The sequence below is a fragment of the Deltaproteobacteria bacterium genome (assembly GCA_016223005.1).
Lineage (GTDB): Bacteria > Desulfobacterota > GWC2-55-46 > UBA9637 > GWC2-42-11 > JACRPW01.
In genome coordinates, this window is the sequence record JACRPW010000011.1 from 1 (window position 1) to 41,369 (window position 41,369).

General features: G+C 39.3%; 42 protein-coding genes and 1 tRNA gene. 20 read left to right on the plus strand and 23 right to left on the minus strand.

Going from position 1 to position 41,369, the window contains the following annotated elements:
* The 12 genes from HZC45_01230 to HZC45_01285 form a co-directional block, all read left to right on the plus strand.
* A partial coding sequence (locus tag HZC45_01230) for a 3-hydroxyacyl-[acyl-carrier-protein] dehydratase FabZ (GenBank protein ID MBI5681788.1) occupies window positions 1–203 on the plus strand: 203 nt, incomplete at its 5' end.
* A gap of 53 nt (window positions 204–256) precedes the next feature.
* Window positions 257–1,096 (plus strand): acyl-ACP--UDP-N-acetylglucosamine O-acyltransferase, encoded by an 840-nt coding sequence (gene lpxA, locus HZC45_01235; GenBank protein MBI5681789.1) that lies wholly within the window; start codon window positions 257–259, stop codon window positions 1,094–1,096.
* Entirely contained in the window at window positions 1,083–2,042 is a 960-nt protein-coding gene (locus HZC45_01240; protein MBI5681790.1) for a Gfo/Idh/MocA family oxidoreductase, read from the plus strand. Before lpxA ends, HZC45_01240 begins: the two co-directional genes overlap by 14 nt.
* Before the next feature lie 96 nt (window positions 2,043–2,138).
* Window positions 2,139–3,269: a lipid-A-disaccharide synthase gene (gene lpxB / locus HZC45_01245; GenBank protein MBI5681791.1), complete on the plus strand. Its 1,131-nt coding sequence runs from the start codon at window positions 2,139–2,141 to the stop codon at window positions 3,267–3,269.
* Window positions 3,253–5,058 (plus strand): ATP-binding cassette domain-containing protein, encoded by a 1,806-nt coding sequence (locus tag HZC45_01250; GenBank protein ID MBI5681792.1) that lies wholly within the window; start codon window positions 3,253–3,255, stop codon window positions 5,056–5,058. Before lpxB ends, HZC45_01250 begins: the two co-directional genes overlap by 17 nt.
* 1 nt (window position 5,059) lies before the next feature.
* Window positions 5,060–5,548 carry a DUF374 domain-containing protein gene (locus HZC45_01255; protein MBI5681793.1) on the plus strand — a complete coding sequence of 163 codons (489 nt, stop codon included), beginning with the start codon at window positions 5,060–5,062 and terminating at the stop codon, window positions 5,546–5,548.
* A 287-nt stretch (window positions 5,549–5,835) separates the two neighbouring features.
* A complete protein-coding gene (locus tag HZC45_01260; protein ID MBI5681794.1) occupies window positions 5,836–7,131 on the plus strand; it encodes a 3-deoxy-D-manno-octulosonic acid transferase in 1,296 nt (431 codons plus the stop codon).
* Between the two features lie 4 nt (window positions 7,132–7,135).
* Window positions 7,136–7,696: a tetraacyldisaccharide 4'-kinase gene (gene lpxK / locus HZC45_01265; GenBank protein MBI5681795.1), complete on the plus strand. Its 561-nt coding sequence runs from the start codon at window positions 7,136–7,138 to the stop codon at window positions 7,694–7,696.
* Entirely contained in the window at window positions 7,608–8,219 is a 612-nt protein-coding gene (lpxK, locus tag HZC45_01270; GenBank protein MBI5681796.1) for a tetraacyldisaccharide 4'-kinase, read from the plus strand. The genes lpxK (HZC45_01265) and lpxK (HZC45_01270) overlap by 89 nt, the downstream gene beginning before the upstream one ends.
* Window positions 8,220–8,228: 9 nt before the next feature.
* The gene (locus HZC45_01275) at window positions 8,229–9,149 is read left to right on the plus strand and encodes a lysophospholipid acyltransferase family protein (GenBank protein ID MBI5681797.1); all 921 of its coding nucleotides are present in this window, start codon (window positions 8,229–8,231) and stop codon (window positions 9,147–9,149) included.
* 110 nt (window positions 9,150–9,259) lie between these two features.
* Window positions 9,260–9,877, plus strand: a complete 618-nt coding sequence (locus tag HZC45_01280; GenBank protein MBI5681798.1) for a MotA/TolQ/ExbB proton channel family protein — start codon at window positions 9,260–9,262, stop codon at window positions 9,875–9,877.
* A 3-nt stretch (window positions 9,878–9,880) separates the two neighbouring features.
* Window positions 9,881–10,285 carry a biopolymer transporter ExbD gene (locus tag HZC45_01285; GenBank protein MBI5681799.1) on the plus strand — a complete coding sequence of 135 codons (405 nt, stop codon included), beginning with the start codon at window positions 9,881–9,883 and terminating at the stop codon, window positions 10,283–10,285.
* Between the two features lie 10 nt (window positions 10,286–10,295).
* Here the strand turns inward: HZC45_01285 and HZC45_01290 are convergent, their stop codons facing one another.
* The 5 genes from HZC45_01290 to mfd form a co-directional block, all read right to left on the minus strand.
* Window positions 10,296–11,051, minus strand: coding sequence for a 16S rRNA (uracil(1498)-N(3))-methyltransferase (locus tag HZC45_01290; protein ID MBI5681800.1), 756 nt, complete (start codon window positions 11,049–11,051; stop codon window positions 10,296–10,298).
* Window positions 11,038–12,003, minus strand: a complete 966-nt coding sequence (gene pdxA, locus HZC45_01295) for a 4-hydroxythreonine-4-phosphate dehydrogenase PdxA (protein ID MBI5681801.1) — start codon at window positions 12,001–12,003, stop codon at window positions 11,038–11,040. Before pdxA ends, HZC45_01290 begins: the two co-directional genes overlap by 14 nt.
* Before the next feature lie 71 nt (window positions 12,004–12,074).
* The gene (locus tag HZC45_01300; GenBank protein ID MBI5681802.1) at window positions 12,075–12,953 is read right to left on the minus strand and encodes a peptidylprolyl isomerase; all 879 of its coding nucleotides are present in this window, start codon (window positions 12,951–12,953) and stop codon (window positions 12,075–12,077) included.
* 86 nt (window positions 12,954–13,039) lie between these two features.
* A complete protein-coding gene (locus HZC45_01305) occupies window positions 13,040–14,017 on the minus strand; it encodes a peptidyl-prolyl cis-trans isomerase (GenBank protein MBI5681803.1) in 978 nt (325 codons plus the stop codon).
* A 1-nt stretch (window position 14,018) separates the two neighbouring features.
* The gene (mfd, locus tag HZC45_01310) at window positions 14,019–17,501 is read right to left on the minus strand and encodes a transcription-repair coupling factor (protein ID MBI5681804.1); all 3,483 of its coding nucleotides are present in this window, start codon (window positions 17,499–17,501) and stop codon (window positions 14,019–14,021) included.
* Window positions 17,502–17,642: 141 nt separating this feature from the next.
* Here mfd and HZC45_01315 point away from each other — a divergent pair, with 141 nt between their 5' ends.
* The 4 genes from HZC45_01315 to HZC45_01330 all read left to right on the plus strand — a co-directional run bounded on the left by HZC45_01315 (window position 17,643) and on the right by HZC45_01330 (window position 21,376).
* The gene (locus HZC45_01315) at window positions 17,643–19,079 is read left to right on the plus strand and encodes a class II fructose-bisphosphate aldolase (GenBank protein MBI5681805.1); all 1,437 of its coding nucleotides are present in this window, start codon (window positions 17,643–17,645) and stop codon (window positions 19,077–19,079) included.
* Window positions 19,051–19,269, plus strand: coding sequence for a type II toxin-antitoxin system HicB family antitoxin (locus HZC45_01320; GenBank protein MBI5681806.1), 219 nt, complete (start codon window positions 19,051–19,053; stop codon window positions 19,267–19,269). Before HZC45_01315 ends, HZC45_01320 begins: the two co-directional genes overlap by 29 nt.
* A 63-nt stretch (window positions 19,270–19,332) precedes the next feature.
* A complete protein-coding gene (gene glpX / locus HZC45_01325) occupies window positions 19,333–20,295 on the plus strand; it encodes a class II fructose-bisphosphatase (GenBank protein ID MBI5681807.1) in 963 nt (320 codons plus the stop codon).
* 49 nt (window positions 20,296–20,344) lie between these two features.
* Window positions 20,345–21,376 (plus strand): 6-phosphofructokinase, encoded by a 1,032-nt coding sequence (locus HZC45_01330; protein ID MBI5681808.1) that lies wholly within the window; start codon window positions 20,345–20,347, stop codon window positions 21,374–21,376.
* Here HZC45_01330 and HZC45_01335 read toward each other — a convergent pair.
* The 12 genes from HZC45_01335 to bioA all read right to left on the minus strand — a co-directional run bounded on the left by HZC45_01335 (window position 21,368) and on the right by bioA (window position 29,925).
* Window positions 21,368–22,645, minus strand: a complete 1,278-nt coding sequence (locus HZC45_01335) for a (Fe-S)-binding protein (GenBank protein ID MBI5681809.1) — start codon at window positions 22,643–22,645, stop codon at window positions 21,368–21,370. The genes HZC45_01330 and HZC45_01335 overlap by 9 nt on opposite strands.
* A 1-nt stretch (window position 22,646) precedes the next feature.
* A complete protein-coding gene (locus HZC45_01340; protein MBI5681810.1) occupies window positions 22,647–24,032 on the minus strand; it encodes an FAD-binding protein in 1,386 nt (461 codons plus the stop codon).
* Between the two features lie 77 nt (window positions 24,033–24,109).
* Window positions 24,110–25,135 carry an alcohol dehydrogenase catalytic domain-containing protein gene (locus tag HZC45_01345; protein ID MBI5681811.1) on the minus strand — a complete coding sequence of 342 codons (1,026 nt, stop codon included), beginning with the start codon at window positions 25,133–25,135 and terminating at the stop codon, window positions 24,110–24,112.
* Window positions 25,136–25,182: 47 nt separating this feature from the next.
* The gene (locus tag HZC45_01350) at window positions 25,183–25,443 is read right to left on the minus strand and encodes a type II toxin-antitoxin system RelE/ParE family toxin (GenBank protein MBI5681812.1); all 261 of its coding nucleotides are present in this window, start codon (window positions 25,441–25,443) and stop codon (window positions 25,183–25,185) included.
* Entirely contained in the window at window positions 25,436–25,627 is a 192-nt protein-coding gene (locus HZC45_01355; protein MBI5681813.1) for a hypothetical protein, read from the minus strand. Before HZC45_01355 ends, HZC45_01350 begins: the two co-directional genes overlap by 8 nt.
* Window positions 25,628–25,694: 67 nt before the next feature.
* Window positions 25,695–25,889, minus strand: a complete 195-nt coding sequence (locus HZC45_01360; GenBank protein MBI5681814.1) for a hypothetical protein — start codon at window positions 25,887–25,889, stop codon at window positions 25,695–25,697.
* Window positions 25,886–26,236: a type II toxin-antitoxin system RelE/ParE family toxin gene (locus HZC45_01365; protein MBI5681815.1), complete on the minus strand. Its 351-nt coding sequence runs from the start codon at window positions 26,234–26,236 to the stop codon at window positions 25,886–25,888. The genes HZC45_01360 and HZC45_01365 overlap by 4 nt, the downstream gene beginning before the upstream one ends.
* 62 nt (window positions 26,237–26,298) lie before the next feature.
* Entirely contained in the window at window positions 26,299–26,709 is a 411-nt protein-coding gene (locus tag HZC45_01370; protein ID MBI5681816.1) for a putative toxin-antitoxin system toxin component, PIN family, read from the minus strand.
* Complete coding sequence (locus HZC45_01375) at window positions 26,706–26,924, minus strand: ribbon-helix-helix protein, CopG family (protein MBI5681817.1); 219 nt, start codon at window positions 26,922–26,924, stop codon at window positions 26,706–26,708. Before HZC45_01375 ends, HZC45_01370 begins: the two co-directional genes overlap by 4 nt.
* An 82-nt stretch (window positions 26,925–27,006) precedes the next feature.
* The gene (gene lsrF, locus HZC45_01380) at window positions 27,007–27,795 is read right to left on the minus strand and encodes a 3-hydroxy-5-phosphonooxypentane-2,4-dione thiolase (GenBank protein MBI5681818.1); all 789 of its coding nucleotides are present in this window, start codon (window positions 27,793–27,795) and stop codon (window positions 27,007–27,009) included.
* Between the two features lie 58 nt (window positions 27,796–27,853).
* Window positions 27,854–28,492: a dethiobiotin synthase gene (bioD, locus tag HZC45_01385; GenBank protein ID MBI5681819.1), complete on the minus strand. Its 639-nt coding sequence runs from the start codon at window positions 28,490–28,492 to the stop codon at window positions 27,854–27,856.
* The gene (bioA, locus tag HZC45_01390; protein ID MBI5681820.1) at window positions 28,489–29,925 is read right to left on the minus strand and encodes an adenosylmethionine--8-amino-7-oxononanoate transaminase; all 1,437 of its coding nucleotides are present in this window, start codon (window positions 29,923–29,925) and stop codon (window positions 28,489–28,491) included. The genes bioD and bioA overlap by 4 nt, the downstream gene beginning before the upstream one ends.
* A 99-nt stretch (window positions 29,926–30,024) precedes the next feature.
* On the opposite strand from bioA, the gene HZC45_01395 reads away from it, so the two are divergent.
* On the plus strand, window positions 30,025–31,485 hold the full coding sequence (locus HZC45_01395; GenBank protein ID MBI5681821.1) for an aldehyde dehydrogenase family protein: 1,461 nt from the start codon (window positions 30,025–30,027) through the stop codon (window positions 31,483–31,485).
* On the opposite strand, the gene HZC45_01400 is transcribed toward HZC45_01395, so the two are convergent.
* The 6 genes from HZC45_01400 to HZC45_01425 all read right to left on the minus strand — a co-directional run bounded on the left by HZC45_01400 (window position 31,442) and on the right by HZC45_01425 (window position 37,027).
* Window positions 31,442–31,518: transfer RNA gene (locus tag HZC45_01400), tRNA-Met, on the minus strand. The genes HZC45_01395 and HZC45_01400 overlap by 44 nt on opposite strands.
* A gap of 37 nt (window positions 31,519–31,555) precedes the next feature.
* Window positions 31,556–33,199 (minus strand): VCBS repeat-containing protein, encoded by a 1,644-nt coding sequence (locus tag HZC45_01405; GenBank protein ID MBI5681822.1) that lies wholly within the window; start codon window positions 33,197–33,199, stop codon window positions 31,556–31,558.
* 127 nt (window positions 33,200–33,326) lie between these two features.
* Complete coding sequence (locus HZC45_01410; protein MBI5681823.1) at window positions 33,327–33,710, minus strand: hypothetical protein; 384 nt, start codon at window positions 33,708–33,710, stop codon at window positions 33,327–33,329.
* Complete coding sequence (metG, locus tag HZC45_01415; GenBank protein MBI5681824.1) at window positions 33,707–35,239, minus strand: methionine--tRNA ligase; 1,533 nt, start codon at window positions 35,237–35,239, stop codon at window positions 33,707–33,709. Before metG ends, HZC45_01410 begins: the two co-directional genes overlap by 4 nt.
* 24 nt (window positions 35,240–35,263) lie before the next feature.
* Window positions 35,264–35,941: a stage 0 sporulation family protein gene (locus HZC45_01420; protein ID MBI5681825.1), complete on the minus strand. Its 678-nt coding sequence runs from the start codon at window positions 35,939–35,941 to the stop codon at window positions 35,264–35,266.
* A 48-nt stretch (window positions 35,942–35,989) separates the two neighbouring features.
* Window positions 35,990–37,027, minus strand: a complete 1,038-nt coding sequence (locus HZC45_01425; GenBank protein ID MBI5681826.1) for a DNA polymerase III subunit delta' — start codon at window positions 37,025–37,027, stop codon at window positions 35,990–35,992.
* Between the two features lie 146 nt (window positions 37,028–37,173).
* Here HZC45_01425 and HZC45_01430 point away from each other — a divergent pair, with 146 nt between their 5' ends.
* The 3 genes from HZC45_01430 to HZC45_01440 all read left to right on the plus strand — a co-directional run.
* Entirely contained in the window at window positions 37,174–37,749 is a 576-nt protein-coding gene (locus tag HZC45_01430) for a DUF4390 domain-containing protein (GenBank protein ID MBI5681827.1), read from the plus strand.
* Between the two features lie 11 nt (window positions 37,750–37,760).
* Entirely contained in the window at window positions 37,761–40,022 is a 2,262-nt protein-coding gene (locus tag HZC45_01435; protein ID MBI5681828.1) for a HAMP domain-containing protein, read from the plus strand.
* A 77-nt stretch (window positions 40,023–40,099) separates the two neighbouring features.
* On the plus strand, window positions 40,100–41,369 hold a 1,270-nt coding region (locus HZC45_01440), incomplete at its 3' end, for a sigma-54-dependent Fis family transcriptional regulator (protein MBI5681829.1).

The window sequence follows — 41,369 nt, forward strand, 5'->3', positions numbered from 1 at the left end:
GTGTTGAAAACAAGGTTGTTTATTTTATGGGCATAGACAAGGCAAGGTTTAGAAAACCTGTAATGCCGGGGGACAGGGTTGAACTTGTGTTGAATGTTATAAAAAACAGGGGTGATATATGGGTTTTCAGGGGTGAGGCTTATGTTGATGGAAAACTTGCAGCAGAGGCAGAGATTATGGCAACAATAATGGAGAGGGGATAAATTATACAAATTCAAAAATCAAATATCAAAAGTCAAAATTAAGGAAGTAAAGAATGAAGGACAAAAAAAGTATAAAGATACATCCAACTGCCATTATACACCCAGATGCAGAGATAGGAGATAATGTTGAAATAGGCGCATACTCAATTGTCGGCGGAAATGTAAAGATTGGCAGCAATGTCAGGATATGTCCCCATGTTGTTATTGAAGGGTGGACAGATATTGGGACTAACTGTAAAATCTTTCAATTTACCTCCATAGGTGCACCGCCACAGGACCTGAAATTCGGCGGCGAAAGGTCAGAGGTCATAATAGGTGAGAATAATACTATCAGGGAATTTGTTACAATAAACAGGGCAACTTTGCACGGCGGCGGAAAGACAGTTATAGGCAATAATAATCTTCTCATGGCATATGTCCATGTAGCACATGATTGCAAAATCGGAAACAGTAACATCCTTGCTAACGCAGCAACCCTTGCCGGACATATTGAGGTCTTTGACCATGCTATTATAGGCGGGCTTGTTGCAATACATCAATTTGTGAGGATAGGCTGTTATTCAATTATTGGCGGTGCATCAGCAGTAACACATGACATACCTCCGTATGTCATGGCAGTTGGCAATCGCGCAAAACTTTATGGGCTAAATAAGATAGGACTTAGACGGCATGGTTTTCCCCGTGAAGAGATAACAAATCTTAAAAAGGCATATGACATAATCTTTAGAAACGGATTGGGACTTAAAGATGCCCTGGAAAAGGTTGGTAAAGATATCAAGAATTCTGTGCATATAAAAAACCTGATAGAATTTATTAAAAATTCAAAGAGGGGTATAACAAGGGCAAAACCTACTAGCAGAGAAGAAGGGGCAGATGAAATTGAAGAAGATTAAGGTTGGTGTTGTTGGCGTTGGTTATCTGGGCAGGTTCCATGCAGAGAAGTATTCAAACATTCCAGAGGCTGAACTGGTTGGTGTTGTTGATATTGATAAGGGGGCAGCGGACGAAACAGCATCAAGGTTTAATACAAAGGCATACTATGATTACAGAGACCTCATTGGCAGGGTAGACGCGGTAAGTATTGTTGTTCCTACACATCTGCACCATGCTATCGCAAAGGCATTTATCAATAACAAGATAGACTGCCTTATAGAAAAACCTATTACAGCCACAATTGAAGAGGCAGATGACCTTATAGAGTTATCAGATAAAAATGGGGTTCTGCTGCAGGTGGGACACCTTGAGAGATTTAATCCTGCGATACTTGCACTGGGCAGCAATGTTGACGACCCCATGTTTATTGAGTCTGACCGTCTTGCACCATTTAATATAAGAGGGACTGAGGTGTGCGTTGTGCTGGACTTAATGATACACGATATTGATATTATATTAAATTTCGTAAATGCCGATGTTAAAAAGATAGATGCAGTTGGAGTGCCTGTTATATCAAGAGAGGTTGATATTGCAAATGCAAGGATTGAGTTTGTAAACGGCTGTGTTGCAAATGTTACTGCCAGCAGGATTTCAAGGGAAAAACTTCGCAAGATGCGTATATTTCAGCACGATTCATACATATCTATTGATTATATTCAGCCAAAGATAACTGTCTTGAAAAAGAATATGAAAGAAGGTTCAATCATTCCTGAAATATTTGAAGACAATATAACAATGGAAAAGGGGGATGCCCTTATGTCTGAGATAAAGGCATTTGTGAATTCAGTTGCATCAAGAAAATCGCCGATTGTTACAGGCAGAGACGGCAAAAGGGCATTAGAAGTAGCAATTAAGATAAAGGAATGTTTGAATAAAACAGGCAAAAAGACAGGCTATGGGCTATAGGCAATAAAAGCAGGCAATAGGCAATAGGCTATGGGCTATGGGTTTTTATCCTATTGCCTCTAGCCCATAACCCATAGCCTGTATCTATAACCTATTATGAAAAAACTTCTAATAGTTGCAGGTGAGGCATCAGGCGACCTGCACGGTGCAAATCTTATAAAATCCATCCTTGAGATAGACCCAAAAGTCAGACTTTACGGCATAGGCGGGAGCCGAATGCAGTCCCTTGGTTTCAATGCTGTTTTTGACACAAGAGAACTTGCTGTTGTTGGTATAGTTGAAGTATTAAGCAAACTTCATACAATCAAAAAGGCTTTTAACAAATTAAAGGCGCTCCTTGAAGATGACAGTCCTGACATTGTGATATTGATAGATTATCCTGAATTTAATCTGCGTTTTGCAAAGGAGGTCAAGAAGAAAGGCATTCCTGTAATATACTATATAAGCCCTCAGGTCTGGGCATGGAGAAAAGGAAGGGTAAAAAAGATTGCAAGACTTGTTGACAAGATGCTGGTCATCTTTCCATTTGAAGTAGATATTTATAAGGATGCAGGCATGGATGTTGAGTATGTGGGGCATCCGCTTGTGGATGAGGTAAGGTGTAAGTTTTCAAGAAATGAAGCGAGGAAACATCTTGATATTCAAGAAAACAAAACTATTATAGCCGTTGCCCCGGGAAGCAGGATGAGTGAAATCAGAAATCTATCTCAGGCAATAATGGGTGCAGTAAGGATGATAAAAAGAGAGATTCCTGATGCAGAGTTTATACTTCCACTTGCCAATACCCTTGACCGTAGGGTTGTTGAATCCTTCTTTCATGCAGCGGATATCCATATTAAAATATTTGAAAACAGTATGCATGAGGTAGTGCTTGCAGCAGATGCAGCAATTGTTGCATCAGGCACTGCAACCCTTGAAACAGCCATTCTGGAGACACCCATGGTTGTTATTTATAAGGTCTCTCCGCTTACCTATTGGTTCGGAAGGATACTTATAAATCTTGATTGCGTCAGTCTGGTAAATATAGTTGCAAACAAGAAGGTTGTGCCTGAACTGATACAATGGAATGCAAACCCTGATAATATTGCACATGAAATATTAAAGATATTGAAGGATAAAGAGATTTATAATAATATACTTGCAGGTCTTCAGACAGTGAAGGAAAGACTTGGCAGAGGCGGGGCATCAAAAAGGGCGGCAGAAATCATTTATGAAACTCTATTTTAAAATTCTAAAATTTGTTGTGCCGCACTGGTTTTATCTTGTATGTGCAGTATTATGTATGGCAGTCCTTGCATTTTCAACAGGCGCAATGGCATATCTCATTGGTCCTGCGATGAAATTCCTCTTCACAAATGAGAGTAATGATATTCTAAAATTTGTGCCATCGGGATTTATAAATTTTGACAAGGCAAGGAAGATATATGTAATCCCTTTACTTATTATAGCACTTGCGATTGTAAAGGGTTTTTCATTTTTCGGTCAGGCATATCTGATGGGTTATATCGGACAACGTGTTGTTCTGGATATAAGGGAAAAACTCTACAGGCAAATATTATTACTTCCTGTTCCATTTTTTACAAAAACCCATACAGGCACACTCATATCAAGGGTTACAAATGATGTAAATCAAATACAAAGTACAGCCGCAGAATCCTTTGCTGCACTGATACGTTCAACCTTGTCTATAATAGCCCTTACATCAGTTATCATAATACAGGATTTAAAACTTGCTATGGTGGCGCTGATTGCATTCCCATTTGCTATCTATCCCTTAATAAGATTCAGTAAAAAGATACGTAAGGTGAGCGCGCAAGGGAATGTTACTATGGGGACAATTACATCTCTGCTTCAGGAGGCAATATCAGGAATAAGGATAGTAAAGGCATTCTGTATGGAATTATATGAGGAACTCAAGTTTAAGAAAGAAAGTGAAAGATTAAATAAACTGCAGATGAAGGGGATTCTGGTAAGATCAATATCTCCTCCTGTAATGGAGATGTTTGGTGTAATCAGTTTTGCCTTAACAATCCTATATGCCTCTTCCCGCATAGAAAATGGAGATTTAAGACCCGAAGGGTTCATATCATTTTTTGCTGCTGTACTTATGCTCTTTCAACCTATAAAGGCACTTAGCGGCGTAAACTTAAACATACAAAAGGGGCTTGCTGCTGCCTCAAGGGTGTTTGAAATATTTGATATTAAGGAAGAGGTAATAGACAAATCTGATGCCATGGTATTGAAAGATACAATAAAGGAAGTTGAGTTCAGGGATGTATCCTTCAGATATGGTGAAAACTGGGTTCTTAGGGGAATCAGCACGAGGGTCAAAAGCGGTGAGGTTATAGCGATTGTAGGCACAAGCGGAGGCGGCAAGACAACCCTTGTAAATCTGATACCAAGGTTTTATGATGTGCTGGATGGTTCAATTATGATAGATGGGGTTGATATAAGGGATATTAAACTCAAGTCACTGCGGGAACATATAGCCATCGTTTCCCAGCAGGTAATCCTGTTTAATGATACAGTAAAGAGAAATATTGCATACGGAGATTTTGCTAAAGCAGATGAAGAGATAATCGCATCTGCAAAGGCTGCCAATGCCCATAATTTTATAGAAAAACTCCAGCATGGTTATGACACCTTCATTGGAGAGGGCGGTATAAGGCTTTCTGGTGGAGAAAGGCAGAGGCTTTCCATTGCAAGGGCAATACTAAAGAATGCACCTATCCTGATACTTGATGAGGCAACATCATCCCTTGATACCGAGTCAGAGATAGAGGTTCAAAAAGGGCTTAATAACCTTATGTATGGCAGAACAACACTTGTGATAGCACACAGACTCTCTACAATAAGGAATGCTGACAGGATAATAGTTCTGGCAGGTGGCACAATAAAGGAGCATGGCAGACACGACGAACTGCTGAAATTAAACGGTGAATACTCCCGTATCTATAATATGCAGTTTCATGACACAAGGGAGAATCTCTTAAAAGATGAAAGGGCATGGGTATAATATGAGAGGGTTATCAGATAAAATTGTAGTGTCTGTTCTGCCATATCTTGTATATCTCATTATAAGATTTCTGGAAAAGACCCTGAGGATATCTTATGTAAATTTTGAAGGGATATGGAAACACTGGGAAGAGGGTAGAAAGTGCATAATTACATTCTGGCACGGCAGGCTGCTGCTGATGCTGATATTTCTATGCAGATACTCTTCAGGAACAACAGCACTTGTAAGTCAACATAGAGACGGTGAACTCATAAGCAGGGTTATAAAGAGATTTAATATAAGTTCAGTAAGAGGTTCATCTACAAGGGGCTGGCTCTCAGGTGTAAAGGGGCTTTTGAGAGAGGCAAAGAAAGGTAGAGACCTTGCGATTACACCTGACGGACCAAAAGGCCCCAGATATATTGCCCAGCATGGCATCATAAATATTGCAAAAAACACAGGACTGCCCATATTCCCCATGACATTTTCTGCTTCAAAAAAAAAACCTTAAAGAGTTGGGATGCCTTTATAATCCCGTATCCATTTTCAAAAGGTGTCTTTATCTGCGGTGAGCCGATTACTGTAGATGCTGGTTCAACCCCTGAAGAGATAGAAGAAAAAAGATTGCATCTAGAAAAGATACTTAAAGAATTAACTGAAAGGGCAGACAGTTACTTTCAGTAAGCGGTGAGTAGGCGAGAAAGGCAGGAAAGGCGAGAAAGGGTTTTAGCATTTCTTGCATTACCTCATTTCTCGCATATTACCGCTTACTGCTTACTGTTCACTGTTTACTGACATATGTATCTCCTCTACAACATCCTCCTTCATATATCCTTTATCCTTCTCCTCCCGTATTTTCTATTCAAGATAATCTTTATTGGTAAATACAGAGAAGGCATCTCTGAAAGATTTGGTTTTATACCAATAGGAAAAGTGTCTTCTGATAAAAAAAGGCTCTGGTTCCATGCAGTATCTGTAGGTGAAACCAAGGCAGTCATGCCGCTTATAAAAAGGCTCAAGGCAGTAATGCCTGATATAGACATAATATTTTCAACAACCACCTCTACAGGTAATGAAATAGCAAGGTCATATCAATTTATTGATTCTGTTATCTATTTCCCGCTGGACTTTTCGTGGGCAGTCAAACGGGTGATAGATAAAATAAAACCCATTGCATTTATAGTAGTAGAAAAAGAGGTATGGCCCAATATATTGAATATACTGGGCAGAAGGAATATCCCTGTAATAGTCGTGAACGGCAAGGTTTCCAACCGCTCGTTCAAAAGATATAATCTTTTTAGATTCTTCTTTAAAAGGGTCTTTAAAAATATATCCTTTTTCTGTGCCCAGAGAATCAAAGATTATGAAAGGATAACTGCCCTTGGGATTGAACCTGAAAGGGTATCCATCACAGGCAATGTAAAGTTTGATATGGAAACCTCTGAACTTACTGATGATGGGAAAAAGTCTATTATGCAGGCACTTGGCATAAAAACCTCTGATACGGTCTTTATTGCAGGAAGCACACATAGAGGGGAAGAAGAGATAATTTTGGATGCCTTTGATAAATTAAAAAGAGAGATGCAAAATTTAAAACTCATAATAGCACCAAGGCATCCTGAAAGGTTTAAAGAGGTTGAAGATTTAATAAGGGCAAAAGGCTTTTCTATATTAAAAAGGTCTGAAACTCTCCGCTCTCCGCTCTCCGCTCTCCGCTCTTTTGATGTCATCCTCCTTGATACAATGGGAGAACTTGGCATGATATATGCCCTTGCATCAGCAGCCTTTGTAGGAGGCAGTTTCTTAAGCGATGTAGGTGGACACAACCTCCTTGAACCTGCACTCTATAAAAAACCCGTATTGTTTGGACCTTACATATATACATTTTCAGAAGGTGCAGATATACTCACAAAAGGCGGCGGAGGTATAATGGCAAAAGACAGAAAAGGACTGGAAGAAAGATTGAAGCAGCTGTTTCTGCACCCTGACATAGCACAGGAGATTGGGAAAGCAGGTTATGTGATACTTCAGGCAAACAGAGGTGCCACAGAAAAAAGCCTTGCAGTGATAACAAAGATGTTGGACAGCAGATGATATTATGCACTTAATCAAATACATAGACGGCACATATAATTCCTTTCTCGCAAAGATATTTCTCTTCCCCTTATATATTATTTCTCTTATTTATGGTCTTATTATAAGGATTAGATTTTTTTTCTACACTACAGGCACTTTTAAAACAAGGCAACTCCCTTACCCTGTCATATCTGTTGGAAATATTACTGTAGGCGGAAGCGGCAAGACACCGATGACAATATATCTTGCAAGAAGATTGACCGAAAAAGGCAAAAAGGTAACAGTAATAAGCCGTGGTTATAAAGGTAAAAATAAAGGTGTGGGCATTGTCTCTGATGGTCAAAATATCTTCATGAATCCAGAAGAGGCAGGTGACGAGCCTTTTCTGATTGCAAGTAAGGTAAAAGACTGTCCTGTAATAATCGGCAAAGACAGGTATAAGGCAGGGCTTCTGGCAGTTAAAAGATTCAAACCTGATTTAATAATCCTTGACGATGGTTTTCAGCAGTTCTCCCCTGTTTATCCTCGACGATGGGTTTCAGCACTGGAAACTGTACAGGGACCGGGACATTGTGCTTATTGATTCAATCAGGGGATTCGGCAACGGACACCTCCTCCCGAGAGGTATATTGAGAGAACCTGCAAGCAGTTTGAAGAGGGCAACACATATCCTTATCAGCGGTGATGATGGAAAAGAGATAGTTGATAAGATTGCCTTATCCAATATAAACAGCATTAGGTCATTCAGGTATGTTCCAACAGGCATTGTCAACCTTACGAATAATACAAAGTTTCCTATTGACTGTCTGAAAAATAAAAAAGTGCTTGCATTTTCAGGGATAGCAAACCCTGTCTCTTTTTTTATAACCCTTAAAAATACAGGTGCTATAATAAAAAATACCTTTGTTTTTAAAGACCATCATAGATATACGATAAAAAATTTAGACAATATTAAAAGAGATTCCTGCGGCACTGCTTATATAATCACTACAGAAAAGGACAGCGTAAAGATAAAAGATATTCTTCCATCTGATATGGATGTTTATGCCATGACAATAGATATTGTTATTGATAATGAACAGGAATTTTTAACGCAGATATGTTAAAAACAGTTTATGTATTTCTTTATCTTGAAAACTCTGGGTTTTATTGTTGGTCTTCTGCCTCTTTCATTTGGAAGATTACTTGGGAGGCTGGTATTTTATATTGATAAAAGCCGTAGAGAGATTGCCGTAAAAAATCTTGAAACAGCATTCGGTAAAGAAAAGGATTCTATAGAAGTATATAATATTGCACAAAGGGTCTTTGAAAATCTTGGAATGAACCTGATAGAGTTTTGCAGGATACCCCGACTAAGACCAGAAGATATTCATAAAAATATAAAAGTTACAGGTTTTGATAATTTCCTAAACGTTTATAAAAAAAAGAAAGGGGTATTATTTCTAACCGCCCATTTTGGCAGTTGGGAACTATTAGCAGTTGCCCATGCCTTGAGAGGCTATCCATTGAATGTGGTTGTAGGGGAACCTGACAGCCCAATATTTTCCAGATTTGTAAAATATGTTAGGACAATATGCGGCAACAAAATGATAGATAAAAATTCACAAATGCGAGGACTCTTAAATGCCCTTAAACATGGTGAATGTGTCGGTGTCCTCCTTGACCAGAATGTTACATGGAGCGAAGCCGTATTTGTTGGATTCTTCGGAAAACTCGCTGCAACAAATAAGGGGCTTGCACTTCTTGCCATGAGAAGTGATGCACCTGTCCTACCTGCATTTATAATCAGAAAGGATAATGGAAAACATGAGATGTTTTTTGGTGAAGAAATCCCTCTCCATATTACTGGAGATAAAAAAACTGATGTTCTGACAAATACCGCAAGGTTTACAAAGGTAATAGAGAATATGATAAGGAAATATCCTGACCAGTGGTTCTGGGTGCATCAGAGATGGAAATCAAGACCTGAAAATGACCCGAATAAGGGTAAAAGAAGCGAGGCAATATTTATGGGAGAAGAGAATGGGCAAACTTGACATATTAGACTCTTTAAAACTAACTGCCAAAGATATATTTTTATGATACAGTCCTTATGCAGATGCTGCGGCTAAAAGGATTGCAAAGAAGAACTCATAAAGGAGATGATATGTATTCTTTTAACATCACAGAATTTTTTATAAAGGGCGGGATATTTATGTATCCCATAGCGGTATGTTCTGTCATATCGCTGGCAATTTTTATGGAAAGGCTTTGGAATATAAGAAGGAAAAAGATTATACCTGATGGTCTTTTAGATAGGATAGATAATTTTCTAAATGATGGCAAGACAGGTGAGGCAATGGGTTTTTGTGAAAACCAAAATTCACCGCTGGCACGGATATTTCATGCAGGGGTAAAAAACAGAAGTAAAAACAGGGAGACATTAAAGGCGATGATGGAAGAGACCGGAAGAAAAGAGACTGTCAGATTGTTTAAGAATGTTGAGGCATTATCCACCATTGCAAGCATATCCACGCTTCTGGGTCTCCTTGGGACCATATCAGGCATGATAAAGATATTCAGTGTAATATCCCAGCAAACAGTTGTAAACCCCACAACCCTTGCAGGCGGTATATCCGAGGCACTTAATACAACAGCATACGGTCTGACTGTGGCAATCCCTACTATAATCTTTTACAAATATCTCTACAGCAAGGTAAACAGCCTTGTCCTTTCTATGGAAGAATACTCTCTCCATATACTTGAGATTCTGAAAAAGGATTAAACCATGCATTTTAAAAGACCTGAAAGAAAAGAAATAAGCCTTGACATGACCCCGATTATTGATGTGGTCTTTAACCTTCTCATATTCTTTGCCCTTTCATTTAACTTTGGCATAACACTGGGGATACAGGTAAAACTCCCGCCTGCAAAGGCAGATGTCCTGAAGCATGAGAAAAAGGAGGTTATTGTTGTTGTGACAAGGGACGGCAGTATATTCATGGAACAGAAAAGGATGGAATTGGAGACACTCTTGTCTAAATTTAAAAACCTAATGCGTGATAATCAGGATATTTCATTAGTGATTCAGGGAGATGAATCTGCTTTATACGGCAGGGTTGTGAGGATTATAGACATGGCAAAGAGGGCAGGGATAACAAAGATTGCAGTTGCAACAAGACCTGAAGAATAAAGGTTTAAGGTCATCTTAAGCCCAGTTCGTATTTGATTATGCTCAATATGGCAATAGCGGCTGTCTCAGTTCTTAAGATATTACTAAATAATCTGACAGGCAGGAATCCATGCCTTTCTGCTAAGAGAATCTCCTCTTCTGAAAGACCGCCCTCTGGTCCAACGACAACTATTATACCCGGATAGTTCGAACCTTTAATGGTGTTAAGAATCTCCTTTAGCAGCAAGTCATTGGCATATTCCCATAGGATAATCTTTAAATATTTGTCCCAGCCAGAAAGCATTTCATCGTAAGATTTTACAGGTTCAATCTTCGGAACTATACTCCTTTCGCACTGTTTTGCTGCCTCAATGGATATCTTCTGCCACCTTTCAATCTTTTTGCCCTCCTTATCATCCTTGAGTCTTGGAACTGTCCTTGCTGTAGTAAAAGGTATTATTGATGCCGCACCAAGTTCTGTTGCCTTCTGGATTATCATATCCATCTTTTCGCCTTTTGCAATCCCCTGTGCAAGAACTGTTTTGAATCCTTTTTCACCTGCTGGAACTAACCTTTGTTTTATGGATGCAAGTGCCTCTCTTTTACCGATTGTTTTTAATTCTGCAAGAAAGTCATTGCCTTTGCCGTCAAAGACACTTATCTCTTCACCCACATTCAGGCGAAGGACATTCTTGAGGTGGTGAAACTGCTCACCTGTAATAATGATATTCTGTTTGTCAGGATTTATATCTTCTATGAAAAACCGGGGAGATCTATGGGGATGCATAATTTTTTGCCTTTACCATTTTAACTGCTGTTTCTATTGCACATATCATGCTGTCGGGTTTTGCAATCCCTTTCCATGCAATATCATATCCTGTTCCATGGTCAACAGATGTCCTTATAATAGGCAGTCCCAGAGTTATATTCACACCATCTTCAAAATGCAGAAGTTTTAATGGTATGAGTCCCTGGTCATGATACATGCATACAACTGCGTCAAATTCATCTTTTTGAACTGCACGAAAAAAGATTGTGTCAGGGGGAAGGGGAGGGGAGACATCTATACCTAATGCGGATGCCTTTTTTACAGCAGGCATGATTATACTCTTTTCTTCTATGCCAAAGAGCCCTCCTTCACCTGCATGCGGGTTTAATGCACAAACACCTATCCGCGGTCTTTTAATCCCGAAATATTGTTTTAAGGATTCATTTGTGATGCAGATTGTCTTTAAAATGTCTTTTGTTTTTAATAAATTTGGAACATCTCTGATTGCCTCATGTATCGTAACAAGGGATACCTTTAGTCTTTTACCTGCAAGCATCATTACATAATCTTTTGTATTGGTAAGATGGGCAAGATACTCTGTATGTCCATGAAAAGTGTAGCCTGCCCTGTTTATTGCCTCTTTACTTATTGGTGCTGTTACTACAGCATCTATACCGCCGTCCAAAACCATCTTGACAGATTGTTCAATATAGTTCATTACTGCCTTCCCGCAGGCATTGTCAGGACTGCCGGGTTTTAGTTTTCTGGGATTTAGCGAGGAGAGGTTTATTATATTGGGTTTTGAGTTTTGGATTTTGAGTTTTAAGTTAATGTATTTCAGGACTGCCTCATCACCAAATATCACAGGCTTGCAGATTTTTTTAATCTTCTGATTTGAGACTGCCTTTAAGACTATCTCTGGTCCGACCCCTGCAGGGTCACCCATTGTAATACCGATGATTGGTTTCATAGAAAGACAGGTTTTAGGTTCTAGGTTTCAGGTTTCAGGTTTTTTTGACACCTGACACCTGACACCTGTTTTTACAGCCTTACCTCTATATGGGCAGTGCTTTTTTGTTCCTCAAGCCATAGTTTATATCTCTCATCAACTATATTACGGTAAAGTATATTTTTTATATCTTCTTTGACTGCCTCCAGAGGTCTTACCTCCTTTTCCTTCTTTTCCAGAAGTTTGATTATGTGCAAACCTATCTTTGAACGAATTACACTGCTTGTCTCACCTGCATTTAAACCAAGTACTGCCTTTTCTATAGAAGGGTCTATCTCGCCTGCCTTGAGAAAACCGATATCTCCCCCATTTTCAGGACTTGGTCCCTGTGAATACTTAAGGGTAAGTGTTACAAAATCCTCTCCATTCCATATCTTCAGGAGTATCTCCTTTGCTATCTGCTCTATATACTGCCTTTGTGCGATGGTTGCATTTGGCGGCATTGCCAGAAAGATATGATAGAACCTAAATCTAATAGGTTCGTAAAACCTTTCTCTGTTTTGTATGTAGTATGCCTCAATATCCTCATCTGATATGGTTATCTTTGAACGGAATTCCTTGCCCATAAACTTCATCTGTCTTATCTGGTCTTTTAATTGATTTCTGTATTCCTTATATGTCAGTCCGTTTGCTGCAAGTGCGGTTAAAAGTGTATCGTGGGTCAGATTATTTTCTTTTTTTACATCATCTATGGCATTATCAATCTCCCTTTCGCTTACTGAAATGCCTGTCTTATTTGATGCCTGTTCAACAAGTTTTCTCTCTATTAACTGGTCAAGTGCCTTGCTTCTTACTTCCGTTACCATCTTCTTCTTTTTAGGACTAGAGATATTTTTAAGTTCGTCCATGCTTATAGACGAAGCAGCATTTAACTCTGACAAGGTTATTATGCTGTCATTGACTATAGCCACAACCTTATCCACTACATCGGCGTTGGCTTGGCTGCATAGGAAAAAAACAGAATATAGGATATAGATGCTTAATTTGAAATTTATTCTCACAGTAGTTCCTCCCTTATATCTATCGTTGCATTATTTTTTAACTCTTTTATCCATTTCTGAAAAGATTCATTAGCCTTTGTCTTTCTTAGTTTTTCAGCAATATCGTTTTTAACTTCATGCAGTAACAAATTTTTAGCCTTTGTCCTTTCATCCACACGGAATATATTGTATCCATAAGGTGTTTTGGTGATGCTGCTTACCTTTTTTATTGGCATTGAAAACAGGACATCCTCAAATTCTTTAGGGAGTTTACCACGGCTGTAATATATGGACTGTCCTGCATTTGGCATGTTTCTGTCTATTGACACCTCTTTTGCCACCCTTGTAAAGTCTTCACCTTTCTTTAATCTTTTCAAGACATTATTTGCCTCTTCTTCTGTGGCTAATACGATTATCCGTGCCTTAACCCTTTCAGGTATTGTAATCTCATCTTTATGCTCCATGTAGTATGCTGTTATCTCATTATCTTCCACCGTAACCCTTGAAATAACAGCGGCATCAATCATCTTTCTTGTTAAGAGTTTCCTCCTTATCTCCTCTTTCCATTTTTCCATACTCCCGTATCTGCTTACTATTGTATCTGTAAAGGCATTGCCCTGATAATCTTTTTTTATGCCTTCTATTTCGCCTGTTACCTCTCTTTCTGATACCTTTATGCCCTTTTTCTTCGCCTCATCAATGATAAGTTCTTCCTCAATCAGTTGGGAGAGGATGTTCTTTTTTAATTCTTTCTGTTCTTCTTTGGACAGGGATGCCATATCAGAATCAGGTATCAATCTTTTCAGAATTCCCTGAAACTCCTGAAGGGTTATCTCGGTATCATTTATCTCTGCAACTACCTTTTTAAACACAATATCTTTAGGCTCATATTTCTGGCAGTTTGTTAATGCTAACAAAAGACAGATAAATGATACCACACGGTACAGATATTGCTTGTAAAGTGATTTTTGTGTCATCTTCTCTATTTTAACCAAATTATATAAGTTCTTGCAATAGCCATCTTGCATCTTCTAAAATACCCTTCTTGACATCAATAGACATTGCAATCTTGTCGGGTGTTATCTTGATTTCCCCTGGGTATCTCTTGAGCAGATTTAAAATCTGTTCCGGGTGTATCTTTGTATCTTTAGTAAAGGTAATATATAGTTTATCACCCCTCTGGGACATATCTATTGCCTTCAGGGTCTTTAGCATAAGTTTTAATTCCATAATGCTTATTAGATTCTGGCTTGTGTCGGGCAGTTTTCCGAATCTGTCAATGAGTTCTATCTTTAAATCCCCTATCTCTTCTTTGCTTGTGCAGGAGGCAAGCCTTTTATATATATTCAACCTCTGTCGCATATCATGTATATAATTATCTGGAATAAATGCTGCTATCTTTAAGTTTATTTCAGGGTCTATACAAATCCCTTTTCTTTCCCCTTTCATTTCCATTATAGTTTCTTCAAGCATTTGTGTGTAAAGTTCAAAACCAACATCAGCAATGCGGCCTGACTGGGCATGTCCAAGCAGTTCTCCAGCCCCCCTGATTTCCATATCATGTGAGGCAATCTTAAAACCCGAACCAAGTTCAGATAATTCCTGAATGATGCGAAGCCTTTTTTCAGCATCTCTGGTCAGAACCTTTTCAGGAGAGACAAGCAGATATGCGTATGCCCTGTGCCTGCTTCTGCCTACTCGTCCCCTTAACTGATAAAGTTGTGCAAGCCCGAATTTATCAGCCCTGTTTATTATAATGGTGTTTGCAGATGGAATATCAAGCCCTGATTCTATTATTGCAGTTGATAAAAGAATATCAAACTCTTTATTCACAAAACCCATCATAACACTTTCAAGTTTGTGCCTTTCCATCTGTCCGTGTGCAACTTGAATCCTTGCCTCAGGCAGTATTTTTATAAGATATTCCAGCATGCTTCCTATACTTTCAACCCTGTTATGCACGAAAAATACCTGTCCGTGCCTTGCCATCTCTCTTATAACTGCGTTGCGGATAGTTTCATCATCAAACATTGTAACAGTAGTCTTGATGGCAAGTCTGTCTTCAGGCGGTGTGTTTATAATACTTAAATCCCTTATGCCTGATAATGACAGATGAAGGGTTCTTGGTATAGGTGTTGCGGTAAGGGTCAGTATGTCAATCTCTTTTCTGAGCTGTTTTAACCTTTCTTTATGTGCAACGCCAAACCACTGCTCTTCATCAATCACAACAAGTCCGAGTTCCTTGAAAGACACATCTTTCTGTAAAAGTCTGTGTGTCCCAATAATTATATCCACCTCACCCTTTGCAAGCCTTTGCAAGACAGTCTTTTGTTCTTTAGGGTTTTTAAATCTGCTGATTACATCAATTATCACAGGATATTCAGAAAGTCTCTTCTTGAATGTCAGATAGTGCTGCTGGGCAAGTATGGTTGTTGGCACAAGAACAGCAACCTGTTTGTTGTCCATAGCAGCCTTAAAGGCAGCCCTCATAGCAACTTCGGTCTTACCATAACCAACATCTCCGCATATAAGCCTGTCCATTGGTTTTTCATCTTCCATATCTTTGAGGACATCTTCAATAGCAGAGATTTGGTCAGGTGTTTCATCGTATTCAAAAGACTCTTCAAATTCAATAAACAGCCTGTCAGGTTTTGAGAATGCAAAACCTTTTGCTGTCTTTCTGATGGCATATAATTCAAGGAGTTCTTTAGCCACTGCCTCAACAGATTTTTTTACCCTTAACTTGGTTTTTTCCCATGATGTTCCGCCAAGTTTATCTATCGGCGGCATCTTACCTTCAACACCTGTGTATTTGCCGACCAGATTCAACTTTGTAACAGGCAGATAGAGTTTATCACTGCCAAGATACTCTATCAGCAGAAAATCGTTTTCAATGCCTTCAATCGTGATTCTTTTTAACCCTTGATATATGCCTATTCCGTGAAATGTATGCACAACAGGTTCGCCTATCTCCAAGTCGCTCATCTGAGTTAGGAATGTATCAATATGTCTTGTGGATGACTGCCTTTTCTTGATTCTTTCACCAAAGATTTCATCTTCTGTTATTACCGCTAGTTTTAAATCATGGATGCGAAAGCCTGTTGTAAGACTGCCTATAACTATATAGGCTGAAGGGTGAAGGCTGAAGGCGGAAGGTGGACTTATAATTGGCAGATTTAATTCATAGCCTTCCAGAAGTTCCTTCAACCTTTCTCCACCGCCTGCCGAAGGACTTATCAGAAATATATTCCAGTTATCCCCTTGCCACCCCTTTATCATATCTACTAATGGCTTAAGTTTGCCTTCTTCTCTTGCAAATGAGACTGCCTGCCTTATATCTATATTAGATGTAGAATATAGCGCGATGGCAATGTCTTTATCCGTGATGTCTGTAATATTAACAGCCGCTGTTTTTGCAAGTAGAGAAACAGTTTCTTCTTTGGAGAGATAGAGTTCAGAAGGATGGACAAAGAATTGCCTTTTCCCCATCGTCTTTCTTTCCATCTCCAGACACTCTTTTGTAAATCTATCCATTTCATCCAACACCCTTTGCTCATCAACAATAAAAAGAGTGGAATCCTTTGCAATATAAGGAAAAATCGTTTCGGTCTTCTCGTAGAATAAAGGCATAAGTGATTCTATGCCTGAAAAATACACATTATTATTTATTCTTTCCAATATGGTATCTACTGCATTCATTGTGAGTTCCAATCCATTTGCCCGTTCCTTGATTTTCTTATTAGCCGTTATCTTTGTTTCTTCATTTATAATTATCTCTCTAAAAGGGATGAGCACAATCTCGTTTATTCCTTGTTTCCCTTGCCCCTTATCTATATATGTTAAAGTCCTTTGCGTGTCAGGGTCAAAAAATCTTATGGATTCTACTTCATTGCCAAAAAATTCCATACGCACAGGTTTTGAATATAGGGGGGTAAAGATGTCAAGGATGCCTCCTCTTATGCTGATTTCACCCATCATTTCTACAAGGGCAGTGCGTGAGTAACCCATTTGAGTAAGTTCCCCTATAAATTTGTCCCTGTCAATCTCCATGTCAATTTGAATGTGTTTTATAGAAGCCTTAAAAATATCTATTGGCATAGTCTTTTGCATTAGTGCCTGCGGTGTTGTTACCAAAATCCCTATATCATTTTTAATCAGTTTATAAAGGATATTTAGACGGCCGACAGATATATCAGGGTGCGGTGAGAGCATTTCAAACGGCAGTGTTTCAGGGGATGGATAGATATTGACAAAGTCGCTTCCAAGAAAAAAAGAGAGGTCTGTATAGAATTCTTCTGCCTCATCATCTGATGGGACAACTACAACACACGGTTTTAATGTTTTTATAAAGAATTCTGATATGATAAATGCCCTTGATGAGCCATATAGACCTGAAAGGGCGCACCTCTGCCCTGCACATAAAGAGGATATGCCCTCTAATGCCTTAAGGATGGTATGTTTTAATGAAGATTTTTGCACGACCTGTAAAAACAAGATACAGATGTAAAGGGTAAGTTGTCAATATTTTTAGTATTTGATTGTTTGTTTAACTGTGCTATAGTTATGCAAAAAAAAATATCCCCGGTTGTCTTCGCATTTTTTGGGATTATAGGAGGTCGCATGGAATATCAAAAACTGCAAGATATTTATGACTCTCTTCATGGTATTATAGAGATTAGAAATAATGAGGCAAGGCTGATTAATGAAAAGAAACTGAAAGATGAGTTAATAGACAGCCTTGTTTATAATGCTGTCTTTGGCAGGGATAAAGAGATAAAAGGCAGCTGCAGATTTATTATAAAATTATGCGGGGCAGCATCAGGCGCCAAGCCTGCATCCATTCAGGGATTATACGAGGCAATGGGCAGAGGCGATGTCTCTGGTTTTACTGTTCCAGCAATAAATATAAGAGGTCTTACCTATGATACTGCAAGGGCAGTGTTTCGTTCTGCATTAAAAAATAATGTTGGCGCACTAATATTTGAAATCGCAAAAAGTGAGATGGACTATACAGACCAAGCCCCCTATGAATACTCTTCGGTGGTTATTGCATCTGCTATAAAAGAAGGTTTTACTGGTCCTCTGTTCATACAAGGCGACCATTTCCAAATGAGTGCAAAAAATTATGCAAAGGATAAGGCTAATGAGATTGCAGGAATCAAAGAACTAATAAAATGCGCAGTTGGTGCAGGTTTTTATAATATTGATATTGATTCATCAACCCTTGTTGAACTAAATCAACCAACAGTGGTGGAACAGCAAAGACCTAATTTTGAGATTGCAGCAGAACTCACAAGGTATATAAGGGATGTAGAACCCCCGGATGTAACTATATCTGTTGGCGGTGAAATAGGAGAGGTTGGAGGCAGGAACTCTACAGAAGAGGAACTTAGGGTCTTTATGGACAATTATAATATGGCAATTGCTGGGATGGGCAGTCCTAAAGGGATAAGCAAGATTAGTATTCAGACCGGAACATCTCACGGCGGAGTTGTCCTGCCTGATGGCACAATTGCAAAGGTAAAGGTTGATTTTGATACGATTGAAAGATTGTCAAAGGTTTCTAGGGAAGCCTACGGACTTTCAGGTGTTGTCCAGCACGGGGCATCAACGCTTCCTGATGATGCGTTTCATATATTTGTTGAGAGGCATGCATCAGAGGTTCACCTTGCAACAGGTTTTCAGAATATGACTTACGACAGTAAATATTTTCCACAAGATTTAAAGGACGAGATCTATTCTTACCTCAAGGAAAAATGTGCAAAGGAAAAAAAGGAAGGAGAAACCGAAGAGCAGTTCATATACAAGACAAGGAAAAAAGGGGTTGGACCATTCAAGAAAAAGATGTGGGATTTATCACAACCTTTAAAGAGCGGGATTGGAATGGAATTGGAAGATAGATTTACCATTTTATTTGGCAAACTAAATGTCAAAAATACAAAGGATGTTGTTGCCAAATGGGTCAAACCAGTGGATGTGCCTTTGAGCCTTGAAAAAGAGATAGAGAACGCTGATTTGAAGGTTCAGGCTGGCGGTCTATCCCATAGCGCTGATTAAGTGTAATTCATATGGAAACTATTCTGCATATTCACCTGACTTGCCCGGATATGCAGTTATAGGAGCTACGCGTGAAGAAGCAGAGCAAAATATACATGAAGCCATTGAACTGCACTTGCAAGGGCTAAAGGAGGATGGGCTGTCTATCCCTCAGTCGACTTCCTTTGCAGAGCATGTTGCCATCAGATAAAATTTCGCTATGGACACTTCTGATAACACCGCACATCTAAAAATTTTTTAAGGAGGTTTATTTATGGATAGAAATCTTGCATTGGAGATGATAAGGGTTACAGAGGCAGCAGCCCTTGCCAGTGCCCGTCTTATGGGCAGGGGTGATGAAAAGGCTGCTGACCAGGCTGCAGTTGATGCCATGAGAAAGGCATTAAATTCAATCAATATGAACGGAACTGTTGTAATAGGTGAAGGAGAAAGGGATGAAGCCCCGATGCTTTATATTGGAGAAAAGGTTGGCAATACTAATAACAGCGGCTCAGCTGAAATTGACATAGCCCTTGACCCTCTTGAGGGAACTACCATCACAGCAACAGGTGGACCGAACGCCCTGTCTGTTATTGCCATTGCTGAAAAAGGGAATTTTCTCCACGCACCTGATACATATATGGACAAGATTGCAGTTGGACCAAGGGCAAAGGGTGCAATTGACATCAGATTATCACCGACAGAAAACCTTGAAAATATTGCAAAGGCAATGGGAATGAAGGTTAGTGATTTAACAGTTATTATACTCAACAGACCAAGGCATCAGAAGTTAATAGAAGAGGTAAGAAAGGCAGGGGCAAGAATCAAACTTATTCCTGATGGTGATGTCTCTGCTGCTATTGCAACTGCCCGACAAGGAACAGGTGTTGATGTGCTTATGGGAATAGGCGGTGCGCCAGAGGGGGTTATTGCTGCAGCAGCGTTAAAATGTGTTTGCGGTGATATGCAGGGTGTGTTGAAACCAAGAAATGATGAAGAGGTAGAGCGGGCAAAAAGGATGGGTGTAAAAGATATAAATAAGGTATATACCATAGATGAACTTGCTGCAGGAGAGGTCATGTTTGCAGCAACTGGTGTTACAGATGGTGATTTCTTAAAAGGGGTAAGGTTTTTTGGAGGCGGGGCAGAAACCCATTCTGTAGTTATGCGTTCAAAGACACGCACGATAAGGTATATAACAGCGACTCATCACTTTGAATGCAAGCCGATTTATTAAACCCAAAAAAAGCAGGCAAGGCGGGAAAAGCGAGAAAGGAGGTAAAGGTATGAAAGTTGGGGTCTTGACAGGCGGCGGTGACTGCCCGGGTTTGAATGCAGTTATAAGGGCAGTTGTAAAACTGGCAGACAACTACGGCTATGAGGTTATAGGCATAAAGGATGGCTGGAAAGGGCTTGTAAGTAATTCAACAATACTGCTTACCGAAAATATGACATCTGACATTTTGTCAAAGGGTGGGACAATACTTGGGACATCAAGGACAAATCCATTTAAAGATGAGAAGACTGCAGAAAAGGCAATAGAGAATATAAAAGGGTTAGGACTTGACTGCATTATTTGCATAGGCGGCAATGATACACTTGGTGCTGCATCAAAACTTTATAATAGGGGAATCAAAACTATTGGCGTTCCAAAGACAATTGATAATGACCTTTCAGGGACTGATTTTACATTTGGTTTTGATACTGCGGTAAGCATTGTTTCAGATGCGATGGACAGACTCCGCACAACAACAGAGGCGCACCACAGGATTATGGTTGTAGAGGTAATGGGAAGACACGCAGGTTGGATTGCGACATTTGGCGGACTTGCAGGCGGCGCTGATATGATACTGATACCGGAAAAGCCGTTTGATATAAATGATATTGTATGCCGTGTGAACAAGTATTATAAAACAGAGGGCCGCTACAGTATGATTATTGTTGTGGCAGAGGGCGCAAAGCCGATAAATATGGAAGGTTATATAACCAAAGATATGAAAATGGATGAATTTGGAAATGTTATGCTTGGCGGTATTGGCGATTTTCTTGCGAAGGTAATAGAAAAGAATACAGGGGTAGAAACAAGGCATGTGGTTTTAGGACATCTTCAAAGAGGGGGAAGCCCAACAGCATACGATAGAATCCTTGCCACAAGATACGGCATAAAGGCAGTAGAACTCATAAAAGAGGGTAAATTCGGCAGGATGGTTGCGTTAAACGGCAGTAAAATTGTTGATATACCTATAGAAGAGGGTGTAAAAGAAACTAAGACAGTTGATATGGATACTTATAGGATTATAGATATATTTTCAAGCTAGCAATTCCACAACATGCACAACCTTTGTCTTTGCGCCTATTTTGTGCAGACCATCTTTGATTTGCATTATGCATCCCGGGCATGATGTTGCAGCAATTTGAGCGCCTGTGTTTTTTATATCCATTGCCTTTTTTCTGTTTATTTCCATTGAAAACTCATAATTTGTTATGTTGAAACTGCCTCCGAGTCCACAGCATTTGCAAGGATGGCTCATCTCTTTAAATCTATACCCGCTGAATTCAATCAATTCCCTTGGCTCATCTTTGATTCCCTGACCTCTGCTCAAATGACATGGATCATGGTAGGTGACAATCTGGGAGGTGGGAGGTGGGAGGTGGGAGGTAAAATATTTAACCCCTACCTCATTTGCAAGCAACTCTGTTATATCCTTTACCTTGTGGGCAAACCTTTCCACCCTTTGCTGCATACCATCACCTTCATCTGCCAGAAGTTCTTTAAATCTCCTCTTTAGACCTTCACCGCATGTGGCACATGCGGTTGTGATATAATCAAGTTCATATCTTTCAAATGCCAGAAGATTTTTTATGGCAAGTTTCTTTGCAGTTTCAATATCTCCTGCACCAACAGCAGGCATACCGCAGCAGGCTTGGTCAAGCGGGACTATGACAGATGCGCCTATCCTTTCCAGAACACTTAAAGATGCCTCACCGATATGGGGATAGATGTAATTTATAAGACAGCCAGCGAAGAAACCTATACAATGCTGTGATTTATCTTTTTTACTTCTGACTTCTGACTTCTGACTTCTGACTTCTAAAAAAAATTCCTTTGCCAATTGCGGCATAAGGCGGTTTTTGCCTATAAACGGCAGCGGGAATCTCCTGTGCAGACCGCTTTCTTCAGGAACTCTTTTAAAAAACAGGTTTTGAATCTTTGATGCGAATTTAACAAAGGTGTTTCCAGCCTTTTCTGAACCAAAAAACTTTGATATTGCAGTGCGGGTAAAATCAATCTTTCCATTTTTAAATGCCTCTCCCCTTGCTGTGATAACAATTTCAGGCACAGGCACATCATTCGGACAAGATTCTCTACAAGCCCCGCAAAGCACACATTCATTTATATGTTTTATAAACCTCTCTGAAAGTCCTATTTCATTATTCAATAAAGCTTTGCAAAGCGCTGTCTTCCCCCTTGGGCTTGCCTGCTCCATCTTCACCACATCAAATGTTGGGCATACGCTCCTGCATGTCCCGCATAAGACACAGTTAGAGAGTAGAGAGTAGAGAGTTGAGAGTGAAGATAAAGACAAATTATTCCTTCTCCTTTGGAAAGATTTTCCCGGGATTTAAAATACCCTTTGGGTCAAAAACCTGTTTGAGCCTTTTCATCAAATCTATAGCAGCGGGGCTTATTTCCATTCCTATATACGGCATCTTGGCAGTCCCTATGCCGTGCTCGCCTGATATTGTGCCGCCCAAATCTATGGTCAATTTGAATATGTCCTCCACAGCCTTTTTTGCCCTTGCTGCTTCATCTGTATTGTTCTTATCAATCATAACATTTACATGGATATTGCCGTCTCCTGCATGTCCGAAGTTTGCTATTGTGAGGTTATATTTGCTAGCAATATTATTTATCCCTGATATTGCAGCCGGGATTTTGCTTCTCGGCACAACAATATCTTCATTGATTTTATCAGGGTTAAGTTTCTTTAGAGACGGGGATATAGCCCTTCTTGCATTCCAGAGTCCTTTACGCTCTTTTTTATCCTTTGCAAGTTTAAATTCTTTTGAGCCATGAGCAGCGCATATTCTCTGAATTGCTGCAGCCTCTTTTTCTATTAAGTCCTTATCTCCGTCAACCTCTATCAAAAGCATTGCATCAACATCTTTTGGAAGAACATTGAGATACCCCTCAATACACCTTATGCAATTTCTGTCTATAAATTCCATAGTACAAGGAATAATCTTTGAAGATATAATCTTGGATACAGCGGCTGCAGCATCTCTCATATCTGAAAATACAGCAAGCATGGTCTTTGCTGCCTCTGGCAGCGGCAGGAGTTTTAAAATAATTTTTGTAACAATGCCGAGTGTGCCTTCTGAACCTACGAGCAACCTAGTCAAATCATAACCAACAACACCTTTCATGGTTTGTGTCCCTGTATTTATGACCTCTCCTGTTGGCATGACAACCTCTAACCCTAAAACATAGTCTCTTGTAACTCCATATTTTACTCCCCTTGGTCCGCCTGCATTTTCTGCTACATTTCCGCCAATGGTTGAGAATTTCAAACTGGTTGGATCTGGCGGATAAAAGAGCCCAAGTTTTTCAACCTCCGCCTGCAATTCGCCTGTAACAAGGCCCGGCTCAACAATGGCAATAAGATTTTCAGTGTCAATCTTTAAGATTTTGTTGAACCTTTCCAGAGAGACAACTACCCCGCCTTCAACAGGCAGACTTCCGCCTGAAAAACCAGAACCTGCCCCTCTCGGCACAACAGGAAATTCCTCAAAATTAGCCATCTTTAAAATAAGGGAGATTTCTTCCGCATTTTTTGGAAACACAACTGCATCAGGAAGGAATTTTTGATTTGTTGCATCGTAGGAATAACAAATCAGGTCTTCCTTTGAGAGCAGGATATTATTCTTGCCCACAATATTAGTTAATTCTTTAATAATGTTTTGAGAAAGCACAATCCACCTTATGTTTTCAGTATATCATATAGAAGAGGAGAGGTAAAAGAGAGATTAGGAAGAATATTAGGAAGGATTTATTTATACGGCTCTATGATTACCTTTATTGATTCTCTTGCCTCTGCAACAAGTTTGAAACCCTTGCCTGTTTCTGCAAGCGGCAAACGATGGGTAATCATGTCTTCTAAATTTACCCTTTTGTTCGCGATAAGTTCCATTGTTGCTGTAATATCAATGCCGCTTGCTGCATAGGATGTGGTTAAGGTAATTTCATTGCGCCATAAGTCCCAGAGAGGAATAGGAATTTCCACATCAGGGTTGGTGGGAGCAAAGAAGAGAATTGTCCCTCCCCTATCAACAGACTTTAGTCCCTGTTGAATTGCAGCCTCTGCCGCTGTGCAGATAATAACTAAATCAGCAAGGAAACCATTGTTTATCTCCTTCAATCTTTTAGGTACATCTTCTTTGGCATTGATAATTTTATCCGCGCCGAATTTCTTGGCGGCACTCAATCTATAATCGTTTATATCTGTTGCAACAATCTTTCCAGCGCCAAGCGCCCTTGCAAGTTGAATGTGCAAGAATCCAGAAATGCCGCTGCCGATTACTAGGATTTTTTGCCCTGCCTTAAAATTTGCAAGCCGCAGTCCCCGAAAGCAGCACGCAAGAGGCTCTATGAAAGTGCCTTCCTCATAAGAGATTTCATCCGGCAATAAAAATGTGCCTCTATCAACATTGATTTTCGGCACACGGATATATTCTGCAAAACCGCCGGGCTCAAAATTTGTTGTGCGGAGCGTATCACATACAGAATGGTGTCCTATGAGACAGTAGTGGCAGGTGTTGCACGGCACATGATGGGTTACAAAAACCCTGTCCCCTTTTTTATATTTTGACACACCCTGCCCAACCTCAACAATATCACCGCTGATTTCATGCCCAAGAACAAGCGGCGATTTCTTAATCCGATACCACTCCATAACATCGCTGCCGCAGATCCCGCTGGCAATGACCTTTACGAGCAGTTCACCATCGCTGATTTTCGGGACAGGCCGCTGTTCAAGCCGGACATCATTATTATTGTAATAGACTGCTGCACGCATAGAAAAATCTCTCCGATACCATTTTGCTGTTATCTGCTTATATTATTTTATTCGTAAACATCTTTTCTATGGCGTACGGATATAATGTCAACAATGCTTTTATCATCATCTATTGCATAAAGCACTCTGTAATCACCGATTCTAATACGCCAAAGATGTTTATTCCCGCGTAACTTTCTGCAGCCGTGGGGACGAGGGGTTTTCGCCAGCGCCTCAATTTTAGGAAAAATCCTGTTTAAAATATCTTCTTCAAGTGTCTCAATCTCTTTGCGGGCAGAGCGGGCAAAGGTTATTGCATAATCAGGCATGTAATTTCCCTTGTTTTCTCAGTCGTTCTTTTACCGATGCGAGTGATTCTCTTGGTTCTTTTGCCCTCTGTCTTGCAATCAAATTATCATAGAAGTCATCCCAAAGCCCTCCAAATTTTTTCAGATTGATTTGCACCGCCACTTTCTGCCCTTTTTCATTTGTTACAAACTGAATGCCTTCCATGGTTAGATGCCTCCTTTCTTGCAAACTTTTTTGAATTTTGGCGGGCGCAGCCCACCCTACTTACTATTTAAACTGACGAGACAAATTGCTCTATAGAGTCAACCTTCTTGATAAGATCTTCAGGGCTTTTGTGTTTCTGAATATCTTTTTTGAGTTCCTCTAAACGGTACTCAATGTCCAGTTTTATCTTCTCCTCCAGAAATGAACGTCTGAATTCCTCGGAAGAAACCTGCTTTTTAAAATATTTCTCTGCAATATTCATTTTGCACCTCGCCATAATTCCCTGATAGATTTTGCCTTCTCAATTTCATTTTTAGGTGTTTTTTGCTCTTTCTTCACAAATCCATGCGTGAAGATGATTTGCTTCTCTGCTTCATAAAAATAAAAACTTCGCGAAATTCTGTTTTCAAAACTCACCCTTAGTTCAAAGATACCGTCTTCCAGATGTTTGGACAATTTCTCTTTGGGCTGTATTCCGCTGTTTTTCAACTCCACCAACTTTTCAATATATGCGAATATTTTAGCACGTTCTTTGATAGATAGGCTATCCAAAAAGTCAAGCATTGCAACCTTGCCATTAACTTCGGCAAAATCATAGGTGAATTTCATTTATCGCCCCATTTGCTAATCTTGAGCGGAAATATCACTACCTCTTCTCATCCTCATAAATCTTATTCGCTTCTTTTGCTTCTCAAAAAATCCCAATATTGCCGCGGTGTGATTATTTTTACTTCTTCATACTGTTTTAATGCCAAGAGGTCATTATCGCCTGTGATTATAAAATCAACATTTCCCCTTAATGCCGTGCCGATTATTTTGATGTCATCTTTATCACGGCACGCTGATTTAGCAACTTGTTCAGGTTCAAACAATTCAGCCATGTCCCGTAAATATTCTATTATATTTTTAACGGTATCATCAGGCAGATTAATTTTCTCAGTCAATTTTTCCTGAACTTCCGCCAGAATATGTTCACTTATTATAATAGTGTCTTCTGCAAGGCATACCTCAAATATCTCAGCGCATAAACCTCTGGCAGCAAAGGCAGCAATAATGACATTGGTGTCTAATACGACCCTCATGAGATGGCTTTGAAAACATCCTCATCCGTCAGCAGACCTTCTGCTTCAGCGAATGGAAGAACCTGTTTCCTCAACTGCTTGAACCTTTTAACAGCAAGATACCTGGAAACAGCGTCCCTGATGATTTCACTTTTAGAGGTCTTTTCTTTCTTCACTACTAGTTCCAGTTCCTGCTGTAGTTTTTCGGGCAGTCTTATGGTGATTGTCTCTGTCATAATTTATACCTCACTTTTTAGGCAATCTGTAAGACATTGTAACTCCAATATGTCTATTTGTCAAAATTACCATTCCAAAAAATCATTTCCCTTTCTTCCCATCTTCGTAAATCTTATTCGCCTCTTTTGCCGACGCGTTTTCATGGATGATGGCGCGGATTGCCTTAATCATCGGAACGGGATGTGTATTTTGCCAGATGTTTCTGCCGAGGTTTACGCCGATTGCGCCTTTCCGCATTCCATCAGCGACAAATTCCAAAACCTCAAAATCAGTCTCTGTTTTTGGTCCCCCTGCTATTACAACAGGGACAGGACAAGTGCTTGTAACCTTGTCAAAATCTTTGCACCAATATGTCTTTACAACCTTTGCGCCGAGTTCTGCAGCAATTCTACAGCAGAGAGACAAATAGCGGGCATCTCTCTTTTCCAATTCCTTACCAACTGCGGTAACTGCCATGACAGGAATGCCGTATTCTTCTGCCTCATTTACAAGTGTTGACAGATTTAACAGTGTCTGACGCTCATATTCACTGCCTATAAAAATAGACAAGCCTACGGCAGAGGCATTGAGCCTTATTGCCTCTTTTATGGATGTTGTAATGCCTTCATTTGCCAAATCTTTTCCAACAATGCTTGTGCCGCCAGACACCCTTAAAATAATCGGCACAGTATTGTCAGCAGGCACGCATGAACGCAAAACACCTCTTGTAACAAACAAGGCATCGCTGTAAGGGAGAAGCGGTTTTATGGTTTCCCCCGGTTTTTTTAATTTTTTTGTGGGACCAAGAAAATATCCGTGGTCAATCGGCATAAACAGGCATTTCCCGTTCTTAATTATCTGCGACAAACGATTTTTCATTCCCCAATCCATATAAGTCCTCCTTTTATCCAGTAATTTTTTAGCAAGATACAGGATAAAGTAATTCAGGTCAATTGATTTTTGTTTTTATAAATGGCACTTCTCCGAGTATATCTATGTCTGTAAACCTTCTTACTTCGGCAGGATTTGCCAATACAGTCTTTTTATTAGAGGTTGTGTTATTGAAGATTATGCCGAGTGTTTTAATGCCAGAGTCTATGGCACATCTTACAGTCAAAAGTGTATGGTTGATTGCACCCAGTTTTGATGCTGTAACAATGACAATCGGCAGTCTTAAGAGTTTTATCAGGTCAATGATTGTCTCTTTATCATTCAGCGGCACCAACAATCCGCCTGCACCTTCAACAACCATAAAATCATGATAGGATGCAAGTTTTTTATAGCAATCTGAAATTTTAGGTAGTTTAATCCTTCTGCATGAGATCCTTGCTGCAGCAGAGGGAGACGCAGGTTCTTTAAACCTGTATGGATTTATAATATCCAGATGGTCATTCACACCAGCACAGTTTTTTAAAAATACTGCATCTTCTGGTATCAGCGTATCCTTCTTTTTCCTGCAGCCTGTTTCAACAGGTTTCATAACACCAACATCTACACCATGTTTTTTAAGTGCCTTTACAATTAACCCTGCAACAAAGGTCTTACCAACCCCTGTATCTGTGCCTGTTATGAAAATGCCTTTACTCACCCGTAACCCTCTTTACCCAAAAAATGCATTCGGTTTTTATTTTTCGGGTTTATGCAATCGTGAACTATAGTTACCATCTTTTTTAGTTCCGTCTTTTTTATGCAGAGCGGCGGCATCAGAACTATGGTATCACCAATGGGTCTGATTATAAGCCCGTATTCCCTTGCCCTCATGCAGATTTTATACCCTGTCCTTGCCTCCATTGGGAAAGGCTCTCTTATTTTTTTATCTTTTACAATCTCTATGCCTGCCATGAGTCCTTTTTGTCGGACATCACCAACATAGTTCTTTCCTTTTATCCCTTCCAGAAGTTCTGTAAAGTATTTTACTTTACTCTGAATCCGCGTAATGGTCTTTTCCTTTTCAAAGATTTTTAAATTTGCCAGTGCAGCAGCGCACCCAAGTTGATTTCCTGTGTATGTATGTCCATGGAAGAATGTTTTAATATCTTTATATTTACCAAGGAATGCCTTATAAACCTTCTCTATTGTAAGTGTTGCTGCAAGAGGTAAGTATCCAGCAGTTATACCCTTTGCAAGACATAAAAAATCAGGATTTACATCCTCATGCTCACATGCAAAAAATTCTCCTGTTCTGCCAAACCCTGTTGCCACCTCATCCGCAATCAAAAGGATATTGTATCTTGTGCAGAGTTGCCTCACCTTTTTTAAGAATCCAGTTGGTGACACAATCATTCCAGCAGCGCCCTGAACAATTGGTTCAATAATGCAGCCTGCAATCTCTTTGTGATGGTTTTTCAAAATATCTTCAAACTTTTTTATGCAGGAGATATTGCATTCAGGATATGTCTTTCTGACAGGACATCTGTAGCAGTATGGATAATATGCCTTGAATGTTGGGAATAACAAAGGCTTGTATTTTTTTACAAATATATCAATCTCCCCGACGCTCATTGAACCAAATGTGTCTCCGTGATATGCACCGCTGAAGGCAATGAATTTTGTTTTTCTGACCCCTGACCCCTGACCCCTGACCCCTGCTTGTTGCTGCCAGTATTGGAATGCCATCTTTAATGCAATCTCAACTGCTGTTGAGCCGTTATCTGAATAAAAGACCCTTGATAATAGTTTTGAGTTTTGAGTTTTGAGTTTTGAGTTTACTAATTGAACAAGTTTTTCTGCCAGAAGAATAGACGGAACATTTCCGAGTCCAAGAAGGGTTGAATGGCTGATTTTGTCTATCTGTTTTTTTATTGCATTATCTATCTCTTTTTTTCTGTGTCCATGTAGATTTACCCAGAGGGATGAGATGCCGTCAAGATACCTTTTCCCATCCATATCTATAAGATAATTTCCTTCACCCTTTTCAATTATCAGGTTGTCTCCCTTTCCCCATTCCATCATCTGTGTAAAGGGGTGCCATACATATTTCTTGTCAAGGTCTATAAGTAGAGATGAACGTTTCTTTGCCATAGATATCTGCATTATATATGGTGAATGATTAAGGGTCAAGAACCTTTACCTTTATTTTTTCATATACTATAATGGGCAAAAACCTGTGGAGGTAAATATATGTCAAAGCAGTACAGATTTCTTATAAATGGAGATTGGCGGGAATCATCAAAAAAACTAGAGGTCAGAAATCCATATAATAATGAAGTTATCGGCATTGTGAACCTTGCCATTGAAAAGGATTTGGAGGATGCTGTTGTTTCATCTCAAAAGGCATTTGAATTCACACGGAAACTCCCTGTTTATAAAAGGGCAGAGATTTTAGAGAATATTGCAGAAGGTCTTAAATCAAGAATAGAGGAGATTGCAAAAACCATAACCCTTGAGGCAGGAAAGCCAATAAAGGATTCACGGACAGAGGTCCACCGTGCAGTAAATACATTTCAAATTGCAAAGGAAGAGACAAAACGGATTTATGGAGAGGTTATGCCTCTGGATTTGATGGCAGGCTCTGAAAACAGACTTGGCATTGCAAGACGCTTTCCAATCGGTCCTGTCTTTGGTATCACACCATTTAATTTTCCGCTCAATCTTGCAGCCCACAAGATGGCGCCTGCTATAGCATCAGGCAACACAATGATTTTAAAGCCTGCCTCAAAGACGCCGTTATCAGCAATTATTTTAGGAGAGATTGTTTCAGATGCAGGCTTTCCAGCAGGCGGGTTTAATGTTGTCCCGTGTTCAGGTTCTCTTGCAGAGAAACTGGTTGCAGATGAAAGGATTAAAAAAATCACATTTACAGGGGGTCCAGATGTTGGTTTGAGATTAAAAAACCTTGCAGGTATGAAAAAGGTTACCCTTGAACTTGGCGGCAATGCAGGTGTGATTATCCATAATGACGCGGATATTGCCTTTGCAGCAAAGAGATGCGTTATAGGTGCATTCTCACATGCAGGGCAGATATGCATCTCAATCCAGAGGATATTTGTTCATAAGGATATTTATAAAGAGTTCACTCACAGGTTTCTTGCAAATATAAGGGCATTAAAACTAGGCGACCCTATGGATGAGGCAACAGATATTGGTCCAATGATAAGTTGTAATGATGTAGAAAGAATAGGTAAATGGGTAAAAGAGGCAGTAGAAGAGGGGGCTGAGATATTGATTGGCGGAAAGGCGAGGGGTGTATTTTATGAGCCAACTGTTTTAACTGATGTCAAACCATCAATGAAGGTCTGTTGCGAGGAGGTCTTTGCACCTGTTGTAACAGTTTCTCAATATAATGATTTTGAAGAGGCGGTCAAATCTGTAAATGATTCAAGATACGGTTTGCAGGCAGGGGTGTGGACAAGGGATATAAAAAATGTCTTTCATGCCTATAATGAACTAGAAGTAGGCGGTGTGATTGTAAATGATATACCAACATACCGCATAGACCACATGCCTTATGGCGGTGTGAAAGATTCTGGTTTTGGCAGGGAAGGTGTCAGATATGCAATTAAAGAGATGACAGAGATTAAACTCCTGGCTTTAAATTTGGTGGCGGTGCGTGGACTCGAACCACGGACAAAGGGCTTATGAGACCCCTGCTCTGGCCGCCTGAGCTACACCGCCACATCTTATCCCAAAAAATGCAGTTGCATTTTTTGGGTTATTTAATATTTAATTTATACCCTATCAGGTAACTGCTCTTTGCCCCTGTAACTGCATTTATATCCACAACAATGATAACTAAATCCTTCTGTCCATCATTGTCAAAATCCTTTATTGTAAAATCTGCAATATAACCGTCAAGTGTTTTGGTCTTCCAGTTCTCTTTAAACCTTCCATTTTCCCATGAAAGGTCAGCAACCTCTCCCTTTTTATACGACTCAATCTTTTTAAAGTATCTGCTTAAGGTGCCAGGTTCATTTTTGTTTACTATAATCTCTATATTGCCATCGCCATCAAGGTCACCATACAATATTCTGCTCTTTAAGTTAATAAATTCTGCAGGCTCATCAGAGCCTTTAATTAGATGAGAGGTTTCTAATGTTATCCTATTTAAACTTCCACCAAAGTAGTCTTTACTTGTCCACCCCTCCTGCCAGTTTCCCTTTCCCTCTTTTTTGAATAATTGCAAAATGTCGTTGTTTGTGTACACAAGCACATATTCATCCTTATCAGCACCAAGCGGCAGTCTGACAGAATTGTATATGTTAAATCCATCAGGCATATCAATATTTGCCTTTTCAGTTAATTTCCCTCTGTCCCATATAAGATGTTTTATATCTTTAAAAAATACCCTGTCAAGAGAGAACCCCTGTCCAATGAGTACAGGTGTTTCTTCGTATACGCCGTCAGATACCTTGAAAAACCACGGCAGATGCTGTGCAATCTTTACGAATTCACCATTCTGGTATTCAATAACATAAGAATCTGTATTCTTGCTTGACAATCTTGAAATATATATCTCAGGGACGCCGTTCCCATTTATATCAGCAACATCAACAGAGAAATTCTCTTCATACACCTTTCCCTTAAATTCCATCACCATATCCATTACATTTCCACGAATCCTGTAGATATAGAGATTATGGTCGTCTATAAGGATAACCTCATTTCTGTTATCGCCGTCTACATCGGCTACTGCAATTCGTTTTAAATTTATAGGTAAAGTTGGGCTCTTCCACAGTTGCTTTTCCTTAACAGTGTCCTTTGTTGTTATTATAAAATCGCTGCTGCCTGTCTCTTTTTTTGCCTCACCCTTTTTTTTGAATCCGCCGGCATATATGGGTGATGCACCAAAACCAGAAACTATAGATTCCAGTCCCTCTTTCTCCAGAATCTTTGCATTTAAATCAAGGGTCAGATGACTTACAGCAGGGATAAGGCTCTCTATGGTTCTGCCCTGCGATGTTGATTGAATAGGAGGTTCCTCCCGTTTTGCGCTGATGACTCTGGCATCCAGACTTATCGTTTCCCCAAGAACAGTGAGACTGCCGTAAACAACATAATCTGCCCCAAGTTCGCCGCCTATTTTTCTTATGACATCTTCAGTAATTTTATCATTTTCATATTTTGAGAATACATTTTTGACAGATGACTCTTTTAGAATTGCAAGATGTTTTTCTGCAGCCATCCTAGATGACACCATGTCGTAGAGGGCATCTTTTATATAGTCAAGTTTTTCTGTGGAATTTACCTTCCACGGAAGTATGGCGACATTTAGTTTAGTCTTTTCATCTGCCATGACGGAAGACGGCAGAAGAAAAAGCATAACAGCAAGGACATGTATAAATAATTTTATTTTCATAGATATATTCTTAAATTAAAAAAGTGGGGGTTTAAAACCCCACTTTATTTTGCAAACCCATAAAGACTATATACTAACAGGGAAAATAAAGTCAAGATGTTTGATGAGTTTGATGAGTTGAGGGCTACTACCCTTCCTTTATGTCAATCTCAACAGCAGTCCAAATGCCGTCAGGGGTTATCAGTTTTTTTAAGACAACCTTATATGAGATTCCCTTATTGTCTTTTACAGCAACAATAGATTCCTGATTGTTTTCTGAAAGTATCTGGCAGTTTTCTGTCTTTACATTTACACCCTCGTTTATAAGTGCTGCATGGGCAACATCCTTTGCACTCCTCCTCCATAACTGATTTCCATTTTCAACAGTTGCCTGAAGTTTTTTTTCATTGTCCATAGATACATTCAATTTATAGACCTTCACATTATTTATATGTGCGACTGCCTCTTCAGATTTAGAACAGCCCGAAAGAAAAAGCAGGGAAATGACCATGATACTAATAATATTTTTCATACCTCCTCCATTTTAGGGAAAAGAGGCTCTCCTTTTTTGAGTATAGCCCCCTCCTTTAATCCCCCCCATCTTATTTCTTCGTCAAAATCTATCTTTGAAATATCCCTTTCAATACCTATCTGCTGCCATATATTTTCTGCTGATGCAGGCATAAAAGGATATATCATAACTGCACTTATTCTCAATATCTCAAGACAGTTGTATAATATATTTATCAGATTATCTTTTTTTTGAGGTTCTTTTGCCAGCATCCATGGGGACATCTCATCTATATATTTGTTTGCCGTTGACAGAATCTCCCATACGGATGTTAAAGCCTTGCTAAACGCAAGTTCTTCCATAGATGCCTCAAACTTTCTAATAGATGAAGTAAGTGTATCTTTTAGGTTATTATCCGAGGAGCAGGGTGCAGCAGGTTTCGTAACTTCACCGTTAAGATATTTTACAATCATTGCAAGTGTTCGGGAAAGCAGGTTTCCCAGATTATTTGCCAGATCACCGTTTATCCTTCCCACGAGTGCCGTTTTTGAAAAATCACCATCCAAACCAAAAGGGACATCTCTAAGAAGAAAATATCTGAACGGGTCAACACCATATATATCAATCATCCCATTTGGATCAACCACATTGCCAAGGGATTTGCTCATCTTCTGCCCTTCAACTGTCCACCACCCGTGGGCGAATATCTTCTTTGGCAGAGGCAGTCCTGCGGATAAAAGCATAGATGACCAATAAACAGCATGAAATCTTAAGATGTCTTTACCGATAATATGAATATCCGCAGGCCAGAAATACATGAACCTTTCATCAGGATAACCTGCAGCGGTAAGATAATTGGTCAGGGCATCAAACCACACATAGACGATGTGTTTGGGGTCATCTGGAACAGTGATACCCCATGAAAATGAAGTCCTGCTTATAGATAAATCCTTCAAGCCATCCTTGATAAAACTCACAATCTCTTTTCTTTTACTTTCAGGCTCAATAAAGTCAGGATTTGCCTCAATATGTTTTAAGAGTGCATCCTGATACTTAGTCATCCTGAAGAAATAACTCGGTTCCTTTAGTTTTTCTACAGCCCTTTTACAGTCAGGGCATCTGCCATCCATTAACTGTTTTTCAGTAAAAAATGACTCGCATGGTGTGCAGTACCAGTCCTCGTATTCGCCCAGGTATATATCGCCATTTGCTGCAATCTTTTTCCACAGATATTTGACAGCCTTTTTATGCCTCTCCTCTGTTGTCCTGATAAAGTCATTGTTGGATATATTCAGTTTCTTCCAGAGTTCCTTAAACCTGACTACCACTTTATCAGCCAATTCTATAGGCTTCAGGTTTGATGAAAGGGCAGTCTTTTCAACCTTCTGCCCATGTTCATCTGTGCCGGTGAGAAAAAGGCAATTGCAGCCTTTAAGCCTTTTATATCTGGCAATACAATCTGCTGCCACAGTTGTATATGCATGCCCGATATGCGGGACATCATTAACATAGTATATAGGGGTTGTTATGTAAAATGGTTTGTTTGACATTTTTACTTCTTTATCTCCTGACACCTAATGATTACAGCAGCCATTGTGTTGAGTACCGCATATACTGTCCCCTGTTGCTTCATATGTCAGACAGCACATGAGTCTTCCGCAAACGCCTGATATCTTTGCAGGGTTGAGACTTATGTTCTGTTCCTTTGCCATCTTTACAGTAACTGCCTCAAATTCAGTAAGAAATGATGAGCAGCACAACTCCCTTCCGCAAGGTCCTATCCCTCCGATTGTCTTTGCCTCATCCCTGACCCCAATTTGCCTCATCTCAATCCTTGTATGGAATTCATTTGCCAGATCTTTAACCAGTTCTCTGAAATCAACCCTGTCTTCTGATGTAAATGAAAATATCGCCTTACTAGTATCAAATAGATATTCAACTCCAATAAGTTTCATCTGGAGGTTGTATTTTTTAATCCTGTCACTGCATATCTTAAAGGCATCTCCTTCTTTTTCCCTGTTAAACTCAAGCCTCTCAATATCGTTTTCATCTGCCTTTCTTATTACCTTTTTGAGTCCCTGTTTATATAAGGTTTCATCCCTTTCAACAGGTCCATAAACAATCCTGCCTAAACTCATGCCGCGCTCTGTCTCAACAACAACCCTGTCTCCGACCTTCAGGTCAAGATTATTTGTAAAAAAATCGTATCTCTTGCATGCCTTTTTAAATCTGACTCCAACTATATTTACCATATTACCCCCGTTCCTACCCCCTGCCTGTCATCCTCCAAAAATCAATGTCTATTTTTGGATCATCCTTACAAATAGACTCTCCATTGCAAGTTGTTTGTTTGCGTATCTTGGAGGCATTATATCTTCTTTTATCTTTGCAAGCAATGCAAAGGCATCCCGTATCTTTTCAAAATCAGTATTCATGCAGTGTTTTTTTAAGAGCGTAAGCATATCAGTATTTACAATTAGTTTTTCGCAGCTATTGATACAAACTGCCATATCCCTGTACCATATCTTTAGGAATTCAAGTATACCATCAATATTGTCATCTTTTGCAACATCCTCTGCAAACTTAAGTGTGTCATCAGGCATGTCAACTGACAATCCTTCAAGATGTTCTATCCACTGCCTTCTTTGCTTTAATATCCAATCCTTATCCATTTTGAGTGCCTCACCTATGCTTCCATTGCTTAATGATGCGATAATATAAGCCTCTTCTACAGAGATATTCATCCTATCCTTAATAAACTCTATTATAAGGTCTTTTTTTATAGGTCTAAAATTTATCCTCTGGCACCTTGATATGACAGTAGAGAGAAGGTCTGACGGTTTTGAGGTTACAAGTATTATAACAGAATCATAGGATGGCTCTTCAAGGGTTTTCAAAAACTTATTCTGTGCCGTTCTATTCATCTTATCAGCACTGTCAATAATACATACCTTTTTCCTGCCTTTTTGTTTTATATAACCAATCCTTTGTTGAATGGTTGTTATATCTTCCTCTTTTATTGTGCCGCTGATGTGGTCAACTTTGCCGCCTTTGTAATCAGGCTCTCTTGGCTCAACAAGAAAGACATCCATAAAAGACAAACTATCTATTGATATACAATTCTGGCATCTGCCGCAGAAATCATTACCGTCTTTAAGACAGTTCAATGCCTTTGCAAATGCAATAGCAGTTAATCTCTTGCCTATACCTTCCTGTCCGGCAAAGATAAGGGCATGGGGCACCCTGTTCTGCAAAATACCATTTTTCAGGATTTCTATCTCTTTTTCATGTCCAATAATATCTGTAAATGGCATAAGTAATAGACTTATATATATCAAGACCTCCTTCCAATGTCAATGTATCCTTAAGTTTCCTTAAGTTTGCAGAACACAACAGGCAGCCATTTTTCTGCGCCAATATTCTTGTCTTTTCTTTCAGTTTTTAGTAATATCATTATCAATACACGGTATAAGGAGCATTTTAGGTGAAAAGAATATTTAATCTATTTATTTTTGCAATGTTTTTTATCCTTACAGCCAAATCTGCATACTCGCAGAATACCAACAATGCGGCAATATCTAATGTTTCAATATTAAAAAATCCTCAAAGCATTTCACTTACCTTTAATGTCAAAGGTGCTTTTACTAAGGAGATAGAGGATGCCATAAAGAGCGGTATCCCTACCCCATTTACATTTATTGTGGAACTCTATAAAGAAAGAACCCTTTGGTTTAATGAAAGGGTGGCAGAACTCAAATTCAAGCATATTGTTCAGTATGATACTTTAAAGGCAGAATATGAACTAACCATAGAGGAAAAGGACCAGCAGGACAGAATTATAAAACTTAAAGATTTTTCACAGGTTAAAGAATTCATGGCAAAGGTTGAAGGTATATCAGTTTCTATTTCAGAAACACCTCAAAAAGGCAGTAAATATATATTAAAGATTAAGGCAAAACTTGACACTGTTAATCTTTTTTTTCCATTAAATTACATGCTTTTCTTTGTATCCTTCTGGGACTTTGAAACAGACTGGTCTGAGGAAACAATTCTCTATTAAAGACAGCGATTATGAATAAGTCCAACAATATAATAAAGATTAAAGAAGATGAAGATATAAAGAGACGGAAGAGAGAAAGGTATGTTATTTTCGCTGTCATCTGCTTGATGACAGTTCTTACCTATGCAGAGGTTCATATATCAAACATAAATACGCGTCTGCCTTTCGCAAACAACATCCTTATCTTTAGTCTAATTAATATACAGATAATCTTTTTAATTCTTCTTGTATTTCTGGTAATGCGGAATTTTGTAAAACTTGCCTTTGAGCGAAGAAGTAAGGTCATGGGCTCAAAACTCTCTACCAAACTGATTGCAGCCTTTTTATTCCTTTCTATTGTGCCAACACTTCTTTTATTCTTTATAGCAATCGGTTTTATCAATAAGAGTATAGAGAGCTGGTTTGGCATAGCAATAGAAAACTCTTTACATGGGTCACTGGAAATAGCACAGGGTTATTACAATAATACATCTGAACAGGCAGTATATTTTGCCCGACAGATTGGTGTAAAAATGAACAATGGACTTTCTGTTACGAGTGCTGAATGGTCAGATGAAACTATGGCAACTCTACGGGAATATATTGAACAAAAAAGAGCTGAAAATAATATTAGTGCTGTGGATGTCTATTCATCATCAGGTGAAAGGCTCATATATTCCATAGCCTCCAGTATAAATACAACACTGCTGCCTGATATTGAAAAGAATCTTCTCATGGATGTATTAAATGGCAGGCAGACAAGTTTTGTTCAAACCCTTGATACAGGCGATATTATAAGGGGTATTGTGCCGGTGTATCTGAATAACTCTAATAATGTTATAGGCGCAGTTGCTGTAACCTTCTATATGCCCAATCATGTGCTGTCAAGGATAAAGGATATATCGTCAACATTTGAATCATATAAACAACTTAAGGTCTTGAAACAGCCTGTCAAGGCTATATACTTTACAACCCTTCTTATAGTCACCCTTGTTATAGTTGTCCTCTCTATGTGGATTGGTTATTATCTTGCCAAACAGATAACAATACCTATACAGAAACTTGCAGAGGCAACTAACGCTGTTGCAGTCGGCAACCTCAATTATAAGATAGATGTTGAATCCAGAGATGAGATTGGACTCCTTGTAAAATCTTTTAACAAGATGATAGAGGATTTAAATATAAGTCAGTCCAAGGTAGAGGAGGCAAATCTTGACCTGAAAAAAACTAATATTGAACTTGAACAGAGGCGAAAATATATGGAAATAGTTCTTGGAAATGTTGCAGCAGGTGTTATATCCATAGATAAAAGCGGAAGGATAAGCACTATAAATAAGGCGGCACAAGATTTATTGGCAATAAATACTGCTAATGTCATTGGTAAAAACTATAAAGAGGTATTAAGGTCTAAAGATGAAGAGATATTAAAGGATATGATAAGACAAATGAATGATCTCGGCACTGGGACAATAGAAAGGCAGATAAAGATAGATTTGAATGACAAGACGCTTATCGTTCTGGTTAATCTGACCATGCTTAAAGATGATGATGGGAAATATATCGGTATGGTTGCTGTCTTTGATGACCTTTCTCAAATCCTCAAGACCCAGAGGATGACGGCATGGAAAGAGGTTGCACAGCGAATTGCACACGAAATAAAGAATCCTTTAACACCCATCCAGTTATCCGCACAGAGGCTGCGAAAGAAATACGGGGACCGGTTTGCAGGTGATGGCAGGATTTTTGATGAATGCACAGGGACAATTATTCATCAGGTTGAGGAACTAAAAACCCTTGTAAACGAGTTCTCAAATTTTGCAAGGATGCCTGCAGCAAATCCTACGTCAAACAATATAAATCAGATTGTTAGTGAGGCAGCTGCCCTTTACAGGACAGGCAATAAGCATATAGAGTTTAGGGAAATTATTAGTGAAAATATACCTGTTATGGAGATAGACAGGGACCAGATGAAAAGGGCGCTCATAAATATCATGGACAATGCTGTTGCTGCAATAGAGGGTGAAGGAACAATATCAGTAGAGACTAAGATAGACAGATTATTTAAAATGGTAAGGATAGAGGTTGCTGATACAGGGTGCGGCATACCTGCAGAGGATAAGGCAAAACTTTTTGAGCCTTACTTTTCAACAAAGAAGACAGGAACAGGACTGGGACTTGCTATAGTCAATAACATTATCGCTGACCATAATGGTTTTATAAGGGTAAAGGACAATATTCCAAAAGGAACAAGATTTATAATAGAACTGCCTGTAAAGAATGATGCGTCAGCATAGATGATTTTATAAAGAGAGAAGGGTTTGCCAGTGGGGCAGTCAACCTCTCGGAGGGAGATTTTCAAGTGAAAAGAATAATGGTAGTTGATGACGAAGAGAGTATAAGAAAATCTCTGTCAGATATATTGAAAGACGAGGGGTTTGAGGTAATCCTTGCAAAAGATGGTAGCGAGGCATTAAAAAAAATAGATACAGCCCCTCCTGCTCTTGTGCTTCTTGACATATGGATGACGGACATGGATGGCACAGCGGTTTTGCAACAGATAAAGATGCATTACCCTTTTATTCAGGTTATTATGATGTCAGGTCATGGCACCATAGAGACTGCTGTTAAAACAACAAAGTTAGGTGCATACGATTTTATTGAAAAACCATTATCCCTTGATAAAGTCGTTCTTACTATTAATCATGCCCTTGAGAAACAGCATCTCGAACAGGAGAATGCCCTGCTGCGCGGCAGTATGAAAAACCGATATGAGATAATCGGAAAAAGCAGGGCTATAGAATCTATAAAGTTTCAGATAGAAAGGGTAGCCCCTTCAAATTCATGGGTTCTTATCAGCGGAGAAAACGGCACAGGCAAGGAACTTGTTGCCAGAAATATCCACCTTATTAGTGATCGTCAGGACAAACCATTTGTTGAGGTTAACTGTGCTGCTATCCCAGAAGAACTTATTGAAAGTGAACTCTTTGGACATGAAAGGGGTGCTTTTACAGGTGCAATATCTCAGAAAATAGGGAAGTTTGAAATGGCAAACAATGGGACAATATTTCTGGATGAGATAGGCGATATGAGTATTAGAACACAGGCAAAGATACTTAGGATACTGCAGGAACAGAAGTTTGAAAGGGTTGGGGGAACACAGACAATAGAGGTTGATGTCAGGGTTATTGCAGCAACAAATAAGAACATTGAAGAGGAGATTAAAAAAGGGAACTTCAGAGAAGACCTGTATTACAGGCTGAATGTAATACCATTTCATATACCGCCTCTCAGAGAGAGGAGAGAAGATATAAATTTGTTCATAGATTACTATCTGAAATGGTTTGCCAGCAAAACAACAAAGGGGCAAAAAGAGATATCAAAAGAGGCGATTGCACTGTTTGAAAGATATAATTGGCCCGGTAATGTAAGGGAATTAAAAAATCTTATAGAAAGGCTTGTTATAATGACACCTGCCAATATTATCATGCAAAAAGACATCCCTTCTTATATAGGTGAAGTAGAAACAACCACTGATGTTTACTTAAAAGAGATTTTATCAGATACACTTAAAGATTCAAGGAGAGGCTTTGAAAGAGATTTAATACTTAAAAAACTTGAGGAGTTTGGAGGAAATATAAGCA

Coding starts and splice junctions, on each gene's coding strand:
- HZC45_01250 (MBI5681792.1), top strand. CDS start 3,253: ATGAAACTCTATTTTAAAATTCTAAAATTTGTTGTGCCGCACTGGTTT.
- HZC45_01420 (MBI5681825.1), bottom strand. CDS start 35,941: ATGGTAAATATAGTTGGAGTCAGATTTAAAAAGGCATGCAAGAGATAC.
- HZC45_01275 (MBI5681797.1), top strand. CDS start 8,229: ATGTATTTCTTTATCTTGAAAACTCTGGGTTTTATTGTTGGTCTTCTG.
- HZC45_01280 (MBI5681798.1), top strand. CDS start 9,260: ATGTATTCTTTTAACATCACAGAATTTTTTATAAAGGGCGGGATATTT.
- HZC45_01365 (MBI5681815.1), bottom strand. CDS start 26,236: ATGAAATTCACCTATGATTTTGCCGAAGTTAATGGCAAGGTTGCAATG.
- HZC45_01345 (MBI5681811.1), bottom strand. CDS start 25,135: ATGCGTGCAGCAGTCTATTACAATAATAATGATGTCCGGCTTGAACAG.
- HZC45_01290 (MBI5681800.1), bottom strand. CDS start 11,051: ATGCATCCCCATAGATCTCCCCGGTTTTTCATAGAAGATATAAATCCT.
- lsrF (MBI5681818.1), bottom strand. CDS start 27,795: ATGGATTGGGGAATGAAAAATCGTTTGTCGCAGATAATTAAGAACGGG.
- HZC45_01260 (MBI5681794.1), top strand. CDS start 5,836: ATGTATCTCCTCTACAACATCCTCCTTCATATATCCTTTATCCTTCTC.
- HZC45_01330 (MBI5681808.1), top strand. CDS start 20,345: ATGAAAGTTGGGGTCTTGACAGGCGGCGGTGACTGCCCGGGTTTGAAT.
- HZC45_01255 (MBI5681793.1), top strand. CDS start 5,060: ATGAGAGGGTTATCAGATAAAATTGTAGTGTCTGTTCTGCCATATCTT.
- HZC45_01360 (MBI5681814.1), bottom strand. CDS start 25,889: ATGAATATTGCAGAGAAATATTTTAAAAAGCAGGTTTCTTCCGAGGAA.
- HZC45_01395 (MBI5681821.1), top strand. CDS start 30,025: ATGTCAAAGCAGTACAGATTTCTTATAAATGGAGATTGGCGGGAATCA.
- HZC45_01355 (MBI5681813.1), bottom strand. CDS start 25,627: ATGGAAGGCATTCAGTTTGTAACAAATGAAAAAGGGCAGAAAGTGGCG.
- lpxA (MBI5681789.1), top strand. CDS start 257: ATGAAGGACAAAAAAAGTATAAAGATACATCCAACTGCCATTATACAC.
- HZC45_01285 (MBI5681799.1), top strand. CDS start 9,881: ATGCATTTTAAAAGACCTGAAAGAAAAGAAATAAGCCTTGACATGACC.
- pdxA (MBI5681801.1), bottom strand. CDS start 12,003: ATGAAACCAATCATCGGTATTACAATGGGTGACCCTGCAGGGGTCGGA.
- HZC45_01375 (MBI5681817.1), bottom strand. CDS start 26,924: ATGACAGAGACAATCACCATAAGACTGCCCGAAAAACTACAGCAGGAA.
- HZC45_01435 (MBI5681828.1), top strand. CDS start 37,761: ATGAATAAGTCCAACAATATAATAAAGATTAAAGAAGATGAAGATATA.
- HZC45_01315 (MBI5681805.1), top strand. CDS start 17,643: ATGGAATATCAAAAACTGCAAGATATTTATGACTCTCTTCATGGTATT.
- metG (MBI5681824.1), bottom strand. CDS start 35,239: ATGTCAAACAAACCATTTTACATAACAACCCCTATATACTATGTTAAT.
- HZC45_01405 (MBI5681822.1), bottom strand. CDS start 33,199: ATGAAAATAAAATTATTTATACATGTCCTTGCTGTTATGCTTTTTCTT.
- HZC45_01350 (MBI5681812.1), bottom strand. CDS start 25,443: ATGCCTGATTATGCAATAACCTTTGCCCGCTCTGCCCGCAAAGAGATT.
- lpxK (MBI5681795.1), top strand. CDS start 7,136: ATGCACTTAATCAAATACATAGACGGCACATATAATTCCTTTCTCGCA.
- glpX (MBI5681807.1), top strand. CDS start 19,333: ATGGATAGAAATCTTGCATTGGAGATGATAAGGGTTACAGAGGCAGCA.
- bioA (MBI5681820.1), bottom strand. CDS start 29,925: ATGGCAAAGAAACGTTCATCTCTACTTATAGACCTTGACAAGAAATAT.
- lpxK (MBI5681796.1), top strand. CDS start 7,608: ATGGTTTTCAGCAGTTCTCCCCTGTTTATCCTCGACGATGGGTTTCAG.
- HZC45_01370 (MBI5681816.1), bottom strand. CDS start 26,709: ATGAGGGTCGTATTAGACACCAATGTCATTATTGCTGCCTTTGCTGCC.
- lpxB (MBI5681791.1), top strand. CDS start 2,139: ATGAAAAAACTTCTAATAGTTGCAGGTGAGGCATCAGGCGACCTGCAC.
- HZC45_01410 (MBI5681823.1), bottom strand. CDS start 33,710: ATGAAAAATATTATTAGTATCATGGTCATTTCCCTGCTTTTTCTTTCG.